Genomic DNA, 42,226 nt, shown 5'->3' with positions numbered 1-42,226 from the left:
CTAAACTTCTAAATTTACATCTTAATTAATTTAATTCATTATGCATAATCCGAAAGTGTCAACTATGACTTCACTCTCTCTTTGTGTCATGCATTTTATACTTTTAAAGTAGGAACTTCAATTTTGTCAAACCAATTGGTTTGAACACAAAAATTCTAACAAAGAAAAGTAAATTTGTAAAATATGGGTAGCAATAGGGTAACAATGAGGTTTTTCTCGTAAGCTTAAAGTGTCTTATAGTATCGTTATTTAGGGTGTTTTAAAGGATAAAGAAGTGGTGGACCCTCAGAGATTCGAACTCTGGGAGGTATAACCCTCGCCGGTTTTCAAGACCGGTGCAATCGACCAACTCTGCCAAAGATCCACGTTTTTGTAGTTGAAGAGATTTTTTAAGTTAGCAACTGGAGGTGCCACCCAGATTTGAACTGGGGATAGCAGCTTTGCAGGCTGCGGCCTTACCACTTGGCGATGGCACCAGTCAAAACATTTAAAAATCAATGGTGCCCGAGGCCGGACTTGAACCGGCACAGTATTGCTACCGGGGGATTTTAAGTCCCCTGCGTCTACCGATTTCGCCACCCGGGCATATTGGGTGTCTTTTAACAGTTTATAATTTAAAAAATATGGAGCGGGAAACGAGGTTCGAACTCGCGACCCCAACCTTGGCAAGGTTGTGCTCTACCACTGAGCTATTCCCGCAATTTGTGCACTTAATTTTTAAGTGAGCGGAATTATAGCCATTTTATTTTTGTTTGTAAAGAGTTTTTATAAAAAAATATAAAAAAAATGTTATAATCACACTAATAATAAAAGATAACAACTATAAAATAAAGGATTTTCATGAGAAGTGATACTATAAAAAAGGGCTTCGATAAGGCTCCTCACCGTTCACTACTTCGAGCAACTGGGTTAAAAGATGAAGATTTTGATAAGCCGTTTATCGGAATAGCTAACAGTTATATAGACATCATTCCTGGTCATTTTTTCCTGTATGAGTATGGAGAAATCGTAAAAACAGCAATTCGTGAAGCGGGTGGCGTACCGTTTGTATTTAACACGATAGGTGTTGATGATGGTATTGCAATGGGACATGACGGTATGCTTTACTCCTTGCCGTCACGTGAAATAATCGCAGACTCTATCGAGACTGTTATGAATGCGCATAAGCTTGATGCCCTAATCTGTATCCCAAATTGCGATAAAATCGTTCCCGGTATGATTATGGGAGCGCTTCGCGTTAATGTTCCTACTGTTTTTGTCTCAGGCGGTCCAATGCCGGCGGGGCATAAAAAAGATGGTACTCCTATAGATTTGTCTACTGCTTTTGAGGCTGTAGGCGAGCATGCGGAGGGTAAGATAAGCGATGAAGAGCTTTATGATATTGAGTGCAACGCATGTCCCTCAGGTGGCAGTTGTTCTGGAATGTTTACTGCAAACTCTATGAACTCCCTTTGTGAAGCCATGGGAATCGCGCTTCCTGGAAACGGAACTGTGTTAGCTATGACTCCTGCTCGTATAGAGATGGTTAAAAAAGCGGCTAAGAGAATTGTAGAGATGGCAAAAGCGGATGATAGCAAATACAATTTACGAAATGTGTTAAATGAAAAAGCTGTTCATAATGCGTTTGTAGTAGATATGGCAATGGGTGGAAGTTCAAATACCGTTCTTCACATGCTAGCTATTGCAAGAGAAGCCGGAGTTGATTTTCCTATTGAAAAAATCAACAGTATCGCCGACAATGTTGCACATATTGCTAAAATATCTCCATCATTAACAACTGTTCACATGGATGATATCAATCGTGCCGGAGGAGTAAATGCAGTTATGAAAGAGGTAAGTCGTAGAGGCGGGCTTTTATATCTTGACAACCCTACCGTAACAGGTGAAACACTTGGCGAGCGTATAGCAGATGCCAAAATTTTAGATGAAAATATCATTCATACAAATGAAAATGCTTACTCTCAGGTAGGGGGATTATCAATTCTTTTTGGAAACTTAGCTCTTGAGGGAGCTGTTGTTAAAACAGCAGGTATTGAGCCTAGTATGAGACAGTTCAAAGGCAGTGCAATCTGCTTTAACTCTCAGAGCGAAGCAATCAAAGGGATAATGAGCCGTAAGGTAAAGCCGGGCGATGTTGTTGTTATCCGTTATGAGGGTCCAAAAGGCGGTCCTGGAATGCAAGAGATGCTCGCACCTACTGCACTTATCCAGGGTATGGGGCTTGGAAGTAGTGTCGCGCTTATTACTGATGGTCGCTTTTCTGGAGCAACTAAAGGGGCTAGTATCGGGCATGTTTCCCCCGAAGCGGCAGAGGGCGGTTTGATAGCGCTTATACAAGATGGAGATGAAATCGAGCTAGATGTAGATAAGCACATTTTACAACTTAACGTAAGTGAAGATGAAATTGAAAAAAGAAAAGCCAACTACAAACCACACAAAAATGAGGTTACATCTAAGTGGCTTAAACGCTACCAGCTTTTAGTTTCAAATGCTTCAAACGGAGCAGTTTTAAAAACTGAACTTTAATAATCACAAGGTATTAAAGTCTGCCTCTTTTGAGGCAGAAAACAAAAAAATAGGAATAGAAATTTTGAACGCAATTGCAATAAAACATAATGGTAAAATTATTGATTTACAAACTGCTAAAGAGCTTGGTTTTGAGGGGGAGCAGATTCATCTTGATAATTCTGCAGACTCCTTGGAAGTTCTTCGTCACTCGACTGCGCATCTTATGGCGCAAGCGATTAAATCGCTTTATCCTGATGCAGAGTTTTTTGTGGGACCTACTGTTAAAGAGGGTTTTTACTATGACTTTAAAACAAGTCAAGAGATAGGCGAGGGCGATTTAAAAACAATAGAAAAAGAGATGCTCTCTCTTGCTAAGAAAAAGTACGAGATACAGAAATATGAAATCTCTATGCAAGAGGCAAAAGAGAAGTTTAAAAATGACCACCTCAAGCTTGCAGTCATGACGAGAATTCCAAGCGAAACTGTTTCTATATATAAGCAAGGAGATTTTGAGGACCTTTGTCGTGGACCACACTTGCCAAATATCGGTCTAATAAGATACTTTAAGCTCACTAAAATAGCAGGCGCATACCTTGGGGGAGACTCTAAAAATGAGATGCTAACTCGTATATACGGTATAGCATTTGCAGATAAAGAGGCACTGAAATCTTATCTGGACATGATGGCTGAAGCTGAAAAACGTGACCATCGTAAGATTGGGGCAGAGATGAAGATGTTTACGTTCCGTGAAGAGGTAGGAGCTGGTTTTCCTATCTGGCTTCCTGCTGGAGGGAGACTTCGCTCAAGACTGGAGTCGCTTCTTTTTAAAGCACACCGCAAACGTGGCTATGAGCCGGTTCGCGGTCCTGAGATGCTTCGTTCGGATTTGTGGAAAACATCTGGGCATTACCAAAACTATGGCGAGAATATGTACTTTACAAATATTGATGAGATAGAGTTTGGTGTAAAACCAATGAACTGTGTCGGCCATATTAAGATATATGAAGATGAATTACACTCTTATAGAGATTTACCGATTAAATATTTTGAATATGGCGTTGTTCATCGTCATGAGATGACGGGTGCTCTTCATGGGCTTTTTCGTGTTCGAGAGTTCACGCAAGATGATGCACATATTTTTTGTAGGGCAGATCAAATCGAAGAGCAGATTATTGAAGTCGTTGATTTCGTAGATAAAATCATGTCCACATTTGAGTTTGATTACAAGATGATGATCTCTACCAAACCTGAAAAAGCGGTTGGGAGTGATGCGGTGTGGGAAGTTTCTACACAGGCTTTAAAAAAAGCGATGGATAAAAATGGACTTATTTATGAGATAGATGAGGGCGGTGGAGCTTTTTACGGTCCGAAGATTGACATTAAAATAACCGATGCAATAGGCAGAGAGTGGCAGTGCGGCACAATTCAGCTAGACTTTAATCTACCTGAGAGATTTGAGCTTGAGTACAATGGCGAAAATAATGACAAAATTCAGCCAGTTATGATTCATAGAGCAATTTTAGGTTCGTTTGAGCGTTTTATTGGTATATTAACAGAGCATTACGCTGGAGAGTTTCCGATGTTTATCGCTCCGACTCAGGTAGCAATCGTTCCAATTGCGTCTACGCACAACGATTATGCTAAGGAGTTGTCGGATAAGTTGATGGATTTGGGGGCAGATAGTGAAATCTACTCTAAAAACGACTCTTTAAACAAAAGAGTCAGAACAGCGGAAAAAACAAGGGTGCCTATGTTGGTAATTATAGGCGATGAAGAGGTTGCGTCTCGAACTGTTGCAATTCGTGACAGAAGAACGAGAGAACAATATAGCTTAAGTGAGAGTGAATTCCTTTTGCTTATACAAACTAAAATAAATGAGGTAAATTTTTGAATAAAAAAGACCGTGTCATAATGAATGACGATATTCGTGTACCGGAAGTGCGTTGTAATGTAGATGGAGCAGAATCTTTAGGGATAATTTCTATTGATGAAGCTATGGAAAAAGCAAATGAGATGGGTTTAGATTTAGTTTTAATTGCTCCAGACGCAAAGCCTCCTGTGGCAAAGATTATGGATTACGGCAAGTTTAGGTACCAAGAAGAGAAGAAGCAAAAAGAGCAGAGAAAAAATCAAGTCAAAATTGACATTAAAGAGATTAAGCTATCTGTAAAAATCGCTGAAAATGATATTAAGTATAAAGTCAAGCATGCAAGAGAGTTTCTTGAAGAGGGTAAGCATGTAAAATTTCGCGTATTTTTAAGAGGTCGTGAGATGGCTAACCCAGAAGCTGCAAAAGATGTTCTTTTGAGAATCTGGCCTATGGTTGAAGATGTAGGTGTTATGGATAAAGAGCCTAAGTTTGAGGGTCGTTACTATAACATGTACGTTATACCTCAAAAATAGCGAAAGCGGTTGCGAAGCAAATTTTCTTTAGAAAAGTAGCTAATGTAGTTTTTTAAACGCAGAGTTTTCTGCGTTTATTTATAATAGCTGGTTTTTAATAAACTCAACATAGTGTCCCTCTTCATCTTTTAACTCCTCATGTGTTCCTTTTTGAACTATCGCTCCTGCGTCTAGTATATAAATCATATCCGCATTTTTAACCGTACTTAGTCTATGGGCTATTGTTATAACTGTTTTATCTTTTAGTATTGGACCAATGGCAATATGAAGTTTTGCCTCAGTGTGAGCATCTAGTGCTGAAGTGGATTCATCAAGGATAACAACACTTGGATTTGCAATAATCATTCTTGCAATGCTTAAACGCTGCCTTTGACCGCCTGAGAGCCTTATACCGTGATGCCCTACTATCGTGTCTAAGCCATCTCTCATACCCTCTAGCATCTCTGTTAGTTGAGCTACTTCTAGAGCTGCATAAATCTCCTCATCACTAACACTCTCATCCCCCATTGTTATGTTAAATCTTAGGGTAGAGTTAAAAAGGATAGGCATCTGAAGGAGTAAAAATATCTTTTGTCTTAAAGATGTTTTATCTAAATCTTCCGTCTCTATCGCATTATAAGTAAGAGAGCCGCTGTTTTTTTCATAAAAGCCTGCTATGATTTGGGCAAGTGTAGTTTTACCACTTCCGCTGGCTCCGATAAAGGCAATTTTAGAGCCATGTTTTATCTCAAGAGTGATATTCTCAAGAGCATTTTTGTCATTTGCGTAGGAGAAGTTTAAATCCTTTAACGATATATCTACGTTGTGCAAATCTATCCTCTTGCTTCCTGTTTTTTCACTTTTTAACTCTAAAATTTTGTTTAATCTCTTAAGTGCAGCCATAGCGGAGGAGTAGCTATACTGCATGGAGAGTATATCTTGAACAGGGGTCATGATAAACCAGATATAGCCAAACATTGCAAACATCATACCTATGCTAAGATCGCTATATGCAACTAAGAGAATACCTGATGCTCTAAGAAATTCAAACATGACTAAAAATATAGTGTAGGAGAGTTTTTCATATGCAACGCTTTTGTACTCATAGTTGTTTGATGTTGTCTGAATATTTTTTGCATCAGCTACTGCATTTGAAAAAAAATAGTTCTCCTTGTTGCTTGCTTTTATCTGCCCATATAGCTCTAGAGTTTCCCCTAGAGTATTTTGAAACTTCTCAACAGCTCTATTTTCCTCTTTTTTAAGAGAGCCTACTTGTTTTGACATTTTTTTGCTAAGGAGCATAATCAGAGGCTGAATAATCAAGATAGAGATGCCCAAGATAGGATTTATTGCAATCATTACAACGCCAACTGCAACTAATGTCAAAACAGATGAGATAAAACGGCTTGCACTTGTTAAAATAAAATTATCAAGCGTGTTTACATCAGTAATCAAGTTCGCCGTAATTGCACCGCTTCCAAGAGTTTCATACTCATTCATGGAGGCTGATTTTAAGTGCTGAAGCAGTTTCTTTCGAACCATAAAGGTTACATGCTTTGATATTTTTGTAAAAATTTTTGTTATGACAACACTAAGAACATAGTAAATTAAGCGTAAAAAGACAACAGCAAACGTAACTATTGCTATATAGTAAAAAGGGGTTGTCTCTCCAAAGAGATAGTTGATGCTTCCTACAAAGTAGGAGGGTTTTTCTAAAAGAATTTCATCTACCATGACAGGAAGCATAAGTGGAATCGGTATGCTTACAAGAATAGCAAAAATTGTAACAATCTGCCCATATATAAGGGGAGATTTTTTGTTTAAAACAAAATTAAAAATAGTTTTTAAGGAGATTTGCTCTTTATTCATAATTTAGAGTGCTTTATACAAATCATGCTATATTATTTAGAAACTTTAGCTTTCAGGGCTTCTTGTTCTATTGCGCTGCTTACATATTTTATAACAATTAGTTTTTCGGTATCGTTTATATACCACTCTGCAATATGCTCTTTCTCAAGACCTTGAAGCTTTGAGATATCAACTTCTTCTTGCGCAATATATAGATGAGAATATTTAGTCGGGTTTTGAAGCTTTAGTGTCCATAGAAGCCAAAAGGTAGCTACAACAGCTACGGAGACACCGATAGTTTCTCTATCGCTAAAGCCCAAAAGAAGCCCCGCAGTTGTTCCGCCGATGAATGTTGCAAAATAGGCAATAGAGTTGGAGATGCCAAGAGCAGCTCCTTTTTGGTGCACTTTGGCAAATTTGGTAATCATTGATTGAACAAGAGGTTCCATCATGTTAAAAGCGATGAAGAACATCACAACACCTACTACAAAGATTGTGCTTGAAGCGGTAAGCCCCATAACTAAAAACGAACCTATAAAGAGAACTATTGAGAGTAAAAATATCTCTTTTGGTTTGTTATATTTTTCTCCAAAAACTGCAGCTGGACCCATTGCAGCTAAACCAAAAAGCATGGCAGGAAGATATGCCATGTATAAGTCAGACTTCTCCCACGCAAAAGTATCACTTGTTAAAATAATAGGAATAAGAACAAAAGCGATAGTCATAAGACCTTTTTGCATAGCATTGATGATTATCATGTTTAAAAGATTTGGGTCTTTTAAAATATCTGAAGTTTTTGACGTTGCATGGTAAGTATGCTTAATCTTAGGCGGCGTAGGAACTTTACTAAAGAGAAGTATTATTGCCAAAACAGCAAAAATAGCTGTTAATATAAAGAGAAAACCAACTCCATAAGCAGCGCCTAAAACAGGTCCAAGCCCCATAGCAAGAGCAAAACTAAGAGCGATGGAAGCCCCCATAATCGCCATGGCCTTACCCCGAATCTCCTCCGCAACCAAATCAGAAATCATAGCCGTAATAACAGAACCTATCGCACCGGCACCTTGAAGAAATCTGCCTATCATAAGGGTATATATATCAGTAGAGTAGGCACAAATAATCGAACCTATTAAAAATATAAGAAGACCAAAAAGCAGAGTCGGTTTTCTGCCTATCTTGTCACTCATCGTTCCAAAAGGGACTTGAAATAGTGCTTGTGTTAGTGCATAGCCGCCGACAACTATACCCACTAGAAGAGGAGTTGAACCCTCAAGTTCAAGTGCATAAACTGAGATTACCGGTAAAACTAAAAAAAGACCTAAAAATCTTAGAGAGAGAATTGCTGAGAGGGGAAATACTTTTTTAAACATTATCTGCCTTAAATATTATATAATGGCGTAATTATATTGAAAAGATTGTTTACGCAAACTTTTTAAATCTAAAAAACTTATGCTCAAAGCAATTTATAAGGATTGTATGTGAAGCTAGTATTGGCTACCTCCAACAAGGGGAAAGTAAGAGAGATTAAAGCACTCTGTGAAGATTTTGAGATTATCCCTTACAGCGAACTTATAGATGAGTTTGAGATTATAGAGGATGGGGATGATTTTAAAGCAAATGCGCTTATAAAAGCAAGAGCCGTTTTTAAAGCTCTAGGCGATGAAGATGTTGTAGTCTTAGCGGATGATAGCGGAATAAATGTTGATATTCTCAGAGGAGAACCCGGCATCTACAGCGCAAGATATGCCGGAGCGGATGCAACGGATAAGGACAATTTGTACAAACTCATAGATGCTATAAAAGAAAAAAATGTACAGAGTTCACCTGCACACTATACCGCAGCAATAGCTGTTGTGACTAAAAGTGCTGAATACTCTGTTCATGGGTGGATGTATGGGGAGGCAATTACAAAAGCGATTGGAGACGGGGGTTTTGGATATGATCCCATGTTTATTCCGCTTGGATATGAAAAGACATTAGGTCAGCTAGACGAAAAGACAAAAAAGAGCTTGTCTCACCGCGCAAAAGCACTTAGTTTGGCAAAAATAATTCTACAAACACTATAAAATTTTTTTGCTGAGTGTATAAATAATATTTTCCATTTTAGTTATAAAAGTTTCTAGCTTAGAGCTATATCTCTGTAAAGTTTGCATCTTGCTCTCTTATAAATTTTTAGTGTTATAAGCAAATACTATTCCAAAATACTCTTTGAGTGAAAATCAATTAAATATTAGTAGTAAAACAGTACCGAAGATTATTCTATAAACCCCGAAAGAGACGAAAGTGAATTTCTCTAAAAATTTCAAGAAAAGCTTGATTGTCAGATATGCAACAATAAAAGAGGCTACAAATCCGACTGCCAAAATAGTGATATTTGCCTCTGTGAAATCTCCATAATGCTTTAACATATCATAAGCGGCAACTGCTCCCATTACGGGAAAAGCAAGTAAAAAACTAAATTCGGCGCTGGCTTTTCTGCTAACTCCAACAAGAAGTGCACCGATAATAGTAGAACCTGCTCTGCTAGTTCCGGGGATAAGTGCAAATATTTGAGCAAAACCTATTGCGAGGGACTGTTTGAGTGTTATTTGTTCAACCTCGTGGGTAGTCTGTGCATCTTCATGTATAAAAAATTTCTCTACAAGTAAAAATATCACTCCGCCGACTATAAACATAACGGCGACTACATTTATGCTAAAGAGCTCTTTTATTTGTGAGGAGAAGATGAAGCCAATAATAGCCAAGGGCAAAAAAGCTACAAAGACTTTCATCCATAAGTCTGTTTTTTCAAGGGTAAACTTATCTTTGTAGTTAAAGGTTACAGCCAAAATTGCCGAAAACTGGATAATAACCTCATATGCTTTATTGAGAGCATTTTGCTCAATACCCAAAAATTCGCTAGCAACTATAAGGTGTCCCGTGGAGGAGATTGGCAAAAACTCTGTAAAGCCCTCAATTATGCCTAATATTGCCGAGTCTAGTATTGTCATGAGCGCCTTTGCATAATTATATCTTAGATAATTTAGTGAAATTTTAGCATAAAATAAAGTGCATTTCTAAAGAGTCGATTTAAGTTATTTGGATATAATGCGGGGTTTAAAATCATAATCTATTTAGGAACTTTCATAATGTTACTTTTTACTCCCGGACCGACCCCTGTACCTCAAAATGTTCGTAATGCCATGAGCGATGAGACTATGCACCATCGTACTCCTGAATTTGAAGCTATTTTCGAAAAAACAAGAAAATATCTATTTGAGCTTTTTAAAAGCGATGAAGTTATTATGCTCTCCTCAAGTGGAACAGGCGCTATGGAAGCTGCTGTTGTCAATCTTTGTCACAAGACGCTTTTAAATGTAAACTCTGGAAAATTCGGCGAGAGATTCGGCAAAATTGCAGAGGCTCATGGACTTGGCAATATAGAGATAAAAAATGAGTGGGATACCCCGGTTAGTGTTGAAGCTGTTGTTGAAGCAATTAAAAACAATCCTGAGATTGATGCTCTTGCAGTTCAGATAAGCGAGTCCGCAGGCGGGCTTCGTCACCCTGTTGAAGCAATAGCAAAAGCCGTTAAAGAGATTAATCCAAATATTATGATTATAGCTGATGGTATTACTGCTGTCGGTGTCGAGAAGATTGATATAACGAACATTGACTGCTTAATTGCTGGAAGTCAAAAAGCGCTTATGCTTCCTCCGGGACTGGCTATTCTAGGACTAAGCAGTGCGGCAATAGAGAAGATAGGTAAAGGTAAAGGTTACTACTTTAACCTTGCGACTGAGATAAAATCTCAACGAAAAAATACCACTGCTTGGACGGCGGCAACAACCCTTACTATCGGGCTTTTAGAGATACTAGAGACGATAGAGAAAAACGGCGGATTAGAGAAACTTTATGAGGAGACTAAGAGCAGAGCTGATGCTGTTAAGGCTTCGTTGGAAGCTATAGGTCTGCATATATATCCAAAAACTCCGGCACTCTCCATGACAACTATTGATGATGAAAATGCATCACAGATAAGAAAAATGCTTAAAAATGATTTTGGTGTTAATGTTGCCGGTGGGCAAGACCATTTGGAGGGTAAGATTTTTCGTATAAACCAGATGGGACTAATCCCTCCTTATGAGATTGCGTGGGTTGTAAACTCCATTGAACTCTCTCTTGCAAAACTAGGACGCAGAGCGTATAATGGAGAGGCAAACAGAGTATTTAATGAAAAATATTTTAGAGTCGGAGTATAGATGATTTTAGAACATGAGATTCCTAGCGGTTCAAAACTCTACTTTGGCAGCAGCGCTAAGATAAAAAGAGAGATAGAAAAAGTTGCTAGCGATATTTTATATTCTAAGGGCTTTGAGGAGATAGTTACTCCGATATTTTCCTACCATCAGCATAAAAGCATTGCGGATGAGAGAGAGCTTATAAAAGTAAACGATGAGAACAACAACTCCATCTCTCTTAGAGCAGACTCGACCATAGACGTTGTGAGAATTATCGAAAAAAGGCTAGGACGCAATACTGAACAAAAAAAGTGGTTCTATATTCAGAGCGTTTTTCGTTATCCCACAGAGGAGCAGTACCAAATCGGCGTAGAATTTATGGGGGAGAATAAACTCTCTAGCGTTTTAAATATTGCGATAGATATTTTTGACGCATTAGAGGTAAAACCTCTTATCCAAATCTCAAATATGATGATACCAAAGCTTTTGGTTGAGATGTTTGAGGAGCTAACATTGGAAGATTTTCGTCATGTAAATATAGAGAAATTTTTAAGCCTAAAGGTCGAGTGGCTTGATAAACTCGTCTATCTTCAACATGAGCATCAGGTAGATGGACTGCTTGAGATTGTCCCTTCTCAGATAAAAGCGGAGCTTCAAAAAATGAAAAATCTTTGTACGGCTATCTCTTGTCAAAACAGTGTTTTAGCGCCGATGTACTATGCTAAAATGCTCTACTATGATGAGCTATTTTTTAGAGTCATAGATAAAAATGAGGTCTTTGCCAGAGGCGGAAGATATAAAAATTCAGAGCTGAGCTCTGTTGGTTTTGCAATTTATACAGATATATTAATAGAAACAAAAGCGAAGTAAAAGAGGAAAAATGAAAGCAGATTTAATAGTAGGCATCCAGTGGGGCGATGAGGGAAAAGGGAAGATTGTCGATAGACTTGCATGTGAGTATGATATGGTTTGTAGAAGCCAAGGTGGACACAATGCAGGGCATACAATCTGGGTTGATGGCGTTAAATACGCACTTCATCTTATTCCTTCTGGGGTATTAAATCCAAAGGCTATCAATGTCGTGGGGAATGGGGTTGTTCTCTCCCCTGAGTCTATTATTAAAGAGATGGAGCAGTTTGAAGGTTTGCTAGGAAGATTATTTATTTCCGATAAGGCTCACTTGAATCTTCCTTACCACTCTTTAATTGATCAAGCTCATGAAAAACTAAAAGGCGATAAGGCGATAGGTACTACAGGAAAAGGCATAGGGCCTGCATACTCAGATAAAATAAATCGTATTGGCGTTAGAGTGGGGGAGCTTTTAAATCCTGCAAAACTTTGCAGTTCAATTATGTCCTATTTTGAGCAAAATAGATCTATATTTGACATCCTTGAGATAAAAACACCTAGCCAAACTGAGCTTTTAAATGAACTAGAGGGGTATAAAGCAAAGCTTGCACCATTTATTACAGATACGACACAGATGCTTTGGAAGGCTCTTGATGAAGAGAATAAAAGAGTTCTGCTAGAGGGTGCTCAGGGAACAATGCTTGATATCGACCATGGAACTTATCCGTATGTTACTTCAAGCTCAACAGTGAGCGCGGGTGCTTGTACCGGACTCGGGATAAACGCCAAAGATATAGGCAAAGTGACCGGAATAGTAAAAGCATACTGCACACGTGTGGGTAATGGACCGTTTCCTAGTGAAGATTTGGGCGAAGAGGGTAAAAGACTTGGAAAGCAAGGGCATGAGTTTGGAACTACAACAGGACGTGCTAGAAGATGCGGCTGGTTTGATGCTGTTGCATGCAGATATGCAAGCCGCCTAAATGGTTGTGATGAGTTAGCGCTTATGAAGCTTGATGTTCTTGATGGTTTTAGTGAAGTAAAAATTTGTGTTGCTTACGAGTTAGATGGTGTAGAGATAGATTACCTTCCTCAAAACTTAGATGAGGTAAAACCTATCTATAAATCATTCAAGGGATGGAGCGGCTCTGTAGGAGCTAGACGATTTGAAGATTTGCCAAAAGAGGCGCAAGAGTATGTTAGAGCAATCCAAGAGATTACAAGAACAAAAGTAGGTATAATATCAACATCCCCAGAGAGAGAAGATACAATAATCTTATAGATAAAATCTAAAATTGCACTAGTGCAATGGGCTTCCTGCCGAGGGAAACACAGCGTTAGCGTAGCTATCGGAATTACTTCCGATTGCGTTATAATACAAAAGAAGGTTCCCTTCATTTTATGAAGTAAAATTAAGGATTAAATTGTGAAGAGTCGCTTTACTCCGCTTGTAAAATTTAAAAAAAATACAATGCAAAAAAGTGAGCAATCTTTACAAAAAGCAAACTCTAACTTAAACAGGGCTGCTGTTGCGTTAGAGTTCTCATATAGCTCTTTGCAAGATGTCCAGCCGCCAAAAACCGGTAAAATGAGCGAGATGCTAGCTTCAAGAATGCTGCTTGACTCTCAAAGAGAGTTGATAAACCATAATAAAGAGTGGGTTGAGTTTGCATCAAAACAGGTAAATCAAGCAAAAGAACAACTTAAAATTGATATGATAGAACATGAAAAATTTCAATATTTAGAGATTCAAGAGATTAAACAAGAACTAAAAAAGATTAAAATTGCAGAGGCAAAAAATCTAGATGAAATAGCTTTGATAAGCTACAACGGGAAGAAAAGATGATAAAACTACTGACGGTTATTTTTTTTACTTTAACATCCTTGGGCGCATTAGAGACTAACGATAAACTCTTTGAGTGTACTGAAATATTTAAAGCAAGAAAGAGCGAACTTCTTATAGAACTAGAGAGAATAGATGAGCAAAAGCAGGCTCTTAGCGCTCTAAAGACTGCAACGGAAGAGCTTTTGAAAAAAAGAGAGGCAAAGGTCTCAATAGATGAAGAGGAAGTTGAGAAGAAATTGACAGAAATTTCATCCAAAGAGAAGTCTGTAAAAAAGATGCTTCAGAAAAATGAGGGGATATTAAAAGAGATAAAAGATGTCAAGATGGACAAAATGTCTGAAACTTTTGCAAAAATGAAAGCCGCAAGTGCCGCAAATGTCCTCTCTGAGATGCAGCCACAAGAGGCAGCAGCCATACTATCTTCACTAAAACCAAAAACAGTTGGAACAATTTTAAGTAAAATGGACGCAAAAAAAGCATCAGACCTGACGTTAATCTTGGCAAAATAAGTTCTCCTTTGCACTTTTATAAAAATTACTTTTTTCTAATTGCAAACTAACCTTACTTAGTGTAAAATACGAAAATTAAATTTTAATACAGATAAGGTTTATCGATGAAAATATCACTTAAAACTATACCTCATATAGCAAATAAGATCGCAATTGATTTAAATAAAAGTGGTGTTGTTACGATGACAAAAGGTCTTGAGAGCGTTGCAAAAGAGGCTGAGAAGATATTGTTACATGACGTTAAGCAAGAGATGGCGCTTGAAGAGAAGACTCATGAGATATGTGAAGAAAATGAAGAGGAAATAGAGTTTAATCTTGTTGACGAAAGACAGCTCTTTTTCATGATTAAGAAAAAATTAGCACCTGATTTTGGTATTTTTTTAAATTATGAAGAGAGATATTCTGATATCTCACATAAAATTTTGGACGAACTTTACGAGGAGGATTTGATTCACTTTGATGTAACGGAAAATCGTATCAAAAATATTATCTATAATGCAATTACATCTTTTATTACCGAAGCTTCTGAGTTGGATACTATTATAGTGGATAAAATCAAAACATACAAAAAAAGATATATCCCGGGAACTGATGAGTTTGATATTTTATATGAAAAAATCTATAAAGAAGAGCTTATAAAAAGAGGCATGGAGTAGTGAGCATGAGTGATTTGAAAAAAAAAGTTTGGATATATTTTGAAAACGAAACTTTTTTAGAAGCAAAAAGTTTTGGGGCAGAGGATACTGTAGTCGGAGAGATTGTTTTTAATGTCTCTATGAGTGGATATCAAGAGATTATGTCAGATCCTTCATACGCAGGGCAGTTTGTGACATTTACAATGCCAGAAATCGGAAATGTCGGGGTAAATGCTCAAGACATGGAGAGCCGGGCTGCTCATGCAAAAGGGATGATAGTTAGAAAGTACCAAGAGAGATACTCTAATTTTAGAGCAGAGGACTCCCTTGCAAACTTTTTAAAAGAGCAAAATGTTATGGGCATTTGCGACATTGACACAAGATATATAACAAAGATGCTAAGACACGAGGGCGCTATGATGATGATAGCATCTACAAAAATCAGCGATAAAGAAGAGCTTAAAAAAATTTTAGAAAATAGCCCTAGAATAGAAGATATTAACTATATAGAGCAGGTAAGTACGAAAACGTCATACAAACATACGCAGTCCGTTTATAATGACAGAGCTTTTGAGTATGACATAGCTCCTGCATCTGAGGCTAATATCGTAGTTTTAGATTTTGGCGTAAAAACAAATATCTTAAACGAGCTTGTAGGCGCAAAGATGGGTGTTGAGGTAATTCCAAATAATTTTAGTGCCAAAAATCTTATAGAAAGATACAACAAAAAAGAGATTGACGGTGTTTTTCTCTCAAATGGTCCAGGTGATCCTATAGTGCTTAAGCAAGAGCAGGAGCAGATAAAACAACTCATTGATGCAAAAGTGCCGATGTTTGGAATATGTTTAGGGCATCAGCTTCTTTCAATAGCTCATGGATATGATACTTATAAACTGAAGTTCGGTCACCATGGCGGAAACCAGCCTGTTGAAAATGTAAAAACTGGATTGGTTGAGATTACAGCTCAAAACCATAACTATAATGTTCCTCAAAATATTGTTGAAGTTGCTAACGTCACACATATAAACCTCTTTGACAATACAATAGAAGGCTTAAGATATAAAGATGCACCTATCTTTTCAGTGCAACATCATCCCGAGGCAAGCCCCGGTCCAAAAGAGAGCAGATATATCTTCAGTGAGTTTTTATCTTTAATAAAAAGATAGAACTTACCCCTCCTTTTCCTCCTAAATAACAATAAATTGTTAATTTTGTGTTAATTGTAAACAAATAATAAATAAACTTTACAAAATTTGTCAAAAAAATGACATTATTTAAGAATTTTTAAACATTTATACTGTTATCATGCTAATGTTAATTAGTTTAATAAATTTAGCTTAATTTAATTAGACATAATTGCTTTGAATTTTTAAGGAGGCTATATATGGAGAATCGTCCATTAGAGTACGACTATACAATTGCAAAGATGTTCATGCTTACAACAATCGTTCTAGGGATTGTTGGTATGCTCATTGGTGTAGTTTTAGCGTTTCAGCTTGCATTTCCAGGAATTAATCTATTTCTTGGAGAAGGTTTGGCTGAGTACACTAACTTTAGTCGTCTTCGTCCGCTGCATACTGATGCAGTAATATTTGGTTTTACGCTAAGCGGTGTTTTTGCTACTTGGTATTATGTTGGTCAACGTGTATTGAAAGTATCTATGGCGGAATCAAAGCTGTTGATGATTTTAGGTAAAGTACATTTCTGGCTCTATTTAGCTGTTGTTGCAGCAGTTGTAGTTTCACTTTTTGCAGGGGTAACAACCTCAAAAGAGTATGCCGAATTTGAGTGGCCAATCGATATTGGTGTTGTTCTTGTATGGGTTATATGGGGTGTTGGAATGTTTGGTCTAATTGGCATTCGTCGTGAAAAATCACTCTATATATCTATATGGTACTATATAGCTACTTTCTTAGGTATAGCAATGCTTTATCTTTTTAACAACATGGAGATACCTACAATGCTTGCAACATCTGATGTTGGTGAGAGCGGCATTGGTGCATGGTATCACTCCGTATCTATGTATTCAGGTACAAACGATGCGTTAGTTCAGTGGTGGTACGGGCATAATGCGGTTGCATTTGGTTTTACGGTTCCTATCGTTGCTATGATTTACTACTTTTTACCAAAAGAGTCTGGTCAAGCAATCTACTCATATAAGCTCTCTTTGCTCTCTTTTTGGGGATTGATGTTTGTTTATTTATGGGCTGGCGGACACCATTTACTTTATTCAACTGTTCCTGATTGGATGCAGACAATGGGTTCAATTTTCTCGGTAATCTTGATTCTTCCGTCTTGGGGTTCAGCGATTAATATGCTTCTTACAATGAAGGGCGAGTGGCAACAAGTTGCAGCTTCTCCACTTATTAAGTTTATGATTTTAGCTTCAACTTTCTATATGTTCTCAACATTAGAGGGTCCTATTCAAGCTATAAAATCTGTTAATGCTATTGCCCACTTTACTGACTGGATTATAGGTCACGTACATGACGGCGTTCTTGGCTGGGTTGGTTTTATGATTATGGCAGCTCTATACCATATGGCTCCACGTGTGTTTAAAAGAGAAATTTACTCTAAATCGCTTATGGTTGCGCAGTTCTGGATTCAAACATTAGGAGTTGTTTTATACTTCACTTCTATGTGGATTGCAGGTATTACGCAAGGTATGATGTGGCGTGCTCACGATGAGTTTGGTAACTTAGCTTACTCTTTCATCGACACTGTAACAGTTCTTCACCCTTACTATGCTATTCGTGGTGTTGGCGGTTTACTCTATTTAGTTGGTTTCTTAATGTTTGCATATAACATTTATAAGACTATGTCTGCTCGCCCTGTTGAAGCCGGCGAACTACAATCAGCTTCGCCTATGGGCGCTTAATAGAAAGGATTAAATATGTTTCATTGGTTAGAAAAACATCCGTTCTTTTTTGCGGTAGGTGTGTTTGTAGTAATTGCTTTTGCAGGTTTGATTGAAATTCTTCCAAACTTTGCTCAGGCTTCTCGTCCCGTAATCGGTACGGCTCCTTATTCTACTTTAGAATTAGCGGGTCGTCATGTTTACATTAAAAATAGCTGTAATGCTTGTCATTCACAGCTAGTACGTCCATTTAAATCAGAAACTGACCGCTATGGTCACTACTCATTAAGTGGTGAGTATGCGTATGACAGACCATTCCTTTGGGGTTCAAAAAGAACGGGACCTGATTTAATGCGTGTCGGTAACTATAGAACTACTGACTGGCATGAAAATCATATGAAGAATCCTGCTTCTGTTGTTCCGGGTTCGATTATGCCTGCTTATAGATGGATGTTCACAAATAAAGCTGATATTGACACGGCATTTGCAGAGCAGTTAACTGTAGCACAATACTTCTCAGTTCCATATAACCAGCCAATACCTATGAAAGATGGGTCTAGCAAAGTTGTAAAGATGGGAGAAAGTGTTGACAAAGCAAACGCTATAGCTTTAGAAGAAGCAAAGCTTATTGCGGCGGACATGAGAGATCAAGATGTTAAAGATGCTGTAGAGCGTGGCGAAATTCCCGAGATAGTTGCGTTAATCGCATACTTAAATAGTCTTAAGTAAGGGTTTGTAGTGGATATAGCACAATTACAAGCTTATGGATACTTTGCATTAACTACTGTTTTAGTTATAGGGCTTTATGGATATATTTACCATCTCTATAGCAAGAAAAAAGATGTTGATGGAATTGACTATGAGAGTTATAGTGATATGGCACTTAAAGATGATATAGATGATACTCCGGTGTCGTCTATATCTGATGAGAAGGTAACCCGTGAGGGTGTAAAAGAGAAATAGGAGAGAGATATGAATAAGCTTTATCTTGGGGGAATCATATTTACTGCTTTAATGTTGGTGCTGACATATTTGTCTGTCGGTGGCTCAAAAGGTGGTTTAAATGATGATATCGTCAACGTACTTGCAATTACCGGAGCAATAACGCTGGTAATAATTACAGTTTTTGTTGTAATTAAATATGTTCGTCAAATGCAGGTTGATAGTGCAACCGGCGAACTCGTAGATGAGAATTGGGATGGAATCGGTGAGTATAAAAACAGTGTTCCAACCGGTTGGGCAGTGATGTTTTTGCTTACTATGATATGGGGTATGTGGTATTTTACAATGGGTTATCCAGTAAATGCATACTCTCAAATTGGTGAATATAACGAAGATACCGCAGCACACAATGCAAAATTTGAGACAAAATATAAAGATATAACCGGAGACAAACTTGTAGAGATGGGTGAGTCTGTTTTCTTGGCTGAATGTAAAGTTTGTCATGGTCTTAGTGCTGATGGTATTGACGGCAAAGCGGCAAACCTAAACAAAAGACTTGATTCTGTTACCATTAAACACGCTATAGTAAATGGAGCCAACAACTTTAAAACAGATTTTGCCGGAGGGATGCCTCCTATGATGCTAAGTGATCCTGCGCAGATTGATGTTGTTGCAGAGTATATTATGTCTGGTTTTGCTGATGGGCATAAAGGTGCTGAAGTGTTTGCAATGGGCGGCTGTACAAGTTGCCATGGTGATAAAGGTGAGGGTATACCTTTTGTAGGTCCTAAACTTGATGGTTTTGATATTGCTACTGTTGGCACTGTTTTAAAAGACGGTAAAAAAGGTGCTATCGGAACAATGCCTAAGTTTGATAGACTTAACGATAAGCAAAAAGAAGCGGTTGGTGCATACATCACTAGCTTAAGTAAATAAGGAGTTGGTTATGAATGAAAACAGAAGTATATTCTCTCTTGATGGCATAACTGGTATGTTGATTGCAACGGTATTACTGTTGTCAATTTTAGTCGGATTGACGATTTGGGGCATAAGTGTTCAAAACACAAGTGCAACAAACTTTTACGATATTAAAGATGAAACATCTATCAAAATGATTGGCTCAAAACAAGCTGATCATATTATAGATGTAAAGTAAAGGATATATAATGGAAAAAATAATTTCATGGGGTCTGGTAATTATGGCCCTTTATACACTTTACGCTGTTTTAACACCAAATCATCTATATATAGGTTAGGAAATTTCATTGAAATTTTCAAGAGGGCTTGCGGCCCTCATGCTCACACTGTTTTTTAACACTTTGGCATCAGCACAATATCTATATAAAGATGAACTTATTTTCAATCCTGCATTTTCAGCAGAGGTACAAAAGCTAGGTTCGGAGCTTAATCAAAGAACTGGAATATCTTTAAGGCTTGTAATGCTTAAGAAGCTGCCTCAGGATATGAATATAGTAGAGTATGAAAAAGAGCTAATGAAAGATTTTAGTGAGCCTACAATTTTGCTTACATTTTCTGAAATGGACTCAAAAGTTGATATTTACGCAAACCAGACATCTTTATATGAGTATTTTGATAAAAAACAGGTACTAAGTCCTCTTTCATCATCTGTCCAAGCATTTGTTATAGCACTTCTTAACATGGATTTTAGTGATATGAGCAGTGGCGGTACGATTTTGCCGCTGTTGGCTCAAAAAACAAAAGAGGGGGAGACACTAGGAAAGTATGCCGCTTCTATGTTTAACGGCTATGCAGATATAGCAGAACAGATAGCCGCAAGCAAGGGCATAGTGTTGGAAAATGCAGTAGGCAGCGCAAATCAAATCAGCATTCTTATCGTAAAAGTGTTGTTTTACTCTATTGTTGCTTATGCTATATTTCTTTATATTAAAAGAAAATTTTACCTATGGAGGCAAAAAGATGAATCTAAGTAAAGGTAGAATCTGGCCCTATGCAATCGGTGCTTCAATTATACTTGTGTTTGGTGCATGCGTTGCAACAATTGTTGTCACAAACACGCTCCCGGTTCAAAACAGCGATACCTACATGATGAACTACCATGAAGCAGATGAAAAAGCAAACGATATTATAAAAGCTGCAATCGAGTTCAACAGTAACTACAAGATAGAGTATATTTCAGATAAACTTGATTTGCAAAACAGTGTTATAAAGTATAAAGTAAGCGATTTAAATGCAAATCCTATAAATAATGCAGAGATAAAAGTAGTCGTAACAAGACCAAACAATCACAAATATGACCAAGAGTTAAGCAACCCAAAAGTCCAAAACGGTATTTATACTTTTGAATCACTCAAGCTTGCTCAAGAGGGAAGATGGGACATTATGTCAAAAGTAACAGTGAATGAATTTCATAGGTTTTACAATGTAAAAGCAGACACGAGAACAAAGGAAATCACTGAATATTAGGTTATAATAAACCTATGAATGAACTCTTAAATGTCCTTCCCTCAGCTCGCGCAATCAGGCAAAAACTTTTAGAGATAGAGGGTTTTACCCTCTTTCTACCGAACTACACTACAATGAGCGACTTTGTCTCAAAGCTCTGCATGGTTAAAGATTTTAAAACTTTAGATGAAGATGGCAGAGTCTTGCTTTTGCTTGAGGCAAGCGACTTTAACAATTTTAAAAACCTTCAAATCCAGCGAAATTTTTTTACATTTACAAAAAATTCATCTTATATATTCAAGTTTTACGAAGAGCTAAGTGCAGAGATGTACGATATAAAAGATTTAGCAATATCTGACATCTACGGCGAGTATGAGGAGCATATAGCGATACTTCAAGAGCTATACATAAGATATGAGCAGCTTTGCAAGGAGCGAAAGGTTCTTGATAAAATATTTTTGCCCAAGCTCTATATTTTTAATGATGCTTATGTGAAAAAGTATAAAAATATAGAGCTGCACGTTGAGGGACATTTGACAAACTTTGAACTATCGCTTTTAAAGAGATGCTGCGAATTTAGCAGCGTGGATATCTTCTTTAGTGCAAGCAGATTTAACACTAAGATGCAAAAAAAGTTTTTGACTTTAGGAGTAGAGCTTGAAGTGGGTTATAAGTACAAAATCTCGTTAAATAAAAATGAGATTTTAGAAAAAAATGAAATCATACAAAATCAAAATATTACTTGCGAGTCATTTAGCGAACCTGCTTTGCAAGCGGCATTTGTCAAAAAAAAGATATATGATTTTGTAAAAAAAGGCTACAAACCTGAAAACATTGCGATTATCTTGCCAGATGAGAAGTTTGCTAAGGTGCTTAAGAGTTTCGATGATAAGTCAAACTTTAACTTTGCGATGGGAGAACCTTTTAGTAAAGCCTTTATCTATGAGAAGCTTGATTCGACATGCAAGTACATCGAGCAGGACTCAAAAGAGAATGAAGCGAGGCTTGAGAGAGTTGGGGATGAGTTTTATATCCCGCTTCGCTCTATCTACGCTAAAAAGAGCCAAGATGTAGATATTTTAGAGTTTTTAAAGAGCTTTAAAGAGAGTTTTGCGGAAAAAAAAGAGCTCAAGATTTTTAATGAGGAGCTTTATAGTTTTAAAAATATTCTGCCATTTATGAAAGAGATGAGCGTAAAATCAATTGTATCAGTTTTTCTTCAAAGACTCTCAAGCAGAACATTTGATGATGTAAGAGGCGGAAAAGTAACGGTTATGGGGGTTTTAGAGACTCGCTCTGTAGAGTTTGATGCTGTAATTATAGTTGACTTTAGCGATAACAACGTTCCTAAAAAGAGTGATAAAGATATGTTTTTAAACACTCAGGTAAGAGAAGCGGCAAATCTTCCCACTATGAGCGATAGAGAAAATCTGCAAAAACATTACTACGAGATGCTAATAAACAACTCAAAAGAGGTGGCAATATCATTTGTAAAATCAAAAGATAGCAGCGGTTCTAGGTTTTTAAAACAGCTCGGAATAAAAGAGAAAAATATACACTCGGAGCTTGATTATGCAAATATACTTTTTGAGAGAAAAACTCCACATGTAAAAGCTGAGAAGGATATAGTTTTAGAGTACAGTTTCAAAGACAAAAAACTCTCAGCCACAAAACTAAAAACATTTCTTACATGTAAAAGAAAATATTACTACAGATATGTAGAACATGTAAACGGACATGAGATACCAAAAGATATGCCCCGTGAGTATGAGATTGGTTTGGATGTTCATAATGCACTTAAAGAACTCTACAGCAAAAAAAGCTCTTATGAGAGTGTAGAGAAACTGAAAAAAGATTTACATGTAGAACTCGATGAAGCATGCGGAAGCAGTGAGCTTGAGAAGTACCTCATAGCTATGCAAAAAAGAAGAATGGATGCTTTTTGCGAAAATGAGGTAAAAAGATTTGCGAAAGGCTGGCAGGTTTACAGATGTGAAGAGAGTATGCAGACGCAGTTTGCAGGAATGATACTTGAGGGCGTTATAGACCGTATAGACAAATGTGCAAACGAGATAGCAGTGCTTGACTATAAAACAGGCTCATATCCTCTCTATACGCAAAAAAACTTCACAGAGGCTACTGACTTCCAGTTAGAGTTTTATTATCTGCTAGCGGGCGGTTTAGGTAATGTTACGGAGTGTGCATACTATGACTTAAAAGAGTCCAAAATAGTACAGGAACCATTTTTAAAAGAAAAAACCGCACTCTTAGCATCACATGTAAATGATTTGCTAAACATTGAAGAAGTAAACTTTAGCAAGTGTGAAGATGTAAAAAACTGTATTTTTTGCGAGTATAAAATAGTGTGTTCTAGAGAGTGATTTAAATGATAAAGGCTAAAAAATGAGTGAAGAAGAAAAAAACAAGAACAATCCGTTGCATGGTGTCAAACTGCAGCATATTTTGGAGACTTTAGTTGAGCGTTACGGATTTAAAGAGCTGGGAAATAAGATAAATATCAGATGTTTTTTGATAAATCCGACTATTAGTTCATGCTTGAAATTTTTAAGAAAAACACCGTGGGCAAGAGAGAAAGTTGAAGAGTTGTATCTGCGTCTTAAGGACTAAACACAGAGAAGGAGTTTTTTGACGGCTATATATTTTTTGATGCTCTTGCTTGTTCTCAATGGCAAAGTTCAAATTGTAAAAAGTCTAGCAATTAAGTAGAGTTGAATTATAATGCTTATCTCATAGTTATAAAGGTTAAATCTTATGGTATCGCAATCGACAGAACAAAATCCTTTGCTAAAAACTTATAAATATATACTTGACTTTTATTTTGGCAATGTTAGTTACGACACTATTTTTAGTCTAAATCACATTACAAATGAAGATTTTAGTATGGAGTCTCTCTTTATTGTCTCTGAACAAATAGGTCTTGTAGCTTTAGAAAAAACGATGCTAGCATCCGATATCGCAAGTCACTTCCTGCCTTGCATTGTGTTTAACAAGCGTAATGAACCTTTTATTTATCGAAAAAATATTGCCAACAAAAAAATAGAACTCTATGATGCTCTTAGGGAAAAAAGTTTTGAAATAGAGTATAAAAAATTAAAGGAATACAAAAAAGCTCTTCTTATATTTAGAGAAGAATCTAAAGCCGATTTAATAGATAAAACACCTACAAACAAATGGTTTTGGCAACCTGTAAAGTCGTTTTGGAGGTCGTATGTAGAGGTTGGAATTTTAACATTTTTTATAAATTTGTTCGCTCTTTTTGTGCCTTTGTATATTATGATTGTCTACGACAGAGTGGTTCCAAATGAAGCTTATGATACTCTTTTTGTACTAAGTTTCGGACTTATAATTGCGCTTGTTTTTGAACTTGTTTTTAAGAGTGTTAGAAGTCATATTATCGATAAAACCGGTAAAAAACTCTCTTTGCATCTTGAAGAAGATTTGATGAAAAGACTTCTCGGTATCCAATCGCAGTATGACATCATGATGACGGGCTCTAAGGCAAATTTATTTAGAGAGTTGGCAGCCGTGAGGGATTTTTTTGCTACAAAGTCTATTATACAGATTATCGATTTTCCATTTTTTATATTTGCGCTTATAGTCATATATTTTATCTCCCCGGCTGTTGCTTTGGTTCCTTTTTTTATAGCTCTTATTATAATGCTTATGAATATAGGGTTGCAAACCCCGATTGGACACTTGAGTAAAAAATATCTTGAAAATATTCAGTCAAAACATAACTATTTGGTTGAAACGATACAAGGTAGCGATACGCTAAAGCTTTCTAATGCATCAGCTTCAAAACTTTTTAATTGGAGAAATATCATAGCTTTTGGAGAAAATATTCAGGGTAAGATTCAGTCCGTAAACGCATTTGCACTTAATATTTCACAAACACTGATTCAGTTGACGACAGTTTTAGTTGTTTCAGTGGGTGTTTTTCAGATTGCAGATAAAAATTTAAGTGTTGGCGGGCTTATTGCCGTAACCATCTTGGCAAGCAGAGCTATGGTTCCCATAATCAGCCTCTCAACAATGCTTATAAAGTTTAAAGAGATTAAAAACTCTCTAAATAATCTTAAAGAATTTTGGAATCTGCCTTTAGAAAATGAAAAAAATATCGAGATAGGAATTGAAGCTTTAAAGGGAGACATTGAATTTAAAGATGTTACTTATTATTTTAAAAATTCAAAATATCCCTCTGTAAGTAATCTTAATCTGAAAATAAAAAGTGGTGAAAAAGTAGGTATTATCGGGCAGACTGGAGCGGGAAAATCAACGGTTTTAAAACTTTTAACAGGACTTTTGCATCCGACAAAGGGAAGTATATTTATAGACAATCATGATATTTCTACAATCCACCCTGTAGAAATTAGGCAAAATATAGGTGTTATGACGCAAGAACCATATCTTTTTAACGGTACCTTAAAAGAGAATATAGAGCTTTCAAAGCCAATTAGCAAAGAGAGGATGATGGAGCTTATTGTTTTGAGTGGGCTTGAAGACCTTGTGAAAAAAAGTGCTCAGGGCGATGGTCTTGTCGTGGGAGAGAGAGGGGCAAACCTAAGTGTTGGACAAAAGCATCTCGTAGGTCTTGCAAGAGCAATTGTTAACGATCCCTCAATCCTTATCTTGGATGAGCCCACAACTGGGCTTGATGTAGGTTTAGAGAAAAAGCTTATGAATAATTTAAAAAAGATTATTGAGAAGAAAACGCTTATTTTGATTACACATAGGTTTGCTGCACTAGAGCTTGTAAAGCGCATAATCGTTATCAATAACGGAAAAATAGTTGCAGATGGTCCACGAGATGCAGTCTTAAATGCGCTTAGAACGCCCGAGGGTGCAAAATGAAACTTCATTATCAAGAAGAAGATTGGAACTACAAACTGGTTATCTACCCTATGATGGCATTTGTTGTTATATTTTTTATTTGGGCTACTTTTGCTGAAATAGATGAGGTAGTAAAAGGTGAGGGAAGAATTGTTCCCTCAGGACAAACAAAAGTTTTACAGCACTTTGAGGGCGGTATAATTACCGATATTCTCGTAAGTGAAGGTAAAAGTGTGAAAAAAGGTGATGTTTTGTACACCTTGAAAAACGATTATTTTATGGCTGATTTAAAATCACAAGAACTTGAAATAATGGCCCTTCAGGCAAAAGCGATGAGACTTGAAGCACTGATTGACAACAAGAGTCTTGTATTTGCAAAAGAGTTCACACAGACTATAAGCGGAATTCTTGAAAGTGAGCGGCAAACTTTTGAGGAAGAAAATGCAAATCATAAAAGGCAACTGGGAATAGCAAAAGACCAATTAAAACAAAAAGTTCTTAGATTGGATGAGTTGAGTATGAAGCTACAAAATCTTGAAATGGAGATGCAGCTTGCAAATGAAAATATGCAAATACAAGATGCTTTGCTGAAGAAAAATGTAGTATCGAGAAAAAATTACTTAGCAGAGTTGTCAAAAAAACAGACTCTTGTAACTGAGATGCAAAATGTGAGAAGTTTGATTCCTATTGTAAAAGAAGAGATTAGTGAGTCAGAAAAAAAGGTAGAGAGTGTAAACTCAGAGATGCTTTCAAAAAATCTCAAACAACTCTCTGAGGTAAAACTTAGCATTCGACAGATTCAGGAAAAATACAAAGCCAGTCTGGATAGGGATTTACGAAAAGATATCGTAAGTCCAGTGAATGGCGTGGTAAATAAGCTCTATTTTAATACGGTAGATGGGATAATAAAGCCTGGGGACAATATAGCAGAGATAACGCCCGTAGAGGATAAACTTATAATAGAAGCGAGAATAAAACCAAGCGATAGAGCTCAAGTTTGGAGCAACCAAAAAGTCTCCATAGAGATAACAGCGTACGATTTTTCAAAATATGGTCTTTTAGAGGGAAGAGTCGTCTCAATATCTCCTGATAGCACGGAGGATAGACAAGGCAACAGATACTATGCCTTGAAAGTAAAAGCCGATACGCTTGGGTTTGATGAAAACTCTCGAATCCTTCCGGGCATGGTTGCAAATATTAATATTTTAACAGGTAAAAAAACTGTTTTAAGATATCTGATAAAACCTTTAAAAGATATCGCGCAGAACTCTTTTAAGGAAATTTAACATTTGCGCAGCATCAAAGCATTAGTATGCGATAAACTAAAGATAGGATTTTATGTATGACTTATATCGAACTTTTAAAAAGAATAGATGCTTTAGCTCCTCTGCCAAAAACTGTTTTAGATATAGAAGAATTTAAAAAAACAGATAATTATGATACGAATGATTTAGTAAAAATAATCGAGCAAGATCCATTGATGGTGTCAACAATTTTAAAAACAGCAAATTCGGCGATGTTTGGTTTTGTAAGTAAGATTGATTCTCTGAGTAAAGCAGTTGCTCTTTTGGGTATAAATTTTACAATTTCTATCGCTTTAGCAAGCGGTATCAAAAATGCTTTAAACAGTCAATTGATTGCATATGGCGGCGATAGCGATATGTTTTTAAGAGTAGCAAATATGCAGTCAAATTTTGTAAGCTTATGGATGAGTCAAGTTGATATGGAACTTAAAAAAGAGTTGATATTGCCATCTTTTTTACAAGAGAGCGGCAAGTTTCTTATAAACAATGCTGTTATGGATGAAGGAAAAAAAGAAAATTTTCTTAAGCAAATCAATGAGAGATTTGATGATATAAGTGCAGTAGAAAAAGAGTTTGTCGGGATGAGTAGTGCTGATGTAACTTCTGCAATTTTTAAACATTGGAATATTGCTCAAAGTATTATTGGCGGCATTAAGTATAGTGATGATGTCTCAAAGGTACCTCCTTTGTTTGAAAAACATGCAAAGATTTTAAATATTGTAAAACTCGTTTGTAATATTTCAAAACCCTTTGATGAAAAATGTATAGAACAGGCTAGACAAAGAGTGGAGGATTTTGGTTTTGATTTGAAACCTTTTGATGCCGCTGTTGTTAAAATGCAAACAAGAATTTCTGAAGAATAAGATATGGGTAAATGCATCTTTAAAAGAATATGTTTAGTTTTAATGTATATAAAATATAGTAATATGTTAAACTCTGTTTAATATTTTCAAGGTAAGTTTATCATTAGATAAAAAATATAATTTAATTAAGGAATTTCAAAAAAATGTTTACTTTTATTAAAAGAGCACAAGAACTATTGGCACTGCTTAAGAAAAACAAGGGTCTTTGGTTTACGACCTTGTTTATTATATCTATTATTGGAATTTCTGTTTCTATGTATATTATTATGACTATGACAGATAGGGTCTCTGAGAAAGTCTATAAAAGTATGCTTGATAGTTATGAGTTAAAATTAGATGCAAAAGTACAAAGCAAGCACGAAGAGTTTAAAAAAATAGCAGCAGTGATTCAGCAAGATGAGGTGCTTTTAAGTGCTTTGGAAGTGGACAACACTACCATTATAGATAAATTTAAAAAATCTTTAAACGAAGAGTTTCTCAAAAATGGATTTACCGGTTTGAGCGTAGATTTTGTTAGTGCAATAAATAAAAACAAACCTTTAAGAAATACAGTAAACACAATAATAAGCAGCAAAAGATCGCTCTTTGGAGCAGAGGTTTTAGATAATGGCGTTTTCTTTGTTTATTTTGTTCCTTTGCGAAAAAATGAAAGTGTTTACGGTGTTTTAGAGATTAAGGAGTCCGTGCACGCTTTTAAAACACAACTGACAAAAGAAGGAAGCCAATACCTGTTTTTACTTGATAAAAAGATGCTTCCGACTTTGTCTCTTGAAGAAAAAGCAGATAAGTACAAAGAAATCAATGAAAACTATGTCCTAAAACAAGATGAGTATAATACGAAATTTGCATCAACTATAAGTGAAATAGATTTTGAAAAAATTAAACAACTTAGATATGCTCTTGATAGCAACTATTTTAGAGTTGCTAAAAAAATCACTGATATAAATGGAGTAGATATCGGTTTGATGGTCTCAGGAGAGAGTATAGATGCAAGTGGTGGTTTTGTTAATATTGCCGGTGATATGACAAATACAGTTACTACTGTTGCTTTGGGATTAGTAATTTCCATTATCTTATTTCTGTTTTAGGTAGCTCATGAGACGTATTAGAATATTAAAAATTTATTTTATTTTTTGGCTTTTCATCTTTTTTTTAGTTTTTTCAAATCTCGATTCTTTTATTAGCTTTTTTATGGCTACTTTGACTTTTAATATTGCAGTTTTGACAATTCTTGCAATCGGTATGATAATTGTCTATCACTCAGCCTTTAGATTAACCATGCTAGCTGGAACATTCGGTATCTTGGCTTATAAACAAGGTAAGGAACTTACTCAGTATCTACATGGTATTGATAGAATTATGCCTGCGAGTATTGCTCATATGTTCTATAAAAGAGCAAAGGGAGGGTCTCTTTATTTTACTCAAACAGAAGCAAAAGAAGTAACCACTTGGCTTGAAGAAAAATTTGCTTCTCAAAAAGTTTATATAAACTTTTTTGCGGCAACTGCTTTAATGATAGGACTTTTTGGAACATTTACGGGCTTACTTAAAGCTATTGACGATATGGGAGCTATTGTTTTATCTTTGGGCGGAGACATCAATATTGCCGAAATAATCTCCGGATTTTCTGGACCCCTAAGCGGCATGGCGATAGGTTTTGGTTCCTCTTTGTTTGGTGTTGCCACGGCTATTATTTTAAGTCTTAAGAGTTATATTCTCAGCAGAAATCAAGAGTCTTTTATAGAAGATATAGAGGATTGGATGAAGGGCAGAATAATTGATTCACAATCTGCTGAGGCAATCCAGCAGTTTCGAGAAGCGGAGGGTCTTTGTAGCATAAATCTTGGTCAAAATACGGAAGTTCAACAGGTGGTTGCCTCTTCTGATCCTATGGCTTCGAGCAAATTTTTAGATGTTTTTGGAGAAGCTATGAGCGGGCTTAGAGATGAGATAAAGAAAAGCTCTGAGGGCAATGAAATTATATATAAGATGCTCTCAGAAAATCTAGAATCTACCGCTAAATCAACCTCAAATCAGATAGCACTTTTAGAGAGTATTGTAAATTCCATAAAAGAGTTAAATATTAATCAATTTTCAAATTCAAGCACGCTTGATGAGTCGATACAATCTCTTGCTAACATAGCAACGAGCCAGCATAAGACTATGAAGCAGTTGGTAGATATTCAAAAACAAAATCAAGAATCGATGGAAAATCTAACTCAAACTTTTGCTTTAGCATCAAAAGCTACGATGAAAAGTTAACATAATGGCAAAAGGATGTGAACAAGAATTTAACCCATGGCCCGCATTTGTTGATGTTTTTTCATCAGTCATTTTGGTTATGTTGCTGTTTTTGCTAATCACTATTGTAAATATTGTCTATTATGCGCAGTTTAAACATAAAGTTTCTTATACGGGAGCGATAACTAAAGATGAGGTCATTTCAAGTAAAGAGACAAAAAAATTTGAAGTTTTTAAAAAAGAGAATATACAAGAAGAAGAAAATATCTCTCAAAGCGTAAAACAAAGAGAGATTCCAATAACTCAAACGAAAGAGCATTTAGGTGAAATAGAAAAAGCAGGGAAGGATTTAAGCAGAATATATGAGGATGAAGTTACAAAACAAGAGACAGTTATAGCAGAGGACTACTTGCTCTTAAATTTTGGAAGCAACGCGATTAAGCTAGATAACCCAGTCATCTTGCAGATAAGAGAATTCATAAACAAAATCAGGCAAAAAAATTTCAAACATGTAGTTCTAATCAGTGCAGTAGATTCGACAAATCAAATCAGTGCAACGGTTATGAAGCAGATTTCACTAGCAAGAACACTTAATGCGAGAAACTTGATAAGACAAATGGGGTATGACATAAAAGATGTCCGCATCGATCTACTTACTCCGAATGCAACAAAAATTATAAATCAAAATGAAAATGGATACCTTATAATCAGGATTGAGAAAAAACGATGATATTTTATAAAAAAATAGAAATTTTAATTATTATTTTTATACTAAATTGTACTCTTGTTGTAGCAGATACTTTAGCAAACTCTAGTTTAAGCGACATACAAAAAAGTCCTTCTACTAAAGAGAATCTTAAAAAAGAGTTTGGCATAAATGAAGAACAAGAGAGAAAAATTCAAAATTTTAAGAAAGTCTCTTTAACAGATGTAGTTTTAGAAACTGTTTCAAACAGCTACAACATAAAAGTTGCAAGAGAAAAAGTAAGACAAACAAAAATAAGTCTGGATGATGCTTACTCTGGATATAAGCCTACCCTTGATCTTGAATATACTTACGGTAGCAATCGAGTAACTCCCGGAGATGAGGGCAAAGAAACGGGCACACATAGCTATGCTGATGAAAATCTAAAGGTGCTTCTTAAGCAAAACATCTATGCGGGAGGCGCAACTGAGTATAAAATCAAAGCTCTTACAGAGAGCCTGCAGGTGTCAAAAAGTCGTTATGAACTTGCTATAAGCCAAGAGATACAAAATGCGATCAAGGCATATTTTGGTGTTGTTTTTTCTTTTCAATCTTCTACTGTAACTAAAACAAATATGGAGATGTTACGAAAAATACTCGAAATTGTAACCATAAAATATGAACTCGGGGCAGCTTCTATTGGGGACATAAGTTCCATCAAAGCGAGTGTTGCCAACGCAGAATCAAAACTAAGTCAAACTAATTCAAAATTTGTTGAAGCATTAAAATATTATGAATATATCGTCGGAGAAAACTTTAAATATACCTTGCCCTATGAATATGAGTATGATATAAAAATTGACTCCTTAGAGGAGCTGCTTAAAAAAGCTAACGAGGGCAATTTAAATATTGTAAGTTACTTATTGAGCGTTAAATCTGAAGAGTACAAGCTAAAGGGTAATGAATCCGGGTTTAAGCCAAAAGTGGATCTTTTTTTTACGTACATGAGGACTTTTGATAAAGATACTATTGATAGAGAGTTCTATGAGCAGGATACAAGTCAGGTCTTTTTAAGTGTAAAATACAATCTATATAATGGCGACAAAGATTCAAATGCCATCATCTCAGCTTATAGCGCAATCAGGGAGTTGCAATACAAAATCGAAGAGGAAAGAAGAAAAGTAAAGTGGATAATTTCTAATGTATTTCAGTCATTAAATGCACTTGATGGAACTATAAATAGCATAAAGCAAGAGGTTGAGTCTTCTAAGGTTATGGTTGAGTCATATTGGGAAGCTTTTCAAAACGGGGAGCAGGATTTACAAACTCTTCTAATCGCGCAAAGACAGCTTAACGCAGCACAGGTTTCACTTATAGAGTCTTATGAAAATAGAGTAAATAATTATTTTAAACTTTTGTTTGAGACGGGCGAACTTGTTTCATTTTTTGAGTTAGATCCGACAAAAGAAAATTTTATTGATTTTACAAAAAGTAAATATAACAACAACTATTCTAAAGATACGCAACTCGCAAAAGAGTATACGGATTTTATGACTTTAAACATAGAAGCAGACCAGATTACAGTAGAAAAAGAGGTACAAACGATTGATACCCTCGAAGATATCTTGATGTTTAAAGATATGTTTTTAGATGCCAATGATAGTGATTTTACTATTTTTATTAGCAGTTTTGAATCGGTATATGAGACTTTTAGTTTTATGCAGGAAAATAATGCGACAAAACATGCCTTTATAGTTGATATGATTGAAGGGGATAAGCTCAAAAATGCAATAGCGTATGGAATTTATAGTAGTTTTGAACATGCAAACGAGGTGTTGGGCACTGTAAAAAAAGCACAAGATAAAAAATATGAAGTTGTGCCGATAACTAAAATCAAAGAACTTTATAAGAAGTTTTTAGACTCTTTAAGTGAGTTGCAACCTAAAGAAGCGGTGCCACAAAAAGAGATTATCAAAACTAAAATAATAAAACTTGTTCCCAAAGAACCACAACCTTATTTTACAAATGAGGAGTTCAAGCAAGAGTTTATGCGAGCGGATGAAAGTCTCTTTACTATCAACCTCGCGACTTTTACTAAACTCGATGATGCCATTATTCTTCTAGATAAAGAAAAGATAAGCAACAAAGCATTTGTCTTTAAATATGGCACTAATGCAGAGTGGATTAAAGTTCTTTATGGTGTTTTTGCAACGTATGAGCAAGCGCAGGCAGGTCTGGCTAGCTTATCAGCAAAGACAAAAGAGAACTATTTTCCTATTATAGAAAATATTAAGGACAAGCAAGAGCTGTATAAAAAATATAACCATTTAAAACTAGGTACGCCACTAAGCTCTTTTGGCAAAACTGAGTATAGGCAGATGCCAGAAGATGAAGAGACTAAAGAGCAACTCAAACAAAAAAATATGCAAGTGAATGAAGATTGAAAAATAAATTAAAATTTACCATAGGTATAAAATTTGCATTAAGCGTTTTGTTTTTTTTACTAGTGGTAACCACTCTTTTTGTGTATAGCTACTTTAGTCATAAAGCAGCAATAAAAAATGAATTTAATGAGAGCATCAGGCATAGTACAGAGGTTGTTTTTGAGGAGCTGCAAGATGGCTTATTTAGTTCCAGCCATGAAGCCATCCGTGCCATGCTCTTATCTGCTATACAAACAACCGAGATTAGTTCTATTAAGCTCTCTTATAAAAGATTTTTATTTTCAAAAGAGACACTTCTTCACAACTCTAATTATGCAAAAAATAGTGATTGGGAGATTAATGATGTAGTAACAGATGCCAAAAATGGTCAGGTTGCGGCTCTTGAGAACAACATGTACGAATTTTTAAGCCCAAAAGATTTTAGCTCACAGAAGCCGATTGTTTTTAAGTTTTTTTTGTACAAAAACGAGATGCTTATTAATGCAATCTCTAACATTTATTTTGGATATGAGGTCTCAAAAAAAGAGTTTAACTCAGACTCTTTTGATAAAAATAAAACACTAGGTACTTTTTTAAGGGAGAAAAAAAGCATTCCTATGTTTAACAAACCATTTGTAGAACTTGAATATATCATAGATCAAAGCATGTTAAAAGACAAAACAGCAGCTCTGCTAAGAACATATTTGATATATTATTTTCTTTCTATATTGCTACTAGGGCTGATTTTTATAGGAATTTATATTATATTTATAAAAAGAATGCTTTTAAATTCTATAAAACATTTTAAAGAGAGTATGGCTGAGACGCTTAAAAATAATTTTGTATTTATTGATAAAAAAGAGGTAATAAGCGAGGAGGTAGATGAAGCTTTTCGTTTGCTTGGTAATATAACAAAAAAATATATCATAGTTCTTAATGAACTTAACATAAATAAAAATATTTTAGAGAGAAAAATCTTTACTGATGATTTAACGGGACTTCCAAATCAAAAAGTTTTTGAATTGGATTTGAAAAATATGTTTATTGTCGGTTCGGATGGATTTGTCGGAACTATTAAGCTTGAGTCTTTAGGAGAGTTTACAAAAAAATTCGGTTCGGCTTTGGCAAATCACTATATAGAAGAGTTTGCCAATGTCGTGCAGAACAAATTTTATGAACTTAGTTTGCAAGAAGCTACGCTCTATAGATTTTTTGGTTCAGAATTTGCAATGATTCTTAAAAATGAAGATGAAGAGAAAATTTTAGAGTTTTCTAAAAATCTTCAAGAAGAGCTCAAAGATATGGGTATGCGTTATGAAGTAGAAAATAAACCAGCTTATTTTGGACTTATTCCCTTTGATAAGTACGGAACAATAGACTCCATTTTACACTCTTTAAGTGATGCATATAACATTGCAAAAAATAGCGAAAATTATTACTATGTGATAAGCCCATCTGAAGTTCTAGATAAGTTTAGTGTGATAGAGCAAAATGTAAGAGAAATAATAGAAAATAACTTTTTTGAAATAGAGTATGGTTTTGAGACAAGAAGCATGGAAGATAACAAAATCATTATGCTAGAAGCAATTCCTATGCTTTATGATAAAAACAGAGAAAAATTTTCTATCGGCGTATTTATGTCTGCTGCAGAAAAGATTAAACTTGCAGTTTCGTTTGATAAAAAAATCATAGAATTGGTTGTGAATTACATTAAAACAAATGATTTTAAATACAGCATTGTTATAAATTTATCAATGCTCTCACTTAAAGATAATGAATTTTTAACGTGGCTACACTCTTTGTTTTTATTTAATGAAAATATTTCTAAAAAAATTATTTTTAGTATGACCTCCTACAATGCTTCTACGGACGTGGAGACATTTAAAAATTTCACACAAGAGATTCATAGATTTGGGGCAAAAATTATTTTAAAAAGGTTTAGTATAAACGACTTTGCAATAGAGCAGTTAGAAGAGTTGCAGCTGGACTATTTAAGAATAAATAAAGAATATACTACTAATATATTTAATGACAGAGATAAAAAACATTTTCTAAGAACCGTCATAAATCTTGGGCAGTCTCATGAAATTCTCATAATCGGCGATAATATAAGAGACGAAAGAGATATTGAGGTATGTGAGGGCATGGGCTTAGACGCTATTAGTAATTATTAAGGCAAGTAGATGAAAAAGACTCTTTTTGGTGTTGGTTTAAGTGTTGTTTTTTTACTCTTTAGTGGCTGTAGCCATAAAGAAGTTCTTGTCTCTAAATACTATCCAAACTATGCAAAAGATGATATTTTACTTGCAGGTAAATATGCTTTTTTAACTGATAAGCATCATGAGTATATTGTGGATTCTTACAGGGACCGACTTGAAGCGACGAAAATAGATTTGATTTTTCATGTTTTGTTTCATGAAGATTATGTACTAAAGGTTGAAGAGGACGCATGCGGAACCTTGGCAACTTTGATGCTTGATGGTTCTTTTGGTGTAAAAAAAATGAACAAATATAGTTCTTTAGAGCATAAAAATTTGCAAATTCGTCACAATGAATTTTGGGAGAAAATAGAGCTTTTTACAAGCAAAGAAAATTGTAAAAATATCTTTATTGAACCGACAAAAGATATGAGCGAATGTAAAATAAAAAATGAGTTTGAAAATGGTCTTGTAAAAGATAATGTAAAAAACCCATTTGGAGTTTGTGATGAAAATCACTAAATTAATTCTGCTGCAGGCACTGTTTTTATCTTTTGCATTTTGTGATGACTTTGAAAAAGGGATGGAATTTTATAAAAATAGAGAGTTTATGAAGGCGCATGAGCTGTTTATAGCTGTAGCAGATGAAAACAACTCAAATGCACAGTATAATCTTGCATTAATGTATAGATTTGGCGAGGGAGTTGAAAAAAATTTAGCTCAAAGTGCTTATTGGCTAAAAAAATCGGCAGCTGCTGATAATGCAATTGCTCAAAACACATTGGCATATTTTTATGAAAACGGTATCGGTGTAGAGAAAAATATAAAAAAGGCTATGGAACTATATGAGCGCTCGGCAATGCAAGGATATGCTCTTGCCCAGTTTAATCTCGCTATGATTTATGAAACTTTTGAATTTGATGATAAGGCTTTAAAAAAAGCTTTTGCTATGTATGAAAAAGCTGCAAACAATGGACTTGTTCCTGCTCAAAATAATTTGGCGCGGTTATATTATTTTGGTATCGGTACGCAAAAGGATTTGAAAAAAGCGTTTGAGTGGTATGAGAGAGCGGCAAATCTTGGTGATGATGTAGCAGCCTTTAATTTAGCTCTGATGTATTACAGCGCAGAGGGTACTTCAAAAGAGTATGATAAAACAATTTTTTGGCTTGAGTTTTCTGCGAAAAAAGGAAATATATTTGCGCAAACACAGCTTGGAGATTTTTACAGAAGTGCAGAGCTAGTTGAGCAGAGTTATGAGGAAGCATTTTTTTGGTATTTTGAAGCCGCTGCCGCTGGATATGCTAAAGCGCAATACTATATCGGGCTTTTTTATTATGAGGGATATGGAGTTGCGCAAAACAAAGAAGAAGGACTTTTTTGGATGGATAAATCAAAAAAAAATGGCTACCCTTTTGCAGATGCTTTCCTAAAAAGAGTAAGTAAAAAATAAAGTAATATATTTTAAAATATATGATAAAATGAAAGATATGACAAAAAGATGCTATATTTTAGCGAAGAGTTATAAAAAACAAGACAATATTTAGGGGGTGTAACAATGGCAGATCAAAGCATAAACCAAACTGCTCAAACAGCAGAAGTTCCGGTTGATACAAATAGCGTTTTGCAGTACCAAGACAAAAAAGTTGTTATAAATAAAGCACCCTTAAAAGGTCAAAATGTGGCGGTATATGTTCGGCCTGGTGATGATGTCTTGTATGAGATGGAAGATATTGATGTTGAATCTTTGGAGTATCGTCTTGTTGGTGGCGATATCGTTGTAACTATGCCAAACGGAGGAGTTTTTACTTTTGTCTCCATGGCGCTTATGGGATATGGCGAAAACCCACCCTCTTTTTTGGGCACGGGAGCGCAGAAATTCACTCTAAGTGATGTCCTCTCTCAAGTTGAAGAGGTAAACGACTTGCCCTTTGACTCTATAGCGGTTGAAGCGGATATACAGCAAGAAGATAGAGTTAAGAAAATCGTAGAAGAGTATGAAGAGGAGGTGCAAAAATTAAGTCAAGCTATACTGCAGCAAGATAATTTTAATGACTTGCTACCGAGCACGAATGCTCAAGTGCAAAATCAACAGTTTGCATTTGAAGATAGCTCAACTAAACTAGATGATTTTGCGTTTCAAGAACCAACTCCAACCGTGGTAGAGAGTAGTACCCCAAATGAATTTAGCAATCAGTTTTTAGGTCGATACACGCAGCCTCCAAGACCTCGGAATGACTTTGATGCGTATAAGCCTGACGTTGAGATGATTCCAAAGCCTGACGTTGAGATGATTCCGAAACCTGATGAGGAGATGATGCCAGAAAATGATTTTACAGACTACTTTCCAGAAAATGATTTTACAGACTACTTTCCAGAAAATGATTTTACGGATTACGGCGATGGAAATGGTGATGGTAATGGACCACCTGATGCAGCAAAACCGGCTTTTTATTTTAAGGCTACGGCACATCAAGTAAGATACAGTGAGACGACAAATGATGAGGGGCAGATTGAAATTTTAGGTGGCGGCGGAAGTATCAATGGGTATAAATTTGATTCTATAACCAACCAGTTTGAGCCAGAAACTATAGATATTAGTGATAGAAGTGAAGATATGGTAATAAGAGCAGAAGACTCTACCTACTTTAGCGATACACCGCCAAGCTTTACAGATGTAAATACTCTAACTTTTAAAGACCTACTTGCTGGACAGTCAGTTACTGTTGATGGATTAAAACTAACTGCAACCGATGCAATTACTGCAGCTGATGTTGCAACTGCTTTTGCCTCTTTAAGTGCTAGTGCGGCTACCGGAAATGCTGTAGCAAACGGCTCGTGGGATGGAGCATTATCTGCTGATTGGGCTTCTGGTGCGGCAACTGGAACTGAGGTTACTTTTACAAGTGTAACTCCAAATGTAGAAGTTGCTGATATTGTCACAACTTCATTAGGCTCAACAGTTGCCGCACCGACTGATGTTAGCACTGTTGCTACTCAAGGTGGAGCTGGCACGGAAACACACGCGCTTACATTTCAAGATTTAATAGTTGGTCAATCAGTAACTGTTGATGGCTTGAAACTTACTGCAACAGGTGCTCTAACGGCTGCAGAAGTAGCCGCAGGTTTTGCAACTCTTGCTGCAAGTGTCGCAAATGGAAATGCTGTAGCAAACGGTGATTGGAGTGGAGCATTATCTGCTGATTGGGCTTCTGGCGTGGCAACTGGAGCTGAGGTTATTTTTACAAGTCAAACTGCAACAACTGATGTTGCTGACATTGTCGTAAGCTCTACAGGCTCAACAGTTGACGCACCAGCTGACGTTGGGGTTACTTCTAGTCAAGAGGTTGTTACAACCTACCTCTCTAGAGTCTTGAGATTTGAGCCGCAGATGCCTGAAGGATTTTATGTTGAGAGCTTTATCTTGGACGGTCTTCCTTCGGGAGTAATACTTTTTGATAAAGACGGGAATGAGATTAGCGGTTCTACCATCACAAAAGATCAAATGCTTTTTAAAGATGAATTGGGCAATACGATTGATTATAGTAGCCCTGATTTTATTACAAACTTTAAGAGTGTGGAGTTTGTAATAAAATATACGCAAACTCTCGACCCTTTTAATGTAGCCATAACCTCTAACTATAAACTCGATGATGCTTATTTGCAAACAACAGATTTAGAACCTGAACAGTCCTATACCAATGAATATACTTTTGCACTAAAAGATATAACAGTTGCCGATGATTATACATACAACAAAGCCGATTTTGCAAATGCGAAGGATGAGGGATTTATCTTATCAAAAGAGCCAAACTATAATATCATAAAAGACGGTAGCGGGAATAGCACTATATACGGTGGCATGGTAAAAGATATAGTTTATGACGGTGCGGGAGACGACACGGTCTATCTCAGTGGTGGAGATGACACGCTATATGGCGGAAGCGGTACAAACTACATCTATGGCGATACAGATAATGATTCAGCTGATGCAAAAGAGTATACAGGTGAAGATACCGTTAGTTATGAAAATGTGCAGAGTTTTGGGTCAAGCGAGGTAAAACTGCTTGCACAAGAAGGGTTTATATCTGCTGAAGAAAATCAAAAACTAAGTGCAACATACGAGCTTAGCGATGAAAATGGCAACCCTATTGCAAACTCTCTAGATATAGATATGTTAGCCTCTTACAAAGGGGTGTATGTTGATTTGGATGGCGTACATGTAGATGGACTCAATATTGATGTTAACGGCGATGAGGTTATAGATACAAATGATAAAATCAATGCTATTTCAAAATTTGCAAACAGGGTAGAAAAATTTACATACGATGAAAACGGTAGTGCTATAGATACTATAATCGGGGAAAATATCACTTTCACAAGTGTCACTCCAAATGCAGCCGTAGAGGATATCACTGTCTCTTGGGCAGGAGTTTTGGAAGTTGCCGCACCGGATGCTCTTGATGTAGCATCTACTCAAGGAGTTTCTGGAACTCAAACAGAAGAACATGCGCTTACATTTCAAGACCTAATTGCGGGACAATCAGTAACGGTTGATGGCTTAAAGCTTACTGCAATAGGTAATATTACTGCTGCAGAAGTAGCCGCAGGTTTTGCAAATCTCGACAGCAGTGCTGCTACAACTGGCGCTGTTGTAGCAAATGGAACATGGAGTGGTGCAAAAACTACTGCATGGTCTTCAGGTGCGATTACCGATACCGCAACCGTAACGTTTACAAGTCAAACTCCGACTGAGCCAGTGGCAGACATTGTTATATCTTCTAGCGGAGTGAGCGCTGTCGCTGCTCCAACGGATGCCGTGAGCAGTGCAGTTCAAGGCAGTGATATGATTACAGAAAAACACAGTGTAGTTTTTAAGGATTTGATTGCAGGGCAGTCGGTGAGTATCGGCGGTTTAACGCTTACTGCTAGCACAACTCTTAGCGCAGCAAATATAGCTGCCGCATTTGCAAATCTTGCTGCGGGTGTTACTGAGGGCAATGCAGTGGCGGGCGGAGAGTGGAGCGGTACATTTTCAAGTGATTGGACTTCGGGTGCACAAGAACAAAGTGGTTTAGAAAATCTTCAGGCAATAGGTTATGATGTTCTTAAAGATATTGAAAATATCACAGGCAGCAATTATAACGATACTATTTATGGAAATGCCCTTAAAGATAATGTTTTATCCGGGCTTGACGGAAGCGATACAATAGATGGTCGAGGCGGCAATAATACTTTACTTGGCGGAGATGGTTACGATACGCTTTTTGCAGGCAGTGGAGAAGATTTTATAGATGGTGGAGCCGATACGGATACAGTCAGTTACATAAATGCCACGCAGGGAATGATTATCCGTTTTGACAGACCTTTTTCAGAGGAGTTTGACTATGCTGGATATGCTGCGGGCGATTTTGTCATAAAAGATAAAATCATTAACATGGAAGATATCCGAGGTTCGGAGTATGCGGATACTATCTATGGAAATGGAAGTACAAATTTTATAGAAGCAGGCGATGGAGATGACCGTATATTTGCTGGCGGCGGCTATGATTTTATAGATGGTGGTACGGGAAGTGATTGGATTAGCTACAATCCTGCAGATTATCCAAACCTTGCAACAAACTCAAGCTTTATGGAAGAGATACAAGGAATAACTGTTGATTTAAACAGCTCTGATTTTGTTATGGTTAAAGAAACAACTACAAAAAGACTTATCGACCTTGTGAAAGATATCGAACAGATAAGAGCCACAAACGGCAATGACGTTATCTATGGCGGCAACAGTGCGGAAACTTTTTGGGGACTTGACGGGGATGACAGATTGGAGAGTAGAGGTGGTAATGACATACTCTATGGCGGAGACGGAAATGATTATCTACGACCTGGAGCCGGACTAGATATAAGTTATGGCGGCGCAGGCACGGACTATTTGGAGCTTTATAATGATGGCTTAGTAGCAGGTTCTCGCCTTAGATTGAGTGAAGCGGGCACACTTCAATATTCAACAGACAGCACAGATGGCGTAGATGGAACATGGGCTGATGGATATAACGCAAACGGAGGTATTAACCTTGCTTATGAGTTTGAAGGATTTGGCGGTTCAACTTCAGCTGATGTAATTTACGGAAACAATCAAGATAATGTTCTAAATGGTCATCAAGGTGACGATAAAATTTATGGTCTTGACGGAGCAGATACCATTAGAGGGGGAGATGGAGCCGACACTATTTATGGAGGAGACGGCGATGATATCATCTATGGCGAGAGAGATGATGATATCATAGATGCCGGAAGTGGAGATGATACTGTATATGGATATGGCAAATATACCACTTCTTCAAATAACGATACTATAGATGGCGGAACGGGTACAAATACGCTTGACTACACTGCAACCAACGATGGTTTTGTTCTTAATATGATGGTAGTTGAAGGTGCTGATTATTCAAGAGTGGATTTTAGTACAGGTGCTATTTATGATGATTTAGTTAAAAATTTTACAAAAATTATCGGTAGCAGAGGAGCCGATACTATTACCGCAAATGACTCCGGCATGTATTTAGATGGTTGGAGTGGAGTGGACAAACTTTATGGTGGAGCAGGGAGTGACACCATTATTGCTAGAAATACTACCGGCGAAG

The 42,226-nt window shown here is 36.4% G+C and carries 34 protein-coding genes and 4 tRNA genes; 31 read left to right on the top strand and 7 right to left on the bottom strand.

Annotated elements, in window-relative coordinates; all coding sequences use genetic code 11:
- Positions 1-275: 275 nt before the first annotated feature.
- The 4 genes from M0Q17_RS02840 to M0Q17_RS02825 form a co-directional block, all read right to left on the bottom strand.
- Positions 276-364: transfer RNA gene (locus M0Q17_RS02840), tRNA-Ser, on the bottom strand.
- 38 nt (positions 365-402) lie between these two features.
- Positions 403-476 (bottom strand) — tRNA-Cys (locus M0Q17_RS02835).
- A 22-nt stretch (positions 477-498) separates the two neighbouring features.
- A tRNA-Leu gene (locus M0Q17_RS02830) sits at positions 499-585 on the bottom strand.
- 39 nt (positions 586-624) lie between these two features.
- Positions 625-699: transfer RNA gene (locus tag M0Q17_RS02825), tRNA-Gly, on the bottom strand.
- A 141-nt stretch (positions 700-840) separates the two neighbouring features.
- On the opposite strand from M0Q17_RS02825, the gene ilvD reads away from it, so the two are divergent.
- The 3 genes from ilvD (at position 841) to infC (ending at position 4,911) form a co-directional block, all read left to right on the top strand.
- Positions 841-2,526 carry a dihydroxy-acid dehydratase gene (gene ilvD, locus M0Q17_RS02820; protein WP_295083091.1) on the top strand — a complete coding sequence of 562 codons (1,686 nt, stop codon included), beginning with the start codon at positions 841-843 and terminating at the stop codon, positions 2,524-2,526.
- Positions 2,527-2,623: 97 nt separating this feature from the next.
- A complete protein-coding gene (gene thrS, locus M0Q17_RS02815; RefSeq protein ID WP_295083092.1) occupies positions 2,624-4,399 on the top strand; it encodes a threonine--tRNA ligase in 1,776 nt (591 codons plus the stop codon).
- On the top strand, positions 4,396-4,911 hold the full coding sequence (gene infC, locus M0Q17_RS02810) for a translation initiation factor IF-3 (RefSeq protein WP_295083089.1): 516 nt from the start codon (positions 4,396-4,398) through the stop codon (positions 4,909-4,911). Before thrS ends, infC begins: the two co-directional genes overlap by 4 nt.
- Positions 4,912-4,989: 78 nt before the next feature.
- Here infC and M0Q17_RS02805 read toward each other — a convergent pair whose 3' ends face one another.
- Together M0Q17_RS02805 and M0Q17_RS02800 are read right to left on the bottom strand one after the other, a co-directional pair.
- Positions 4,990-6,759 carry an ABC transporter ATP-binding protein gene (locus M0Q17_RS02805; protein WP_295083087.1) on the bottom strand — a complete coding sequence of 590 codons (1,770 nt, stop codon included), beginning with the start codon at positions 6,757-6,759 and terminating at the stop codon, positions 4,990-4,992.
- 32 nt (positions 6,760-6,791) lie between these two features.
- Positions 6,792-8,108: an MFS transporter gene (locus M0Q17_RS02800; protein ID WP_295083084.1), complete on the bottom strand. Its 1,317-nt coding sequence runs from the start codon at positions 8,106-8,108 to the stop codon at positions 6,792-6,794.
- Between the two features lie 108 nt (positions 8,109-8,216).
- On the opposite strand from M0Q17_RS02800, the gene M0Q17_RS02795 reads away from it, so the two are divergent.
- Positions 8,217-8,804, top strand: coding sequence for a non-canonical purine NTP pyrophosphatase (locus M0Q17_RS02795; protein ID WP_295083082.1), 588 nt, complete (start codon positions 8,217-8,219; stop codon positions 8,802-8,804).
- Positions 8,805-8,957: 153 nt separating this feature from the next.
- Here M0Q17_RS02795 and M0Q17_RS02790 read toward each other — a convergent pair whose 3' ends face one another.
- Positions 8,958-9,728 carry an undecaprenyl-diphosphate phosphatase gene (locus M0Q17_RS02790; protein ID WP_295083080.1) on the bottom strand — a complete coding sequence of 257 codons (771 nt, stop codon included), beginning with the start codon at positions 9,726-9,728 and terminating at the stop codon, positions 8,958-8,960.
- Positions 9,729-9,866: 138 nt separating this feature from the next.
- Here M0Q17_RS02790 and M0Q17_RS02785 point away from each other — a divergent pair, with 138 nt between their 5' ends.
- From M0Q17_RS02785 to M0Q17_RS02655, 27 genes are all read left to right on the top strand, one after another.
- Entirely contained in the window at positions 9,867-10,979 is a 1,113-nt protein-coding gene (locus M0Q17_RS02785; RefSeq protein WP_295083078.1) for an alanine--glyoxylate aminotransferase family protein, read from the top strand.
- Positions 10,980-11,828 (top strand): ATP phosphoribosyltransferase regulatory subunit, encoded by an 849-nt coding sequence (locus M0Q17_RS02780; protein WP_295083076.1) that lies wholly within the window; start codon positions 10,980-10,982, stop codon positions 11,826-11,828.
- A gap of 10 nt (positions 11,829-11,838) precedes the next feature.
- Positions 11,839-13,089, top strand: coding sequence for an adenylosuccinate synthase (locus tag M0Q17_RS02775; RefSeq protein ID WP_295083074.1), 1,251 nt, complete (start codon positions 11,839-11,841; stop codon positions 13,087-13,089).
- Positions 13,090-13,233: 144 nt separating this feature from the next.
- A complete protein-coding gene (locus tag M0Q17_RS02770) occupies positions 13,234-13,653 on the top strand; it encodes a flagellar export protein FliJ (RefSeq protein ID WP_295083072.1) in 420 nt (139 codons plus the stop codon).
- The gene (locus tag M0Q17_RS02765; RefSeq protein ID WP_295083070.1) at positions 13,650-14,162 is read left to right on the top strand and encodes a PDP protein; all 513 of its coding nucleotides are present in this window, start codon (positions 13,650-13,652) and stop codon (positions 14,160-14,162) included. Before M0Q17_RS02770 ends, M0Q17_RS02765 begins: the two co-directional genes overlap by 4 nt.
- A gap of 104 nt (positions 14,163-14,266) precedes the next feature.
- Positions 14,267-14,818 (top strand): DUF507 family protein, encoded by a 552-nt coding sequence (locus M0Q17_RS02760; protein WP_295083068.1) that lies wholly within the window; start codon positions 14,267-14,269, stop codon positions 14,816-14,818.
- Positions 14,819-14,823: 5 nt separating this feature from the next.
- Complete coding sequence (carA, locus tag M0Q17_RS02755; RefSeq protein ID WP_295083066.1) at positions 14,824-15,963, top strand: glutamine-hydrolyzing carbamoyl-phosphate synthase small subunit; 1,140 nt, start codon at positions 14,824-14,826, stop codon at positions 15,961-15,963.
- Positions 15,964-16,181: 218 nt separating this feature from the next.
- Positions 16,182-17,675, top strand: a complete 1,494-nt coding sequence (ccoN, locus tag M0Q17_RS02750) for a cytochrome-c oxidase, cbb3-type subunit I (RefSeq protein WP_295083064.1) — start codon at positions 16,182-16,184, stop codon at positions 17,673-17,675.
- Positions 17,676-17,690: 15 nt separating this feature from the next.
- Entirely contained in the window at positions 17,691-18,383 is a 693-nt protein-coding gene (ccoO, locus tag M0Q17_RS02745) for a cytochrome-c oxidase, cbb3-type subunit II (RefSeq protein WP_295083062.1), read from the top strand.
- Positions 18,384-18,392: 9 nt separating this feature from the next.
- Positions 18,393-18,617, top strand: a complete 225-nt coding sequence (locus tag M0Q17_RS02740) for a cytochrome c oxidase, cbb3-type, CcoQ subunit (RefSeq protein WP_295083060.1) — start codon at positions 18,393-18,395, stop codon at positions 18,615-18,617.
- A gap of 9 nt (positions 18,618-18,626) precedes the next feature.
- Positions 18,627-19,532, top strand: a complete 906-nt coding sequence (locus M0Q17_RS02735) for a c-type cytochrome (protein WP_295083058.1) — start codon at positions 18,627-18,629, stop codon at positions 19,530-19,532.
- Positions 19,533-19,542: 10 nt separating this feature from the next.
- Positions 19,543-19,752, top strand: coding sequence for a DUF4006 family protein (locus M0Q17_RS02730; protein WP_295083056.1), 210 nt, complete (start codon positions 19,543-19,545; stop codon positions 19,750-19,752).
- Between the two features lie 109 nt (positions 19,753-19,861).
- A complete protein-coding gene (locus tag M0Q17_RS02725) occupies positions 19,862-20,548 on the top strand; it encodes a 3-dehydroquinate dehydratase (RefSeq protein WP_295083054.1) in 687 nt (228 codons plus the stop codon).
- Positions 20,535-21,041 carry a FixH family protein gene (locus M0Q17_RS02720; RefSeq protein WP_295083052.1) on the top strand — a complete coding sequence of 169 codons (507 nt, stop codon included), beginning with the start codon at positions 20,535-20,537 and terminating at the stop codon, positions 21,039-21,041. The genes M0Q17_RS02725 and M0Q17_RS02720 overlap by 14 nt, the downstream gene beginning before the upstream one ends.
- Before the next feature lie 14 nt (positions 21,042-21,055).
- On the top strand, positions 21,056-23,401 hold the full coding sequence (locus M0Q17_RS02715) for a PD-(D/E)XK nuclease family protein (RefSeq protein ID WP_295083050.1): 2,346 nt from the start codon (positions 21,056-21,058) through the stop codon (positions 23,399-23,401).
- Positions 23,402-23,423: 22 nt separating this feature from the next.
- Positions 23,424-23,648, top strand: coding sequence for a VF530 family protein (locus M0Q17_RS02710; protein WP_295083048.1), 225 nt, complete (start codon positions 23,424-23,426; stop codon positions 23,646-23,648).
- A 144-nt stretch (positions 23,649-23,792) separates the two neighbouring features.
- A complete protein-coding gene (locus tag M0Q17_RS02705) occupies positions 23,793-25,892 on the top strand; it encodes a type I secretion system permease/ATPase (RefSeq protein WP_295083046.1) in 2,100 nt (699 codons plus the stop codon).
- Positions 25,889-27,157 (top strand): HlyD family type I secretion periplasmic adaptor subunit, encoded by a 1,269-nt coding sequence (locus tag M0Q17_RS02700; protein WP_295083044.1) that lies wholly within the window; start codon positions 25,889-25,891, stop codon positions 27,155-27,157. Before M0Q17_RS02705 ends, M0Q17_RS02700 begins: the two co-directional genes overlap by 4 nt.
- 56 nt (positions 27,158-27,213) lie before the next feature.
- A complete protein-coding gene (locus tag M0Q17_RS02695; RefSeq protein ID WP_295083042.1) occupies positions 27,214-28,038 on the top strand; it encodes an HDOD domain-containing protein in 825 nt (274 codons plus the stop codon).
- Positions 28,039-28,181: 143 nt separating this feature from the next.
- Positions 28,182-29,126, top strand: coding sequence for a hypothetical protein (locus M0Q17_RS02690; protein WP_295083040.1), 945 nt, complete (start codon positions 28,182-28,184; stop codon positions 29,124-29,126).
- A gap of 103 nt (positions 29,127-29,229) precedes the next feature.
- The gene (locus M0Q17_RS02685; RefSeq protein WP_295083038.1) at positions 29,230-30,300 is read left to right on the top strand and encodes a MotA/TolQ/ExbB proton channel family protein; all 1,071 of its coding nucleotides are present in this window, start codon (positions 29,230-29,232) and stop codon (positions 30,298-30,300) included.
- A 4-nt stretch (positions 30,301-30,304) separates the two neighbouring features.
- Positions 30,305-31,009 (top strand): hypothetical protein, encoded by a 705-nt coding sequence (locus M0Q17_RS02680; protein WP_295083036.1) that lies wholly within the window; start codon positions 30,305-30,307, stop codon positions 31,007-31,009.
- Entirely contained in the window at positions 31,006-33,408 is a 2,403-nt protein-coding gene (locus M0Q17_RS02675; RefSeq protein ID WP_295083035.1) for a TolC family protein, read from the top strand. Before M0Q17_RS02680 ends, M0Q17_RS02675 begins: the two co-directional genes overlap by 4 nt.
- Positions 33,405-35,561 (top strand): EAL domain-containing protein, encoded by a 2,157-nt coding sequence (locus tag M0Q17_RS02670; RefSeq protein ID WP_295083033.1) that lies wholly within the window; start codon positions 33,405-33,407, stop codon positions 35,559-35,561. Before M0Q17_RS02675 ends, M0Q17_RS02670 begins: the two co-directional genes overlap by 4 nt.
- Positions 35,562-35,570: 9 nt before the next feature.
- A complete protein-coding gene (locus tag M0Q17_RS02665; RefSeq protein WP_295083030.1) occupies positions 35,571-36,107 on the top strand; it encodes a hypothetical protein in 537 nt (178 codons plus the stop codon).
- A complete protein-coding gene (locus M0Q17_RS02660; protein WP_295083028.1) occupies positions 36,094-37,038 on the top strand; it encodes a hypothetical protein in 945 nt (314 codons plus the stop codon). The genes M0Q17_RS02665 and M0Q17_RS02660 overlap by 14 nt, the downstream gene beginning before the upstream one ends.
- Positions 37,039-37,143: 105 nt before the next feature.
- Positions 37,144-42,226, top strand: a 5,083-nt coding sequence (locus M0Q17_RS02655; protein WP_295083026.1) for a calcium-binding protein, incomplete at its 3' end; no start/stop codon positions are given.

The sequence above is a fragment of the Sulfurimonas sp. genome, from assembly GCF_023229105.1.
In the GTDB taxonomy this organism is placed as follows: domain Bacteria; phylum Campylobacterota; class Campylobacteria; order Campylobacterales; family Sulfurimonadaceae; genus Sulfurimonas.
Note: the sequence above shows the minus strand (reverse complement) of the source record. Positions and strands in the feature narration are given on the sequence as shown.

Excerpts from the sequence above, each read along its gene's own strand:
- M0Q17_RS02685 (WP_295083038.1), top strand. The coding sequence starts at position 29,230 with ATGGCTACTTTGACTTTTAATATTGCAGTTTTGACAATTCTTGCAATC.
- M0Q17_RS02720 (WP_295083052.1), top strand. The coding sequence starts at position 20,535 with ATGAATCTAAGTAAAGGTAGAATCTGGCCCTATGCAATCGGTGCTTCA.
- M0Q17_RS02765 (WP_295083070.1), top strand. The coding sequence starts at position 13,650 with ATGATAAAACTACTGACGGTTATTTTTTTTACTTTAACATCCTTGGGC.
- M0Q17_RS02660 (WP_295083028.1), top strand. The coding sequence starts at position 36,094 with ATGAAAATCACTAAATTAATTCTGCTGCAGGCACTGTTTTTATCTTTT.
- M0Q17_RS02665 (WP_295083030.1), top strand. The coding sequence starts at position 35,571 with ATGAAAAAGACTCTTTTTGGTGTTGGTTTAAGTGTTGTTTTTTTACTC.
- M0Q17_RS02775 (WP_295083074.1), top strand. The coding sequence starts at position 11,839 with ATGAAAGCAGATTTAATAGTAGGCATCCAGTGGGGCGATGAGGGAAAA.
- M0Q17_RS02715 (WP_295083050.1), top strand. The coding sequence starts at position 21,056 with ATGAATGAACTCTTAAATGTCCTTCCCTCAGCTCGCGCAATCAGGCAA.
- M0Q17_RS02675 (WP_295083035.1), top strand. The coding sequence starts at position 31,006 with ATGATATTTTATAAAAAAATAGAAATTTTAATTATTATTTTTATACTA.
- M0Q17_RS02695 (WP_295083042.1), top strand. The coding sequence starts at position 27,214 with ATGACTTATATCGAACTTTTAAAAAGAATAGATGCTTTAGCTCCTCTG.
- ccoO (WP_295083062.1), top strand. The coding sequence starts at position 17,691 with ATGTTTCATTGGTTAGAAAAACATCCGTTCTTTTTTGCGGTAGGTGTG.
- M0Q17_RS02680 (WP_295083036.1), top strand. The coding sequence starts at position 30,305 with ATGGCAAAAGGATGTGAACAAGAATTTAACCCATGGCCCGCATTTGTT.
- M0Q17_RS02700 (WP_295083044.1), top strand. The coding sequence starts at position 25,889 with ATGAAACTTCATTATCAAGAAGAAGATTGGAACTACAAACTGGTTATC.
- M0Q17_RS02780 (WP_295083076.1), top strand. The coding sequence starts at position 10,980 with ATGATTTTAGAACATGAGATTCCTAGCGGTTCAAAACTCTACTTTGGC.
- M0Q17_RS02690 (WP_295083040.1), top strand. The coding sequence starts at position 28,182 with ATGTTTACTTTTATTAAAAGAGCACAAGAACTATTGGCACTGCTTAAG.
- M0Q17_RS02785 (WP_295083078.1), top strand. The coding sequence starts at position 9,867 with ATGTTACTTTTTACTCCCGGACCGACCCCTGTACCTCAAAATGTTCGT.
- carA (WP_295083066.1), top strand. The coding sequence starts at position 14,824 with ATGAGTGATTTGAAAAAAAAAGTTTGGATATATTTTGAAAACGAAACT.
- ccoN (WP_295083064.1), top strand. The coding sequence starts at position 16,182 with ATGGAGAATCGTCCATTAGAGTACGACTATACAATTGCAAAGATGTTC.
- M0Q17_RS02705 (WP_295083046.1), top strand. The coding sequence starts at position 23,793 with ATGGTATCGCAATCGACAGAACAAAATCCTTTGCTAAAAACTTATAAA.
- ilvD (WP_295083091.1), top strand. The coding sequence starts at position 841 with ATGAGAAGTGATACTATAAAAAAGGGCTTCGATAAGGCTCCTCACCGT.
- M0Q17_RS02805 (WP_295083087.1), bottom strand. The coding sequence starts at position 6,759 with ATGAATAAAGAGCAAATCTCCTTAAAAACTATTTTTAATTTTGTTTTA.
- M0Q17_RS02760 (WP_295083068.1), top strand. The coding sequence starts at position 14,267 with ATGAAAATATCACTTAAAACTATACCTCATATAGCAAATAAGATCGCA.
- M0Q17_RS02800 (WP_295083084.1), bottom strand. The coding sequence starts at position 8,108 with ATGTTTAAAAAAGTATTTCCCCTCTCAGCAATTCTCTCTCTAAGATTT.
- M0Q17_RS02710 (WP_295083048.1), top strand. The coding sequence starts at position 23,424 with ATGAGTGAAGAAGAAAAAAACAAGAACAATCCGTTGCATGGTGTCAAA.
- M0Q17_RS02735 (WP_295083058.1), top strand. The coding sequence starts at position 18,627 with ATGAATAAGCTTTATCTTGGGGGAATCATATTTACTGCTTTAATGTTG.
- M0Q17_RS02790 (WP_295083080.1), bottom strand. The coding sequence starts at position 9,728 with ATGACAATACTAGACTCGGCAATATTAGGCATAATTGAGGGCTTTACA.
- M0Q17_RS02730 (WP_295083056.1), top strand. The coding sequence starts at position 19,543 with ATGAATGAAAACAGAAGTATATTCTCTCTTGATGGCATAACTGGTATG.